This window comes from Micromonospora acroterricola, from assembly GCF_003172955.1.
GTDB classification, from domain to species: domain Bacteria; phylum Actinomycetota; class Actinomycetes; order Mycobacteriales; family Micromonosporaceae; genus Micromonospora; species Micromonospora acroterricola.
Map to the genome: position 1 here is coordinate 1 of NZ_QGKR01000231.1, position 54552 is coordinate 54552.

54 protein-coding genes and 2 pseudogenes (1 of these 56 only partly in view) are annotated in these 54552 nt (G+C 73.0%); 27 read left to right on the plus strand and 29 right to left on the minus strand.

Annotation, left to right across the window (positions count from 1 at the left end; all coding sequences use genetic code 11):
• Nucleotides 1-17 precede the first annotated feature (17 nt).
• The 3 genes from DKT68_RS20345 to trmB form a co-directional block, all read right to left on the minus strand.
• Entirely contained in the window at nt 18-662 is a 645-nt protein-coding gene (locus DKT68_RS20345) for a hypothetical protein (RefSeq protein WP_109818995.1), read from the minus strand.
• A 141-nt stretch (nt 663-803) separates the two neighbouring features.
• Nucleotides 804-3317, minus strand: a complete 2514-nt coding sequence (locus DKT68_RS20350; RefSeq protein ID WP_109818996.1) for a DEAD/DEAH box helicase — start codon at nt 3315-3317, stop codon at nt 804-806.
• A 118-nt stretch (nt 3318-3435) separates the two neighbouring features.
• Nucleotides 3436-4143 (minus strand): tRNA (guanosine(46)-N7)-methyltransferase TrmB, encoded by a 708-nt coding sequence (gene trmB, locus DKT68_RS20355; RefSeq protein WP_109818997.1) that lies wholly within the window; start codon nt 4141-4143, stop codon nt 3436-3438.
• Between the two features lie 130 nt (nt 4144-4273).
• Here trmB and DKT68_RS20360 point away from each other — a divergent pair, with 130 nt between their 5' ends.
• Nucleotides 4274-4918, plus strand: a complete 645-nt coding sequence (locus tag DKT68_RS20360) for a hypothetical protein (protein WP_109818998.1) — start codon at nt 4274-4276, stop codon at nt 4916-4918.
• Nucleotides 4919-4926: 8 nt separating this feature from the next.
• Nucleotides 4927-5655: a class F sortase gene (locus tag DKT68_RS20365; protein ID WP_236646995.1), complete on the plus strand. Its 729-nt coding sequence runs from the start codon at nt 4927-4929 to the stop codon at nt 5653-5655.
• A gap of 135 nt (nt 5656-5790) precedes the next feature.
• Here the strand turns inward: DKT68_RS20365 and DKT68_RS20370 are convergent, their stop codons facing one another.
• From DKT68_RS20370 to DKT68_RS20380, 3 genes are read right to left on the minus strand one after another with little or no spacing between them, the layout of a single operon-like run.
• Entirely contained in the window at nt 5791-6108 is a 318-nt protein-coding gene (locus tag DKT68_RS20370; RefSeq protein WP_109818999.1) for an antibiotic biosynthesis monooxygenase family protein, read from the minus strand.
• A gap of 40 nt (nt 6109-6148) precedes the next feature.
• On the minus strand, nt 6149-6946 hold the full coding sequence (locus DKT68_RS20375) for an exodeoxyribonuclease III (RefSeq protein WP_109819000.1): 798 nt from the start codon (nt 6944-6946) through the stop codon (nt 6149-6151).
• 37 nt (nt 6947-6983) lie between these two features.
• Complete coding sequence (locus DKT68_RS20380; RefSeq protein WP_109819001.1) at nt 6984-7904, minus strand: proteasome assembly chaperone family protein; 921 nt, start codon at nt 7902-7904, stop codon at nt 6984-6986.
• Nucleotides 7905-8326: 422 nt separating this feature from the next.
• Here DKT68_RS20380 and DKT68_RS20385 point away from each other — a divergent pair, with 422 nt between their 5' ends.
• The 3 genes from DKT68_RS20385 (at nt 8327) to DKT68_RS20390 (ending at nt 10242) form a co-directional block, all read left to right on the plus strand.
• The gene (locus tag DKT68_RS20385) at nt 8327-9181 is read left to right on the plus strand and encodes a peptidase M23 (RefSeq protein ID WP_109819002.1); all 855 of its coding nucleotides are present in this window, start codon (nt 8327-8329) and stop codon (nt 9179-9181) included.
• A gap of 106 nt (nt 9182-9287) precedes the next feature.
• Entirely contained in the window at nt 9288-9434 is a 147-nt protein-coding gene (locus tag DKT68_RS31530; RefSeq protein ID WP_167337326.1) for a hypothetical protein, read from the plus strand.
• A 49-nt stretch (nt 9435-9483) separates the two neighbouring features.
• Nucleotides 9484-10242: an EcsC family protein gene (locus tag DKT68_RS20390; RefSeq protein ID WP_109819003.1), complete on the plus strand. Its 759-nt coding sequence runs from the start codon at nt 9484-9486 to the stop codon at nt 10240-10242.
• Nucleotides 10243-10271: 29 nt separating this feature from the next.
• Here DKT68_RS20390 and DKT68_RS20395 read toward each other — a convergent pair whose 3' ends face one another.
• Both DKT68_RS20395 and DKT68_RS20400 read right to left on the minus strand, forming a co-directional pair.
• Nucleotides 10272-11123: a GDSL-type esterase/lipase family protein gene (locus tag DKT68_RS20395; RefSeq protein ID WP_109819004.1), complete on the minus strand. Its 852-nt coding sequence runs from the start codon at nt 11121-11123 to the stop codon at nt 10272-10274.
• A 119-nt stretch (nt 11124-11242) separates the two neighbouring features.
• Nucleotides 11243-11842 carry an antibiotic biosynthesis monooxygenase gene (locus DKT68_RS20400; protein ID WP_109819005.1) on the minus strand — a complete coding sequence of 200 codons (600 nt, stop codon included), beginning with the start codon at nt 11840-11842 and terminating at the stop codon, nt 11243-11245.
• 154 nt (nt 11843-11996) lie between these two features.
• Between DKT68_RS20400 and DKT68_RS20405 the strand changes: the two genes are divergently transcribed.
• The 5 genes from DKT68_RS20405 (at nt 11997) to DKT68_RS20425 (ending at nt 16593) form a co-directional block, all read left to right on the plus strand.
• Nucleotides 11997-12260 carry a DUF6343 family protein gene (locus DKT68_RS20405; protein WP_109819006.1) on the plus strand — a complete coding sequence of 88 codons (264 nt, stop codon included), beginning with the start codon at nt 11997-11999 and terminating at the stop codon, nt 12258-12260.
• A 12-nt stretch (nt 12261-12272) separates the two neighbouring features.
• A complete protein-coding gene (locus DKT68_RS20410; RefSeq protein ID WP_109819007.1) occupies nt 12273-13688 on the plus strand; it encodes an NADP-dependent succinic semialdehyde dehydrogenase in 1416 nt (471 codons plus the stop codon).
• 70 nt (nt 13689-13758) lie between these two features.
• Entirely contained in the window at nt 13759-14724 is a 966-nt protein-coding gene (locus DKT68_RS20415; protein WP_109819008.1) for a TIGR03885 family FMN-dependent LLM class oxidoreductase, read from the plus strand.
• Between the two features lie 37 nt (nt 14725-14761).
• Nucleotides 14762-16336 carry a Na+/H+ antiporter gene (locus DKT68_RS20420; RefSeq protein WP_109819009.1) on the plus strand — a complete coding sequence of 525 codons (1575 nt, stop codon included), beginning with the start codon at nt 14762-14764 and terminating at the stop codon, nt 16334-16336.
• Nucleotides 16336-16593: a UBP-type zinc finger domain-containing protein gene (locus tag DKT68_RS20425; RefSeq protein WP_109819010.1), complete on the plus strand. Its 258-nt coding sequence runs from the start codon at nt 16336-16338 to the stop codon at nt 16591-16593. The genes DKT68_RS20420 and DKT68_RS20425 overlap by 1 nt, the downstream gene beginning before the upstream one ends.
• A gap of 78 nt (nt 16594-16671) precedes the next feature.
• Here DKT68_RS20425 and DKT68_RS20430 read toward each other — a convergent pair whose 3' ends face one another.
• Entirely contained in the window at nt 16672-19281 is a 2610-nt protein-coding gene (locus DKT68_RS20430) for a glycoside hydrolase family 9 protein (protein WP_109819011.1), read from the minus strand.
• A 271-nt stretch (nt 19282-19552) separates the two neighbouring features.
• On the opposite strand from DKT68_RS20430, the gene DKT68_RS20435 reads away from it, so the two are divergent.
• On the plus strand, nt 19553-20278 hold the full coding sequence (locus tag DKT68_RS20435; protein WP_109819012.1) for a PP2C family protein-serine/threonine phosphatase: 726 nt from the start codon (nt 19553-19555) through the stop codon (nt 20276-20278).
• 6 nt (nt 20279-20284) lie between these two features.
• Here the strand turns inward: DKT68_RS20435 and DKT68_RS20440 are convergent.
• The 3 genes and pseudogenes from DKT68_RS20440 to DKT68_RS20450 form a co-directional block, all read right to left on the minus strand.
• A pseudogene (locus tag DKT68_RS20440) lies at nt 20285-22632 on the minus strand (ATP-dependent RNA helicase).
• 28 nt (nt 22633-22660) lie between these two features.
• Nucleotides 22661-22861: a DUF397 domain-containing protein gene (locus tag DKT68_RS20445; RefSeq protein WP_109819013.1), complete on the minus strand. Its 201-nt coding sequence runs from the start codon at nt 22859-22861 to the stop codon at nt 22661-22663.
• 41 nt (nt 22862-22902) lie between these two features.
• Nucleotides 22903-23727, minus strand: coding sequence for a helix-turn-helix domain-containing protein (locus tag DKT68_RS20450; protein WP_269089865.1), 825 nt, complete (start codon nt 23725-23727; stop codon nt 22903-22905).
• Between the two features lie 171 nt (nt 23728-23898).
• Here DKT68_RS20450 and DKT68_RS32115 point away from each other — a divergent pair.
• From DKT68_RS32115 to DKT68_RS20460, 3 genes and pseudogenes are all read left to right on the plus strand, one after another.
• Nucleotides 23899-24519: pseudogene (locus DKT68_RS32115) on the plus strand (GOLPH3/VPS74 family protein); the annotation flags it as partial.
• 6 nt (nt 24520-24525) lie between these two features.
• Complete coding sequence (locus DKT68_RS20455; protein WP_236646999.1) at nt 24526-25938, plus strand: APC family permease; 1413 nt, start codon at nt 24526-24528, stop codon at nt 25936-25938.
• Nucleotides 25935-26525: a GNAT family N-acetyltransferase gene (locus DKT68_RS20460; RefSeq protein ID WP_109819015.1), complete on the plus strand. Its 591-nt coding sequence runs from the start codon at nt 25935-25937 to the stop codon at nt 26523-26525. The genes DKT68_RS20455 and DKT68_RS20460 overlap by 4 nt, the downstream gene beginning before the upstream one ends.
• A gap of 129 nt (nt 26526-26654) precedes the next feature.
• On the opposite strand, the gene DKT68_RS20465 is transcribed toward DKT68_RS20460, so the two are convergent.
• Complete coding sequence (locus tag DKT68_RS20465) at nt 26655-27476, minus strand: SigB/SigF/SigG family RNA polymerase sigma factor (protein ID WP_109819016.1); 822 nt, start codon at nt 27474-27476, stop codon at nt 26655-26657.
• A gap of 379 nt (nt 27477-27855) precedes the next feature.
• On the opposite strand from DKT68_RS20465, the gene DKT68_RS20470 reads away from it, so the two are divergent.
• A complete protein-coding gene (locus DKT68_RS20470; RefSeq protein WP_109819017.1) occupies nt 27856-28611 on the plus strand; it encodes an acetoacetate decarboxylase family protein in 756 nt (251 codons plus the stop codon).
• Here DKT68_RS20470 and DKT68_RS20475 read toward each other — a convergent pair.
• Nucleotides 28560-30149: a phospholipase D family protein gene (locus tag DKT68_RS20475; RefSeq protein ID WP_109819018.1), complete on the minus strand. Its 1590-nt coding sequence runs from the start codon at nt 30147-30149 to the stop codon at nt 28560-28562. The genes DKT68_RS20470 and DKT68_RS20475 overlap by 52 nt on opposite strands.
• Nucleotides 30150-30281: 132 nt before the next feature.
• On the opposite strand from DKT68_RS20475, the gene DKT68_RS32445 reads away from it, so the two are divergent.
• Complete coding sequence (locus tag DKT68_RS32445) at nt 30282-30410, plus strand: hypothetical protein (protein ID WP_255421212.1); 129 nt, start codon at nt 30282-30284, stop codon at nt 30408-30410.
• Nucleotides 30411-30471: 61 nt separating this feature from the next.
• On the opposite strand, the gene DKT68_RS20480 is transcribed toward DKT68_RS32445, so the two are convergent.
• A complete protein-coding gene (locus tag DKT68_RS20480; RefSeq protein ID WP_109819019.1) occupies nt 30472-31458 on the minus strand; it encodes a pirin family protein in 987 nt (328 codons plus the stop codon).
• 9 nt (nt 31459-31467) lie between these two features.
• The gene (locus DKT68_RS20485) at nt 31468-31950 is read right to left on the minus strand and encodes a MarR family winged helix-turn-helix transcriptional regulator (protein ID WP_109819020.1); all 483 of its coding nucleotides are present in this window, start codon (nt 31948-31950) and stop codon (nt 31468-31470) included.
• 158 nt (nt 31951-32108) lie between these two features.
• On the opposite strand from DKT68_RS20485, the gene DKT68_RS20490 reads away from it, so the two are divergent.
• Nucleotides 32109-32642, plus strand: a complete 534-nt coding sequence (locus DKT68_RS20490) for a GNAT family N-acetyltransferase (protein ID WP_109819021.1) — start codon at nt 32109-32111, stop codon at nt 32640-32642.
• 278 nt (nt 32643-32920) lie between these two features.
• On the opposite strand, the gene DKT68_RS20495 is transcribed toward DKT68_RS20490, so the two are convergent.
• A complete protein-coding gene (locus DKT68_RS20495; protein ID WP_109819022.1) occupies nt 32921-33409 on the minus strand; it encodes an FBP domain-containing protein in 489 nt (162 codons plus the stop codon).
• A 60-nt stretch (nt 33410-33469) separates the two neighbouring features.
• Here DKT68_RS20495 and DKT68_RS20500 point away from each other — a divergent pair, with 60 nt between their 5' ends.
• Together DKT68_RS20500 and DKT68_RS20505 are read left to right on the plus strand one after the other, a co-directional pair.
• Complete coding sequence (locus DKT68_RS20500) at nt 33470-34039, plus strand: TetR/AcrR family transcriptional regulator (protein ID WP_109819023.1); 570 nt, start codon at nt 33470-33472, stop codon at nt 34037-34039.
• Nucleotides 34040-34095: 56 nt separating this feature from the next.
• Nucleotides 34096-34683, plus strand: coding sequence for a DUF1684 domain-containing protein (locus tag DKT68_RS20505; RefSeq protein WP_109819024.1), 588 nt, complete (start codon nt 34096-34098; stop codon nt 34681-34683).
• Between the two features lie 45 nt (nt 34684-34728).
• On the opposite strand, the gene DKT68_RS20510 is transcribed toward DKT68_RS20505, so the two are convergent.
• The gene (locus DKT68_RS20510; RefSeq protein ID WP_201749122.1) at nt 34729-35196 is read right to left on the minus strand and encodes a general stress protein; all 468 of its coding nucleotides are present in this window, start codon (nt 35194-35196) and stop codon (nt 34729-34731) included.
• A 237-nt stretch (nt 35197-35433) separates the two neighbouring features.
• Between DKT68_RS20510 and DKT68_RS20515 the strand changes: the two genes are divergently transcribed.
• From DKT68_RS20515 to DKT68_RS20525, 3 genes are all read left to right on the plus strand, one after another.
• Nucleotides 35434-37263, plus strand: coding sequence for a glycoside hydrolase family 15 protein (locus tag DKT68_RS20515; protein ID WP_109819026.1), 1830 nt, complete (start codon nt 35434-35436; stop codon nt 37261-37263).
• A 155-nt stretch (nt 37264-37418) separates the two neighbouring features.
• Nucleotides 37419-40304 (plus strand): ricin-type beta-trefoil lectin domain protein, encoded by a 2886-nt coding sequence (locus DKT68_RS20520; RefSeq protein WP_146218406.1) that lies wholly within the window; start codon nt 37419-37421, stop codon nt 40302-40304.
• A gap of 141 nt (nt 40305-40445) precedes the next feature.
• The gene (locus DKT68_RS20525; protein WP_109819028.1) at nt 40446-40946 is read left to right on the plus strand and encodes a metallophosphoesterase family protein; all 501 of its coding nucleotides are present in this window, start codon (nt 40446-40448) and stop codon (nt 40944-40946) included.
• A 76-nt stretch (nt 40947-41022) separates the two neighbouring features.
• Here DKT68_RS20525 and DKT68_RS20530 read toward each other — a convergent pair whose 3' ends face one another.
• The gene (locus tag DKT68_RS20530; RefSeq protein ID WP_201749121.1) at nt 41023-41238 is read right to left on the minus strand and encodes a DUF3072 domain-containing protein; all 216 of its coding nucleotides are present in this window, start codon (nt 41236-41238) and stop codon (nt 41023-41025) included.
• A gap of 114 nt (nt 41239-41352) precedes the next feature.
• Here DKT68_RS20530 and DKT68_RS20535 point away from each other — a divergent pair, with 114 nt between their 5' ends.
• On the plus strand, nt 41353-42291 hold the full coding sequence (locus DKT68_RS20535; RefSeq protein WP_201749123.1) for an NAD(P)/FAD-dependent oxidoreductase: 939 nt from the start codon (nt 41353-41355) through the stop codon (nt 42289-42291).
• 21 nt (nt 42292-42312) lie between these two features.
• On the opposite strand, the gene DKT68_RS20540 is transcribed toward DKT68_RS20535, so the two are convergent.
• From DKT68_RS20540 to DKT68_RS20550, 3 genes are all read right to left on the minus strand, one after another.
• A complete protein-coding gene (locus tag DKT68_RS20540) occupies nt 42313-43608 on the minus strand; it encodes a cation:proton antiporter domain-containing protein (RefSeq protein WP_109819067.1) in 1296 nt (431 codons plus the stop codon).
• 106 nt (nt 43609-43714) lie between these two features.
• On the minus strand, nt 43715-44392 hold the full coding sequence (locus DKT68_RS20545) for an HAD family hydrolase (RefSeq protein WP_109819030.1): 678 nt from the start codon (nt 44390-44392) through the stop codon (nt 43715-43717).
• A 64-nt stretch (nt 44393-44456) separates the two neighbouring features.
• Entirely contained in the window at nt 44457-46595 is a 2139-nt protein-coding gene (locus tag DKT68_RS20550; RefSeq protein ID WP_109819031.1) for an ATP-binding SpoIIE family protein phosphatase, read from the minus strand.
• Between the two features lie 198 nt (nt 46596-46793).
• On the opposite strand from DKT68_RS20550, the gene DKT68_RS20555 reads away from it, so the two are divergent.
• Nucleotides 46794-47606, plus strand: a complete 813-nt coding sequence (locus DKT68_RS20555) for a mechanosensitive ion channel family protein (protein ID WP_109819032.1) — start codon at nt 46794-46796, stop codon at nt 47604-47606.
• 72 nt (nt 47607-47678) lie between these two features.
• On the opposite strand, the gene DKT68_RS20560 is transcribed toward DKT68_RS20555, so the two are convergent.
• Complete coding sequence (locus DKT68_RS20560; protein ID WP_109819068.1) at nt 47679-48032, minus strand: DUF6401 family natural product biosynthesis protein; 354 nt, start codon at nt 48030-48032, stop codon at nt 47679-47681.
• Nucleotides 48033-48193: 161 nt separating this feature from the next.
• On the opposite strand from DKT68_RS20560, the gene DKT68_RS20565 reads away from it, so the two are divergent.
• On the plus strand, nt 48194-48634 hold the full coding sequence (locus DKT68_RS20565; RefSeq protein ID WP_109819069.1) for a hypothetical protein: 441 nt from the start codon (nt 48194-48196) through the stop codon (nt 48632-48634).
• Here DKT68_RS20565 and DKT68_RS20570 read toward each other — a convergent pair.
• On the minus strand, nt 48631-48840 hold the full coding sequence (locus DKT68_RS20570; protein ID WP_109819033.1) for a hypothetical protein: 210 nt from the start codon (nt 48838-48840) through the stop codon (nt 48631-48633). The two genes, DKT68_RS20565 and DKT68_RS20570, sit on opposite strands and share 4 nt — an antisense overlap.
• 158 nt (nt 48841-48998) lie before the next feature.
• Here DKT68_RS20570 and DKT68_RS20575 point away from each other — a divergent pair, with 158 nt between their 5' ends.
• On the plus strand, nt 48999-50324 hold the full coding sequence (locus DKT68_RS20575) for an MFS transporter (RefSeq protein ID WP_236646996.1): 1326 nt from the start codon (nt 48999-49001) through the stop codon (nt 50322-50324).
• A 126-nt stretch (nt 50325-50450) separates the two neighbouring features.
• Here DKT68_RS20575 and DKT68_RS20580 read toward each other — a convergent pair whose 3' ends face one another.
• The 4 genes from DKT68_RS20580 to DKT68_RS20595 form a co-directional block, all read right to left on the minus strand.
• Nucleotides 50451-50711, minus strand: coding sequence for a hypothetical protein (locus DKT68_RS20580; protein WP_109819034.1), 261 nt, complete (start codon nt 50709-50711; stop codon nt 50451-50453).
• Between the two features lie 157 nt (nt 50712-50868).
• Entirely contained in the window at nt 50869-51330 is a 462-nt protein-coding gene (locus DKT68_RS20585; protein ID WP_109819035.1) for an SRPBCC family protein, read from the minus strand.
• 49 nt (nt 51331-51379) lie between these two features.
• Nucleotides 51380-51796 (minus strand): DUF2795 domain-containing protein, encoded by a 417-nt coding sequence (locus DKT68_RS20590; RefSeq protein ID WP_109819036.1) that lies wholly within the window; start codon nt 51794-51796, stop codon nt 51380-51382.
• A 162-nt stretch (nt 51797-51958) separates the two neighbouring features.
• Entirely contained in the window at nt 51959-52939 is a 981-nt protein-coding gene (locus DKT68_RS20595) for a YihY/virulence factor BrkB family protein (protein WP_109819037.1), read from the minus strand.
• Nucleotides 52940-53117: 178 nt separating this feature from the next.
• On the opposite strand from DKT68_RS20595, the gene DKT68_RS20600 reads away from it, so the two are divergent.
• Entirely contained in the window at nt 53118-53519 is a 402-nt protein-coding gene (locus DKT68_RS20600; protein WP_109819038.1) for a ChaB family protein, read from the plus strand.
• A 76-nt stretch (nt 53520-53595) separates the two neighbouring features.
• Here DKT68_RS20600 and DKT68_RS20605 read toward each other — a convergent pair whose 3' ends face one another.
• Nucleotides 53596-54552, minus strand: partial view of an aldehyde dehydrogenase family protein gene (locus tag DKT68_RS20605; RefSeq protein WP_109819039.1) — the 3' portion only. 477 nt of this gene lie beyond the right edge of the window; the window shows 957 of its 1434 coding nt (coding positions 478-1434); its start codon lies beyond the right edge, outside the window; its stop codon occupies nt 53596-53598.

A 54552-nucleotide genomic window follows, 5' to 3' on the forward strand; every position in this document is an offset into this window, starting at 1 on the left:
GAAATGGGGTGGGTGGGTCAGGCGGCGGTGGACCAGATGGCGCGGAAGGCGGCGGCTTCGCCGGCCAGCCAGCGTTCGATCTGCTCGGGCTTGGCGTCGGTGGGCATGCGGTGGGCCTGGCCGCGCCGGACGTCGACCAGGACCGGCTCGGCGTGCGGCAGCACCGCGTCCATGTGTCGTGCCATCAGGTGCAGGGTGGCGAGCATCGACTCCTCACTCGGCGGGGTCTCGTCGAAGTGCAGCCGGACCGCCTCGACACGGCCGTCGGCGTGGCGTACCCCGAAGTGGGGGTTGATCTTGACGGGTAGGTCGCCCAGCATGGCCAGGGCGTCGCGGGTCTGGGCCAGGTCGATGGCGCCCGGCTCGCCGAGGGAGTGCAGCCAGGCCGTGGCGCCGGGCACCAGCGCCTGGTAGAGCGGGCGCCAGCGGGGCTTGACCACGTCCACCACGCCGGCCAGGTGCGTGCCGCCGGTGTGGAACGCGATGTCGGCCTTGAGCGCCTTGACGAACTGGCCGTGCGGGTTGAAGCCGGAGCGACTGGCTCGCTGCTTGCGCAGCCCGCCCACGAACGTGGCCTTGGTGGGGCCGGTGCGGTCGACGTAGCGGGTGAAACCGAGCAGGGTGGCGTAGGGCGTGAGGGGCGTGGAGGCGGGCGCGGTCACGGGCGTCCTCCCAGGTCAGGAACTCGATTAGTACATACATTCTAATCGACGGGTCTGACATCGCCCAGTGAAAACGGGGGTGCGGAAGACGCGACAAAGGGGGCCGCCCGGCGTTCGGACGACCCCCTGTCGAGATGACCGCTAGAGCTGGCCGACGTCGGTGATCCGGATGACCGCTGCGCCGACCTCGTCCGACGCGGCCAGGTCGACCTCGGCGCTGATGCCCCAGTCGTGGTCGCCGTCCGGGTCGTCCAGGATCTGCCGGACCGTCCACCGCTCCCGGCCCTGCTCGATCATGAGCAGCGCCGGCCCGCGCGCGTCCGGACCCACCCCGATTGAGTCGTACGCCTCGAAGTACGGCTGAAGCGCGTCGGCCCACGCGTCGTAGTCCCAGCCGTCGCCGGCGTCCAGTTCGGCGAGGAGGTCCCAGCGGCGCAGCGCGGCCAGCTCGACCCGGCGGAACAGCGCGTTGCGCACCAGCACCCGGAACGCCCGCGCGTTGCGGGTCACCGCCGGTGGCCGGTCGGTCAGGGCGGCGTGCGCCTGGGCCACCTCCGCCACGTCGGACGGGTTGCGCAGCCGCTCCCACTCGTCGATCAGGCTGGAGTCGACCTGGCGGACCAGCTCGCCCAGCCACTCGATGAGGTCGATCAGCTCCTCGGTCTTGGCGTCCTCGGGGACGGTCTGCCGCAGCGTCTTGTACGCGTCGGCCAGGTAGCGCAGCACCAGGCCCTCGGAGCGGGTCAGCCCGTAGAACGACACGTACTCGGTGAAGGTCATCGCCCGCTCGTACATGTCGCGGACCACGGCCTTGGGGGAGAGCTCGTGGTCGGCGACCCAGGGGTGCCCCTGCCGGTACATCTCGTACGCGGCCTCGAGCAGTTCCGCGAGGGGCTTCGGGTGGGTCACCTCGTCGAGCAGTTCGAGGCGGGCCTCGTACTCGATGCCCTCGGCCTTCATCGCGGCGACCGCCTCGCCGCGCGCCTTGAACTGCTGCGCGGAGAGGATCTGCCGGGGGTCGTCGAGGATCGACTCGATGACCGAGAGGACGTCCAGGGCGTACGACGGGGACTCGGCGTCGAGCAGCTCGATGGCGGCCAGGGCGAGGGGGGAGAGCGGCTGGTTGAGCGCGAAGTCGAGCTGGAGGTCCATGGTGAGGCGCACCCGTCGGCCGGTCTCGTCCGGCTCGGGCAGCTCCTCCACCACGCCGCCGGCGCGCAGCGCCCGGTAGATGGCGATCGCCCGGCGGATGTGCCGGCGCTGCGCGGCCGGCTCCTCGTGGTTGTCGGTGAGCAGGTGCCGCATCGCGGTGAACGCGTCACCGGGGCGGCCGATCACGTTGAGCAGCATCGAGTGGCTGACCTGGAAGCTGGAGGTCAACGGCTCCGGCTCGGCGTCGACCAGCCGGTCGAAGGTGGGCTGGCCCCAGCCGATCGAGCCCTCCGGCGGCTTCTTGCGGACCACCTTGCGCCGCTTCTTCGGGTCGTCGCCGGCCTTGGCGAGGGCCTTCTCGTTGTCGATCACGTGCTCGGGGGCCTGCACCACGACCCGGCCGATGGTGTCGTAACCGGCCCGGCCGGCCCGCCCGGCGATCTGGTGGAACTCCCGGTTCTTGAGCAGCCGCGTGCGCACCCCGTCGTACTTGGACAGGCCGGTGAACAGCACGGTGCGGATCGGCACGTTGATGCCGACGCCGAGGGTGTCGGTGCCGCAGATGACCTTGAGCAGGCCGGCCTGGGCCAGGGTCTCCACCAGCCGGCGGTACTTGGGCAGCATGCCGGCGTGGTGGACGCCGATGCCGTGCCGGACCAGCCGGGACAGCGTCTTGCCGAAGCCCGAGGTGAACCGGAAGCCGCCGATGGCCTCGGCGATCATGTCCTTCTCGGCGCGGGTGCAGACGTTGACGCTCATCAGCGCCTGGGCGCGCTCCAGCGCGGCGGCCTGGGTGAAGTGCACGACGTACACCGGGGCCTGCCTGGTCTCCAGCAGCTCCTCGAGCGTCTCGTGCAGCGGCGTCATCGCGTACGAGAAGATCAGCGGGACCGGCCGCTCCGCCGTGCGCACGACGGCGGTCGGCCGGCCGGTACGCCGGGTGAGGTCGTCGACGAACCGGGTGGTGTCCCCCAGGGTGGCGGACATCAGGATGAACTGGGCCTGCGGCAGCTCGATGATCGGCACCTGCCAGGCCCAGCCCCGGTCCGGCTCGGCGTAGAAGTGGAACTCGTCCATGATCACCTGGCCGACGTCGGCCCGGTCGCCCTCGCGCAGCGCCAGGTTGGCCAGGATCTCCGCGGTGCAGCAGATGATCGGGGCGTCGGCGTTGACGCTGGCGTCGCCGGTCAGCATGCCGACGTTCTCGGCGCCGAAGACCTCGCAGAGGGCGAAGAACTTCTCCGACACCAGCGCCTTGATCGGCGCGGTGTAGAAGGTGGTCCGGCTGTCCGCGAGGGCCGCGAAGTGCGCGGCGACCGCGACCAGACTCTTGCCCGAGCCGGTGGGCGTGTTCATGATCAGGTTGGCGCCGGAGACGATCTCGATGACCGCCTCCTCCTGGTGGGGGTAGAGGTCGAGGCCGCGCTCCTTCGCCCAGCCGGCGAACGCGTCGAAGAGGGTGTCGGGGTCGGCGCTTGTCGGCAGCGCGGCGGTGAGCGTCATATCCCGTCCATGGTGCCTGGATCATGACCGTTCGCGCCAACCGGCGAGTGGTCGCGGGTGCCCGAGGCGACAGGATGGGCCCCCTCCACCACACCAGGCGTCGACAGAGGCCTCTTTCTCACCGGCGGCGGTAGATCAGGTCGGTGACCGGTCGGCCGGCCGTGAGCGCCCGCCGCTCGAACTTCGTCACCGGGCGGTGCGCCGGTCGCGGCGCGAACCCGCCGTACGCGTCCACCAGCCCCGGGTCGGCGTCCAGGGTCTCCCGCATCGCCTCGGCGTACTCGGCCCAGTCGGTCGCGCAGTGCAGCGTGCCGCCCGGCGTCAGCCGGGACCGCAACAGCGCCACGTGCGACGGCTGGATGATCCGCCGCTTGTGGTGGCGGGCCTTCGGCCACGGGTCCGGGAAGAAGACGTGCACGGCGTCCAGGGCGCCCTCGGGCAGGCCTCGGACCAGGTCCAGCGCGTCGCCCCTCGCCACCCGAACGTTATTCAGACCGCCGCGTTCGACCAGGTCAAGCAGGTTCGCGATTCCCGGCGTGTGCACCTCCACCGCCAGATAATCTCGGTCCGGGTCAGCGGCGGCCATCGCGGCGGTGCTGTCGCCCATGCCCGAGCCGATCTCCAGCACCACCGGCGCCCGGCGGCCGAACAGGTCGGCCAGCTCGACCGGCTGGACGGGCCCGTCCGGCACGTCCACGCCGTACGCGGGCCAGAGCCGGTCCAGCGCATCGGTCTGCCGGCCGCTCATCCGGCCCCGTCGGGGGTGGAAGGTGCGGATGGTCCGGCTCTCGGGCGGGGCGGCGGGGTCATGGTCGGTGGCGGTCACAGCGTCCCGAGCGTACGCGACCCCGTCGGCGGAACGGATGTGATGTGCGACCGGTAGTGAGAGGATTCAACTGGTACGGCAGGCCGGGTGGTCCGCTGCCCGGCACGGTGCACGGCATCGAAAAGGGGGCATCGTGACAGTGACCCGCGGCGGTGTGACCCTGACGGTGCTGAACATGCTCGCCGGCCCCCTGCTGGCCGCCGCTCCCGCGCTCGCCGCGTCCGCGCAGGCCGCTCCCGTACCCGCCCGGACCGTGCCCGCACCCGCCGCGCTCGCGCTCGCCGCACCCGCCCTCCGTGCGCCCCAGCCTGATCCGCTGGGCGGTGCTCCGCAGCCCAGCCCGGCGGTGGACGTCTTCGTCGAGGTGAGCCCGAGCACGGTGCAGCCCGGCTACCTGGTCGGCATCCGGGCCAGTTGCCGGGACAACTCGGTGGGCGCCACGGTGGTCTCCGACGCCTTCGGAGCGGTCGGTGTCCAGCCGCAGGGTGGGGTGCTCACCGCCGCGCCGATGGTGCGCGAGCGCACCCGACCCGGCAACTACCGGGTCAAGCTGGAGTGCCGTGACGGCGAGACGGCCTCGACCATGCTCCAGGTGGTCAAGAAGGTGCCGAACCAACCCAGTCGGGGCCCGGCCACCGGCTTCGGCGGCAGCGCCGGCGGGATGACCGAAAAGCTGCTGCTGCCCGGTGGCGCGGCGCTGACCGTCACCGGGCTGATCCTCGCCGTGGTGGCCCTGCGTCGGCCGCGTACCGTCCGTGGCGCGGCGCGCCGCTGAGCTCCGCCATGGAGATCTTCCGACCCGCGCAGCCGCCCACCGGTTCGCGGCCGCCCGCCGACCGTCCGCCGGTTGCGGCCCGGCCGCCGACCGCCGTCGCGCCCCGGCGCAGTCGTCCGTCCGGCCGCAGCCCCTGGTCGGTGCCGTTGGCCGTGGTGCTGGTGCTGGTCGGCGTCTTCGCGACCGGGGCGGGGCTGGGCCGCTCGGCCGGCCCGTTCGACTGGGCCACGGCCGGGGGTGACCGCCCGGCCCGCAGCGAGTCCGTCGGGTTGTCGGCCAGCCGCCCGGTACGACTGTCGGTGCCGGCGATCAAGGTCGCCGCGCCCGTGGCCCCGGTGGGGCAGGCCCGGGACGGCTCGATCGCCGTACCGCCGTTGGAGCGGCACAACGAGACCGGCTGGTACGACCGCGGCCCGACGCCGGGCGAGCCCGGCCCGGCGGTGATCGTCGGGCACGTGGACACGAAGAGCGGCCCGTCGGTCTTCTACGACCTGGGCAGGCTGAAGCCGGGCGACCTCATCGAGGTGGCCCGGGCGGACCGTTCGGTGGTGGTGTTCAAGGTCGACACCGTCGAGCACTTCCCGAAGGACCAGCTGCCCGCCGAGCGGATCTACGGCCACGACGGCCCACCGGGGCTGCGGCTGATCACCTGCGGTGGCCAGTTCATCGGCGGCCGCACCGGCTACGCCGACAACGTGATCGCCTTCGCCACCCTGGAGTCCTCCCGGAAACCCTGACGTCGCGGAGCATGATCGACACAGTTTCGGTGATGTCGGGGTGTCCCGCCGGCCCGAACACCCCGACATCACTGATCCCGAGTGGATCAATCCTCACGCAGCAACCTGTCGTCCCGACCGGGCCGGGGACGCCCGCTACGGCTGGGGGACGTGCAGGGCCACCTCGAACTCCAGGAGGCTCGCGCCGGTGGCGACCGGCTGGCGGGGTTTCTCGCCGGGGGCGGCGGCGTGGGCGGCGCGGGACGGGCCGGCGGCCCACGCCTGGTATGCCTCCTCGGTCTCCCAGCGGGTGTAGACGAAGTAGCGGGTCTCGCCCGCCACCGGCCGGAGCAGCTCGAAGCCGAGGAAGCCGGGCGAGTTCTCCACCGTTCCGGCTCGGGCGGCGAACCGCTTCTCCAGCTCGGCGCCGCCGCCCGGCGGGACCTCGATTGCGTTGATCTTCACGACTGCCATCTGCCCACCCTAGCCACCGGCCGCCGCCCCGGGACGAGAGTCAGAACGCCTCGACCACGGGGACCAGCTCGGCGTCGACCACGATCGGGGCGTGATCGGAGGGCCCCTTGCCCTTGCGGGCCTCCCGGTCGACGTACGCCGAGCGGACCGCGCGGGTGAACGGCGCGGAGGCGTACACCAGGTCGATGCGCATGCCCTTGTTCTGGTGGAACATCCCGGCCCGGTAGTCCCAGTAGGTGAACGGGTGCGGCCCCTTCATCGGGGTCGGCACCACGTCGCTGAGCCCGAGGTCGCGCAGCGCCGCGAGGGCCGCCCGCTCGGCCGGCGTGACGTGCGTGGAGTGGGTGAAGACGGCCGGGTCCCAGACGTCGGCGTCGGTCGGGGCGACGTTGAAGTCGCCGCAGACGGCCAGCGGCAGCCCACCGGCCAGCTCCGCGTCCAGCGCGTCGCGCAGCGCCGCGAACCAGGCCAACTTGTACGCGTAGTGCGGGTCGTCCGGTGTCCGGCCGTTGGGCACGTACACCGACCAGACCCGCACCCCGCCGCACGTGGCGGAGATCGCGCGGGCCTCCGGCTCGGGAAAGCCGGGTTCGCCGGCGAACCCGACCCGGACGTCGGTCAGGCCGACCCGGGACAGGATGGCGACCCCGTTCCACCGGCCGTCGCTGTGGCTGGCCACGGTGAAGCCCAGCTCGCCCACCTCGGCCACCGGGAAGGCGCCGTCCGGGCACTTGGTCTCCTGCAGGCAGACCACGTCCGGCCCGGTGTCGGCCAGCCACTCCAGCAGCCGGGGCAGCCGTGCCTTCACAGAGTTCACGTTCCACGTTGCCAGGCGCATGTCCCCAGCCTGCCGCATCCGCCCCCGCGACGCCCGGTCAGCTGCCCGGGGTGTCGCCGGGACGGGTCTGTTCGGCCAGGTAGCGCTCCAGCTCAGCGCCGAGTTCGTCGGCGGTCGGCAGCGGGCCGGCGTCCGGGGCGAGCAGGTTCTTCTCACCGCGACCCCGGGCGAACGCGTCGTACTGCTCCTCCAGGGCCTGGACCAGGGCGGCGGCGTCCTCGGTCTGGGCGACCTGCCGGTCGATCTCCACCCGGACCACCTCGGCGGCCGAGCGCAGCCCGTCGCCGGGCAGCAGCAGCCCGGTGCTGCGGGACACCGAGGTGAGCAGCACCTCGGCGGCGGCCGGGTACTCGGTCTGCGCCACGTAGTGCGGCACGTGGGCGGCGAAGCCGAGCGCGTCACGACCCTGCTCGCCGAGGCGGAACTCCAGCAGGTGACCGACGCTGCCGGGCACCTGGACGCGTTGCAGCCAGGGCTCGTACCCGGCGATCAGCTCGGGCCGGGTGGCGTGGGCGGTCACCCCGGTCGGCCGGGTGTGCGGCACCGCCATCGGGATCGAGTTGAGGCCCACGGTGAGCCGCACGTCCAGGCGGGCGGTGAGCCCGGCGACGGCGGCCACGAAACGCTCCCACTGCAGGTCCGGCTCGGGGCCGGTGAGCAGGAGGAACGGGGTCTCGTCGTCGTCCTGCAGGAGGTGCAGCTCCAGCTTGGGGGCGTCGACGCTCTCCCAGTGGTCCTCGACGAACGTCATCACCGGTCGTCGGGAGCGGTAGTCGAAGAGCTGGTCCACGTCGAAGGTGGCGATCGGCCGGCTCTCCAGCGAGGTGAGCAGCTGCTCGCGGGCCAGCCGGCTGGCGTTGCCGGCGTCCACGAACCCGGTGAGGGCCTGGATCATGACCGGTTGCCCGAGGTCGGGCAGATCGTCGGTGAGCTGGTAGAGCTCGTGTGGGTCGAGCACCGGTGCGGACCTCCCTGGAATGTGCCTACGGGATGCCGACGCGACGGACGGCACCCGGTTCGGGCAACGTACCCGCCATCCTGGTGCATTCCTGCGGCGGGCGATCCGTCGCCTGGCGGATGGGCACGACCGGACTAATCATCCGAATACGCCAGCCGGTGCGGCACTGCTGTCCGATCGGCGGAGGGGTGGTTCCACCCAAAGGCCGAGTTTGTCGATCATGTCAGCGCCCGGGGCTGGATGTCCCCTCCTGTCGCCGGCCGTGCCCGCCTGCGTGCCGGGCCGGCTTCATCCGGTACGCGAGGTCCGTTCCCCGACCGGACCGACCCGCCCCGGTCGTCCGCCAGGACACCCCCGATCTGTGGCGAGGGCCACGTGATCACCGTGCGTGATCGGCGTTTCCACCTGCCTAGCCTCGGTTGATGCGTGACGACGGCACCCTCGACGACCCGTACGCCCCGAGCAGGCCCACTGCCGATATGGAGGATGGCACCTCAGCCGAACGGACAACCGCCGCGAGCCGGCTCCGGGCGTACGCCCGGGACCTGATTGGGCGACGCCGGGCGCAGGTGGCGCTGGCAACCGGCGTGGTCTGCTGCCTCGGCCTGGCGGCCGTCGCACAGGTCCGCGACGAGAGCGCCGGCGCGGCGACCCGGGCCGACGCGCGTCCGGGCAGCTCGGAGCTGATGCAACGCGCCGAGGAGCAGGGCGCCTCCCGTGGCCTCGACCGTGCCGCCCCGGGCACCGCCACCCCGTCCGCCGTCGCGACCCCCGCCGACCCGGACACAAGGTCGTCGGCGCGCAAGGCCACCACCGCGCGACCGACCGACCCGGCCCCCGTCGCCGGGCTGGACGAGGACCAGATGGAGAACGCGGAGGCGATCGTCCGCGCCGGCCGCGAGATGGGGGTGCCGCGCCGTGGTCTGGTGATCGCCGTGGCGACCGCCATGCAGGAGAGCAACCTGTACAACGTGGCCAGCGGCGTGTTGCCCGAGTCGCGGGACTACCCGCACCAGGGCGTCGGCTGGGACCACGACTCGGTCGGTTTGTTCCAGCAGCGCTCGAGCAGCGGCTGGGGCCCCGTGGGCCGGCTGATGGACCCCGAGTTCGCCACCCGGCAGTTCCTCACCGCGCTGGAGCAGGTGCCCGGCTGGCAGCACATGCGGCTCACCGACGCCGCCCAGGCGGTGCAGGTCTCCGCGTACCCCGAGCACTACCAGCAGCACGAGTGGCGGGCCACCCGGGTCGTCAGCGCCATCCTGCCGAGCGGGCGATAACCTACCGACCACTGTGGACCATAAGGGTTGAGCCTGTCGCGTCCCGGGTACATCCGTTGCGGGTTCGGGGTACACATGACAGAGGGATCGTCGACAGGAGGACGTTATGTCACTGATGCAGCGGATCAGCGCGTTTTTGAAATCACCGAAGGGGCAGCAGATGGTCGATCGGGGCCGCCGCGAGATGGCCAAGCCCGGCAACCAGCAGAAGCTCAAGGGGTTGGCGGCCCGGTTCTCCAACCGACGCCGCTGACCCTGTCACCGGTAGTCCTGCCCGCCGTACCGACCCCTGGGGAGACCCGGTGACCGACACCCCGCCCGTCGGCGGCACGCCCGCCGTGCCCACCCCCCAGCCGTCTGACAACCCGCCAACCGCGCCGGTGGACGCCCCCGAGGGCCCGCCGGCCCGGCTCTGGGACCGGATGCGCGCCGATCCGCAGTACGCCCCGGAGCACCTCGCCCTGGAGGCGGTGCGCCGGCTGGGTCCGGAGGCCGCCCAATGGGCCGTCCGGGCCCGGGCCGACCAGCCCGGCGTCTCCGCCGACGCGCTGGCCGACCAGGCGGCCCGCAAGTTCCTCAACCTGGCCCGCCTCTCCGGCGCGGTCTCCGGCGCGGCCGGCCTGCCCGGCGCCGTGCTCGACGTGGGCGTGCTGGCCTGGACCCAGGCGCGGATGGTGCTGCACATCGCCGCCGCGTACGACGTCGACCCGTTGCACAGCGACCGGGCCACCGACCTGCTGGTGCTCCAGCGGGTGCACAAGGTCGCCGAGAGCGCCCGGCTGGCGCTCGGGGTGGCCGCCGGCCGGGAACGCGCCCACGCGCTCTTCGGCCGGGGCGGGCGCCAGCGTCCGCTCGGTCACGTCATGCTGAAGCTCGGCGTCCGGCTGGCGCAGATGGCCGGGGTCCGGGCGGCCAAGCGGATGGTTGCCAAGATCGTGCCCGGCGCGGCGATCGTGCTCGGCACCTGGGCCAACTCGTCGGCCACCCGGGATCTCGCGGAGCGATCGCGGGCGCTCTACCGCCCGCGCGGCGCCGCCGTCCCGGAACCCCGCCACCACTGACCCGCCGCGGCCGCCAGGCGTCGGGGCGGTCAGTCGGCCAGGCCGGAGGAGCGCCAGGTCACCTCGGCGAGCCGGCCCTGCCCGCTCACGTTGGGGTGGAACCAGTCCAGCGGGTTCAGCATGTCGAGGCTGAACCGGACCTTGTGCACCGCGCCGCCGTCGTGCCGGCAACGCGAGCCGTACGCCCGGCACGCGGCCACGAGCTGGGCGTTGTACGCGTCGATCCGGTCCCGGACGGCGGTCCGCCGGGCGCGGTCGGCGGGCGCCGTCGAGGTCGCGTCGGCCAGCAGGGCCGGGCAGACGCCCCGCCGCCAGGCGCGCACCGCCCGGGAGTCGCCGTGCCCGACCTCCCAGAGCCGGTACAGGTCGGGAATGCTCACCACCAGCACCCGTGCCTTCGGCCGTCCGGTTCGCAGCACCCGCAGGCCCCGGTCCACGTCGGCCCGGAACCGCGCCACCGGCGTCATCGCGTCCACCGCGCCCCGACAGACGTCGTTGGCGCCGATCAGCACGGTGACGTAGTCGGCGCGGTCGCGTACCGCAGCCTTGGCCTGGCCCTCGAGGGCGTCGGCGCGGGCCCCCGGCCGGGCGTGGTTGTACCTCCGGTCGCGGATCGCGGAGTCCTGGTCGAGTAGTCGCCGGTAGTGGCTGCGCACCCGCAGGCCGTCCCCCGTCGACCAGGAGTTGCGCTCGCAGGAGGTGAGCACCAGGCAGGAGGCGAAGCCGGTGCTGATCGAGTCGCCGAGCGCGGCGATGCCGCCCGGCCCGCCGGGCTGCGGGGTGCCCTTGGTGGGGCGCGGTGTCGCCGACGTGTCGCCCTCGCAGGCCAGCGCGACCAGCGCCGCGAGACAGGCCAGGGCGGCGACCCAGCGTCGAGGCATGACATCCCCCGTCTTCACAGCACAGAGCGACAGCGCGGTAACTCTATGCGTAGGACGTGGTTTGTTGCGAAGTTGCTGTCGGGTATGCGGCAGAGCGCCGGTGTGGCCGCCCCGACGTGCTATGGGCGCGCGTTACGCCAGGGGGCCGGGTGGCCGTGCAGCCACCAGTGCAGCGCCCGGGTTATCCGCGGCAGCACCAGGTAGGTCATCAGCGGGGTCAGGCAGAGCGTCATCAGCAGCACCCGGGCCGGCAGCGGCACGTGGGCGAGGAACCGGCTGGTCAGCAGAGTGGCGCTGAGGCTCAGCGGGAAGAACGCCAACCAGATCGTCACCGCCTGCTTCCACCTAGGCGGCGACGCCGGCGGGATGGGCTCGACCGGGTCGACCCAGTGCTCCAGCGGCGGGTCGAACCAGCCCTCGATCCCGGTGCGCCGCTCGACCCGGGTGTGCTCGACGATGCCCTGTGCGGAGCTGAGCCACCAGTGCCGCTGCGGCGACTCCTCCCACCGGTGCAGCGTCTCCGCGTCCGCGAAGCGGTAGAGCATGTGCCACTCCGGCGAACCCGGACCGCTCTGCACCCAGCCCGCACCGAGGAACCCGGGGAACGCCTCGGCCAGCGCGGTGCCGGCCCGCATCCAGGCCACCATCTCGCTGGCCCGGGCCGGATCGGCGCGCCGGGCGATCGCGACGGTCACCGGCACGGTCTGGGTCATGGACATGCGTCCATCCTGCGGTCGGCGGTGCTCTGGGGCGAACGGATGTAACCGAGCACACCGGCGCGCCCCGGTCCGGCCGCGTCGCGTGGCGCCTGGCGCGACTGACCGGGATGCGCCGGGCCGGTTAACGCCGGCGATCGGGGGTAGGTCGGTAGGCATGACGAGATCGCAGCCCCGGCGTGCCCGCGGCACGGTCGGGCACGCGTACAGCGCACTGAATCTCCGGCTCACCCTCGCCGGCTTCGGGCTGGTGATCATGGTGCTCTTCGCGGTGCTGGCGTTCTGGGCCGGCATCGCCTGGCTCGGCGTGCTCTGCGCGATCTTCGCCGTGGTCGCCGTCGTCGACCTGGTCGTGATCCAGCGCCGCCGCGCCGCCCGCCGCCGCGAGGAGCCGGGCGTCAAGCACTCGCTGTTCGAGTGACAGGAGGACGAGATGCCCATCGCCACCACCAACCCCGCCACCGGACAGGTGCTCAAGACGTACGAGGCGATGTCCACCGAGCAGCTCGACGCCGCCATCGAGCGCGCCGACCTCGCGTACCAGCAGCTGCGCGGGACCACCGTCGACCAGCGGGCCCAGTGGATGAACGCCGCGGCCGACCTGCTGGAGGCCGACCGGGACGAGATCGCCCGGATCATGACCACGGAGATGGGCAAGACGTACGTCGCGGCGCAGGCCGAGGTGACCAAGTGCGCCGCCGCCTGCCGGTTCTACGCCGACCGGGCGCCGGCGTTCCTCGCCGACGAGCCGGCGGACGCCACCGCGGTCAAGGCGACCCGGGCGCTCATCCGCTACCAGCCGATCGGTGTGGTGCTCGCGGTGATGCCGTGGAACTTCCCGCTCTGGCAGGTGATGCGCTTCGCCGCGCCCGCGCTGATGGCCGGCAACACCGGCCTGCTCAAGCACGCCTCGAACGTGCCCCAGACCGCGCTGCTGCTGGAGGACGTGTTCCGCCGGGCCGGCTTCCCGGAGGGGGCGTTCACCACCGTGCTGGTCGGTTCGGACGCCGTCGACCCGATCCTCAGCGACCCCCGGGTACGCGCCGCCACGCTCACCGGCAGCGAGCGCGCCGGCCGGTCCATCGGCCAGATCGCCGGCCGGGAGCTGAAGAAGACCGTGCTCGAACTGGGCGGTAGCGACCCGTTCGTGGTGATGCCCTCGGCCGACCTGGACCGGGCCGCCGAGGTGGCCACCACCGCCCGCTGCCAGAACAACGGCCAGTCCTGCATCGCCGCCAAGCGTTTCATCGTGCACACCGACGTCTTCGACGCGTTCGCCGAGAAGTTCGCCGCGAACATGGCCGCCCTGCGGGTCGGCGACCCGATGGACTCCGACACCGACGTGGGGCCGCTGGCCAGCGAGGGCGGTCGCGACGAGGTGCACGCCCAGGTGCGCGACGCGGTGGACAACGGCGCGACCGTGCTCTGCGGCGGCGAGCTGCCGGCCGGGGACGGCTGGTACTACCCGCCGACCGTCGTCACCGACCTCAGGCCGGAGATGCGGATGTGGCGCGAGGAGGTCTTCGGCCCCGTCGCCGGCCTGTACCGGGTGTCCTCGTACGAGGAGGCGATCGAGGTGGCCAACGGCACCTCGTTCGGGCTCGGCTCGAACGCCTGGACCCGCGACGAGGCCGAGCAGGAGCGCTTCGCCACCGACCTGGACGCGGGCAACGTGTTCATCAACGGGATGACCACCTCCTTCCCCGAGTTGCCGTTCGGTGGCGTGAAGAACTCCGGCTACGGCCGGGAGCTGTCCGCGCTGGGCATGCGGGAGTTCTGCAACACCAAGACGGTCTGGGTGGGCGACGGCGCGGCCGCCTCGGCCGGGGCCGGCGCCCACGCCGAGTAGCCCGCGGGCGTCGACAAGGGGCGTTGCCCGCAGGCGTCAGGGGGTGGCGTTGTGGGTAGGAAGTGCGCCCATGACGGTGTTCGGCTTTCACGCATCCCACGAGCAGATCCACCCCCGCGCCCTGCTGGAGGCGGTGGTGCACGCCGAGCGGGCCGGCTTCGACGCCGCCATGTGCTCCGACCACTTCTCCCCGTGGAGCGCACGCCAGGGCGAATCCGGCTTCGCCTGGTCCTGGCTGGGCGCCGCGTTGCAGGCCACCGGCATGTCGTTCGGCGTGGTCAACGCCCCGGGCCAGCGCTACCACCCGGCGATCATCGCGCAGGCGATCGGCACGCTCGGCGCGATGTACCCCGGCCGGTTCTGGGCCGCGCTGGGCACCGGTGAGGCCAGCAACGAGCACATCACCGGCGACCCGTGGCCGCGCAAGGACGTGCGCGCGGCCCGGCTGCGCGAGTGCGTGGACGTGATCCGGGCGCTGCTGGCCGGCGAGGAGGTCAGCCACGACGGCCTGGTCCGGGTCGACCGGGCGCGGCTGTGGACCCGCCCCGAGGAGCCGCCCGCGCTGGTCGGCGCCGCGGTGAGCGTGGCCACCGCCCGCTGGTGCGCGGAGTGGGCGGACGGGCTGATCACCGTGAACGCCCCGGTGGCGCACCTGCGGGAGATGACCGACGCGTACCGGGACGCCGGCGGGCGCGGGCCGCTGCACCTGCAGGTGCACGTCAGCTGGGCGCCCGAGCAGGCGCAGGCCGAGGCGATCGCGTACGACCAGTGGCGCAGCAACGTCTTCGCCCCGCCGGTCTGCTGGGACCTGGAGACCGTCGAGCACTTCGACGTGGTCTCGGCCGACGTGCCCAAGCAGCGGGTCGCCGACGTGGTGAACGTCTCCGCCGACCTGGGCCGGCACGTCGGCTGGCTGGAGGAGTACGTGGAGCTCGGCTTCGACCAGATCGCCCTGCACCACGTCGGGCAGGAGCAGCGCGGATTCATCGACGCGTTCGGCGCGGAGGTGCTGCCGAAGCTGCGGACGGCCGGTTGATCAGGGCCGCGCCTCCCGCCCCCTAGGCTCCTACCTCATGGAGAGCCTGTTTCCGGTCGTCGTGTTCCTGGCGGTCGCCACCCTGGGGGCGGCACTGGCCCGCCGGCTCGGCCTGCTCGCGCCGATCCTGTTGGTCGTACTCGGTCTGGCTCTGTCGTTCGTGCCCGGCTTCCCGCAGGTCCACCTCGACCCGGAGCTGGTGCTGGTCGGCATCCTGCCGCCGCTGCTCTACGTCGCGGCGCTGGAGACCTCGGTGCCGGCGTTCAAGAACAACATCCGGCCGATCCTGCTGCTCGCCGTCGGCTTGGTGCTGTTCACCGCGTTCGTGGTCGGCCTGGTGCTGCACCTGCTGCTGCCGCAGGTGCCGTTCGCGATCTGCCTGGCCCTCGGCGCGGTGGTCGCGCCGCCGGACGCGGTGGCCGCCACCGCAGTCGCCCGGCGGGTCGGGCTGCCCCGCCGGGTGGTCACCATCCTGGAGGGCGAGAGCCTCATCAACGACGCGACGGCGCTGGTGCTGCTGCGGGTCGCGACGCTGGCCGTCGCCGGCTCGGCGGTCGGCACCGCCGACGTCGCCATCGAGGTGCTGCGGTCCGCCGGCGGCGGAATCCTGATCGGCGCGTTCGGCGCGCTGGTCTTCGGCTTCCTGCACCGGCGGATCAACGACCCGCTGCTGGACAACGCGCTGTCGTTGATCATCCCGTTCGCGGTGGTGTTCGCCGCCGAGGAGGTGCACGCCTCCGGCGTCGTCGCGGTGGTGGTCGCCGGGCTGGTGCTCGGTCACAAGCTGCCCCGGCTGCTCTCGGCCGCCTCCCGGTTGCAGGTCGGCGCGTTCTGGCGGCTGGCCCGCTTCCTGCTGGAAGGACTGGTCTTCCTGCTGGTCGGGCTCCAACTGCCGGAGGTGCTGCGGGACCTCGACGAGCCGCTCGGCTCGCTCACCGTCATCACCCTCGCCGTGCTCGCCACGGTCTTCCTCACCCGGTTCGTCTGGCTCTTCCCGGCCACCTATCTGGCCCGGCTGGTGCCCCGGGTCCGCCGCCGGGACGAGGCCCCGTCGGCGAAGTTCCCGATCGTCATCGGCTGGGCCGGGATGCGGGGCGTGGTGACCCTGGCCGCCGCGCTGGCCCTGCCGCTGACCCTGGCCGACGACGCGCCGTACCCGAGGGCGCTGTTCATCTGGCTGGCCTTCGCGGTGATCGTGGTCACCCTGGTCGGCCAGGGGGCCACGCTGCCGCTGGTCGCCCGCAAGCTGAAGCTGCCGCAGGACGACCCGGTGCAGGACGCGTTGTCGGCCGCCGGGGTGCAGCAGCAGGCCAGCCGGGCCGCCCGGGACCGCTTGGACGAACTGGCCGAAGACGCCCCGGCGGCGGTGGTGAACCGGCTGCGCCGGCTGTTGGAGGACCGCACCAACCTGGCCTGGGAACGGCTCGGCGGCACCGAGCGGGAAACCCCGTCCCAGGCGTACGGTCGACTGCGACAAGAAATGATCGACGCCGAGCGGACCGTCTTCCGGGATGCTCGGGACGCCGGTCGGATCCCCGAGGAGGTGCTGGTGCGGGCCTATCGTGACCTGGACCTGGAAGAGTCGTTGCTGCGGCGACAGGAGATCGAGTAATGAGCTGTCAGCACCTGACCGAGGCTGGCGCCGTGGAGCCGGGCACCGTCGAGGAGTGCCCGGACTGCGTCGCCATCGGCGATGCCGACTGGGTGCACCTGCGTGCCTGTCTGACCTGCGGGCACGTCGGCTGCTGCGACTCGTCGCCGAACCAGCACGCGACGAAGCACTTCGAGTCCAGCGGCCACCCGGTGATCCGCTCGGCGCAGCCCGGCGAGACGTGGCGCTGGTGCTACGTGGACGAGGAGATCGGCTGACGCCGGCCCACCATCAAGTGATCATGAGGGCCCCGGCAGCTGGTGGCCGCCCGGAAGAGCGGCCACCAGCCGTACCGGTCAGGAGAGCGTGCAGCCGGCGCCGTTGACCGTGACCAGGCCCGGGTTCGGGTTGGCACCGCCGCCGGTGGTGGCGTTGAAGCCGAACGTCACCGTGCCGCCGGGCGCGATCCGGGCGTTGTACGACTCGTTGCGCGCGGTCACCGTCGCGCCGGACTGGGTGACCTTCGCCAGCCACGCCTCACGCACCCGCTGGTCGCCGGTGAACGCGAACCGGACGCTCCAGCCGTTGACGGCCGTGGCACCGGTGTTGCGGACGGTCAGCTGGGCGGTGAACCCGCTCCCGCCCTGCCAGGCGCCATAGTTGGTGTAGCTCACCGCGCAGGTGGTGGCCGGCACCGCGCCGGCGTCACGCTGGTCGGCCAGGAACGAGGCGATCCAGGCCAGCGCCGAGTTCCAGTTGATCGCCACCTCGTTGGTCGCGTACGAGTTGATGTCGTCGACGTAGCAGAACATCGGCTTGCAGCCGGCGAGCAGTTGCGCCGCGAACGGGTCCTGGAGGGCGGCGTTCGCGCCGCCGGCGAGGGAGCCGGCGGGCGGGCGCGGCAGGTTCGGGTCGAGCTGGTGGCCGAAGATCCGGCTGTGCTGGTTCTCCGCCGCGTGCTCGCCCCACCCGGTGACGTACGAGATGTTGAGCGCGTTGCGGCCGAAGATGTAGTCCATCGCCTGCACGGCGCCGTCGCGGTAGACGGCGTCGCGGGTCAGGTCGAAGGCGGTGGCCAGCACGACCGCGTTGTTGATGATGTTGCTGTTGGCGCCCCAGAAGTAGCTGCTCTCGTCCCCGGGCATCGGCAGCCCGTACGCCTGCCGGCGCAGCTCGGCGAGGTACGCGTCGGCGGCGCCGGTGACCGAGGCGCGGATCCGGGCCAGGTCGGCGGCGGGCAGCCCGTTCGGCACGGTGGCCAGGTCGAGGCGGCCGAGCGCGGCGGTGCTCTGCCAGCCGAAGCCCTGCGGGGCGAACACGTCGCCGGTGTGGTGCGGGGACGCGGTCAGGTCGGTCAGGTACGCCTGCGCGCCGGTGCTCAGGTACAGCTCGACGGCGGCCCAGTAGAACTCGTCGGTGACGTTCGTGTCGTCGTACGCGCCGCCGCCGGTGCTGTCGCTGGGGCTGGCGTACACCGCGGGGTGCGCCTTGGCCGCGGCGTAGGCGGTCGTCGCGGCGGTGGCGCAGCGGGCCGCGAACGCCGCGTCGTAGGGGGCGTAGAGCCGCGCGCACTGGGCGGCGGTGGCCGCCAGGTTGAGCGTGGCCGCGGTGGACGGCGGGTGCAGCTCGCGGGGCTGCGGGTCGTCGTGCGGGGCGAGCGGCAGGCCGGTCCAGTTCCGGTCGTGGATTTTGTGGTGGACCATCCCGGCCAGCGGCTTGCCGGCCGGCACCTGCATGCGCAGGAGGAACTCCAGTTCCCAGCGGGCCTCGTCGAGGATGTCCGGCACGCCGTTGTCGCGTTCGGGCACCCGCAGCGTGCCGTCGGCGAGACCGGCGCCGCCACCCGCCGTGACCGCCGTCCTGGTGCGCTCGAAGGTGTTCAGCAGCTGGTAGGTCGCGATTCCGCCGTTGACCACGTACTTGCCGTGGTCGCCCGCGTCGTACCACCCGCCGCGCACGTCCAGGGAGTAGTCGCAGACGCCCTGCTGGCAGGGCACGCTGGTGTCGCCCTGGTTGGGCGCCACCCCGAGGTGGCCGGCCGGTCGGGCGTACTCGTCGCCGATCAGGTGGCCGTCGATGGCGATGCCGCTGCGTTGGGCGTAGAAGAACTGGAGCGAGTCGGCGCGCAGCCGGTCGTAGAGGGTGCCGGAGATGTCGAACGGGTGGCTGGTCTCGCCGTCCACGGTGAGCGTCAGCCCGCTGCCCGCCGTGCGGTAGCCGGAGAAGTCGGCCGTGTGCACGTTCTGGCCGGAGGCGTCGTCGACGCCCCGGGCGGTGGTGGTGCCGCTGGCCAGGACCGTGCCGGCGGCCGAGCGCAGCTGCCAGGGCAGCGGCTCGGTGGCCTCGGTGACCACGGTGGCGTTCTTCGGCCCGCCGGGCAGGTAGCCCACCTGGTTGACCCGCACCCGTGGCCCGGTGTCCGGCTCGTACGGCTCGGGCGGCTCGCCGCCGCGCAGCGAGACGTCGTCCAGACAGACGGTCTGCGTCTCGGCGGCGCCCCCGACCTGGAAGATCAGCTGGGCGCCGGGGTTGTCGTCCGGGACGGTGAAGGTCTGCTCGACCCGCTGGGCGGTGGCGGTGGCGGTGGCGTCCACGGCGGCGTACGTGGTGTACGGGGCGCTGCCGAGCTGGAGGACGGCCTTGACCGCGGTACCGGGAGTGGCGGAGACGGCGAAGCCGAGGGTGTACTCGGCGCCGGCGACCAACGGCACACCGTCCTGGCCGATGCCGGCATCCCAGGGGTTGGCCAGCCCGCCGGGGACGGTGGTGCAGAGCCGGCCGTCGGTGACCGCGAGCGCGCCGGTGCCGAACGAGAACCAGGGGCTCACCCCGGCACTGAAGTCGCCGTTGTCGATCTGCTCGGGGGCGTCCGGTGGCGGGTCGGCGGAGGCCGCGCCGGCGCCCGCGCCGGTGAGGGCCAGAGTGGTCGCCGCAGCCAGCAGGAGGCGGCGTCGGGATGGCGTCACGGGGAGTCCTTCCGGGACGGTACGGGGACGGGTGTGGTGGTGGTGACCTGGGAGCGCTCCCAAGTATCGGCTCGATGTTTCCAGCGAAGGCGCGCCGTGTCAATCGATCCGACTGGATGGCTTTCGACGTCCGACGAGGGCGGCGGCTCGGCACGACACCGGACCGGGGGACTGCGACGCGCGGGGCGGGTACGTGAGATTCGCCGCGCCACGCGCCGCCGTCCTGATCTCCTAGAGACAACTGCGCCCTTCGCCTGGCAGGCTGCCTCCCATGACCCTGAAGCTGCGTTCCGTGGGAACGAGCGACCGTGGGCTGATCCGCAGCGGAAACCAGGACGCCCTGCACGCCGGCGCCTGGCTCGTCGCCGTCGCCGACGGCATGGGCGGGATGGCCGCCGGCGACCTCGCCAGCGCCCTCACCATCGACGCGATCGCCCCGCTGGATGTGGAGACTCCCGAGGACGCCCTGGTGGCCGCGCTCCAGGGTGGCATCGCGCTGGCCACCGCCCGGATCCGCCAGGCGGTCACGGAGGATCCCGAGCGCCAGGGCATGGGCACCACGCTGACCGCCCTGCTCTTCGCCCGTACCGGCAGCTGCCTTGCTCTCGCCCACGTCGGCGACTCGCGGGCCTACCTGCTCCGCGAGGGGGTGCTCAAGCAGGTCACCCGGGACGACACCTTCGTCCAGATGCTGGTGGACCAGGGCGTGATCACCGCGGACCAGGCCAGCAGCCACCCGCGCCGCGCGGTGGTCACCCAGGCGTTGCAGGGCGACGACGTCTCCCCGTCGTACGCGACGATGGTGCCCCGGGCCGGCGACCGGTGGCTGCTGTGCAGCGACGGTCTCTCCAACGTGGTCCGCCCGGACACCCTCGCCGAGGTCCTCACCGGCTACCCCGACCGGGCCGCCTGCGCCGGCAAGCTGATCGACCTGGCGCTGCACGCCGGCGGGCCGGACAACGTCACCGTGGTGGTGGCCGACGTGGTGGAGGAGTAACCGGCCTCAGCGCCGGCGTGGTGTGGCGTGCCGGGTGGGCGTCGCGGTCGCCGGGTCCTCCGGCCAGGGGTGCCGGGGGTAACGGCCGCGCAGCTCCGAGCGGACCTGCGGGTAGCCGGTACGCCAGAACGACGCCAGGTCGGCCGTGACCGCCACCGGCCGCCCGGCGGGGGACAGCAGGTGCAGCAGCACCGGCACCCGGCCGCCGGCGATGCGCGGGGCCGCCGGCCAGCCGAACGTCTCCTGGAGCTTCACGGCCAGTACCGGCGCCGCCGGGTCGGCGTAGTCCACCCGGACCCGCGAACCGCTCGGCACGGCGATCCGCTCGGGGGCCAGCTCGTCCAGCTGGGCGGCCTGTGCCCACGGCAGCAGCCGGCGCAGCGCGGAGGCCACGTCCACCCGGGCCAGGTCGGCGCGGCGCCGGGCGGCGGAGAGCTCCGGGCCCAGCCAGGTCGGCGCGGCGGCGAGCAGCGCCTCGTCGCCCACGTCCGGCCACGGCGCGCCGAGGTGGTGCCGGCTGAACGCCAGCCGCTCGCGCAGGGCCCGGGCCGCCGGCGTCCAGGACAGCATCCCCAGCCCCTCCTGGCGCAGGCCGGTCAGCAGTGCCGCCGCCACCTCCGCCCGGTCCGGGCGGTCCAGCCGCCGCTCCCGCAGCTCGATCGCCCCCAGCCGGGTCACCTCCCGGGCCACCACGTCCCCGTCGGCCCAACCGACCTCCCGGAGCGTGGACAGCAGCGGGCCGGCCGCCTCCCGGGCCGTCGCCTCGTCCACCGGCGTGGCGCGGCGGATCCGGGCCGACGGCGCGCCGGGGGTGCGGTCCGCGACGGCCACCGCCAGCCAGTCGGACCCGGTCAGCCCCGACCCGGGCGCCAGCTCCGCGGCGGTCCCACCGGTCATCAGGTACGCCGAACCGCCCGGCCGCCGCACGCGGGCCAGCCGTTCGGGGTACGCCAGCCCGACCAGCAGCCCGGCGGCCAGGTCGTCAGCAAGCCCACCGGAGCCGGCACGCCCCGCGGAGCCGAGAGCCACAGCTCGGCCGGCTTCCACGACGGAGCTGGCACGTCGCCCGGTCTCCGAGGCGCGCCCGCCGGCCGGATCACCCCGCGGGGGCGGGCCATCGCCGCCGCCGGTGGCGGGTCGGGCAGCGCGAGACCGACACCGTCCGGCTGGCCCCAGGCGGCCAGCTCCAGCGCGAAGCCGGTCAGGTCGGCGGTGGCGATCTCCGGCTCCGGCCGGGCCGGCAGCCGCTCGTGCGTCGCCGCGGACCAGCAGCGGTAGACGTAACCGGGGGCCTCCCGGCCGGCCCGGCCGGCCCGCTGGGTGGCGGCGGCTCGGGAGACCGGCACGGTGACCAGCGCGCCGAGCCCGCGGGCCAGGTCGGTGCGGGGGACCCGGGACAGCCCGGCGTCGACCACCACCCGCACGCCGGGCACGGTCAGGCTGGTCTCGGCCAGCGCGGTGGCCAGCACCACGCGGCGTCGACCAGCGGCGGCTGTGCCGCCTGTCGCGTCGGCGATCCGGAGCGGTCGTGGGCGCAGGGCCGCGTCCTGCTCGGCGCCGCGCTGCCGGCCGTGCAGCGGCAGCAACTCGACGGAGTCCCGCAGATCGGCCAGCCGGCTGGCGACCGCCGCGATCTCCCCGGCACCGGGGAGGAAGACCAGCACGTCCCCGTCCCGCTCGCGCAGCGCCCGGCGGACGGTGGCCGCCACGTGGTCGAGCAGGCCCCGGTCCACCGGCCCGGCCCCGGGCGGGGCGATCCGCCGCGCTGGCGGCGCCCAGATCCGCTGCACCGGGTGCAGTGCCGACTCGGCGCGGACGACCGGGGCCGGGGTGGGCCCGCCGAGCAGCGCGGCGAACCGGTCGGTGTCCGGGGTGGCCGACATCGCCAGCAGCAACAGGTCCGGCCGGAGGGTGGCGCGTGCCTCCACCGTGAAGGCCAGCGCGAGATCGGCGTCGAGGTGCCGCTCGTGGCACTCGTCGAGCAGCACCGCGTCGGTGCCGGGCAGCTCCGGGTCGTGGTGCAGCCGGCGGACCAGCAGGCCGGTGGTGACCACCTCCACCCGGGTGTTCGGGCCGATCCGGCGCTCGCCGCGTACCGCGTAGCCGACCCGGTCGCCCACCCGCTCGCCGAGCAGCTCGGCCATCCGCCGGGCGGCGGCGCGGGCGGCCACCCGGCGGGGTTGCGCGATCACCACCCGGCCGGTGACCCGGTCGGCCACGGCCAGCGGAGCCAGGGTGGTCTTGCCGGTGCCCGGCGGTGCCACCAGGACGCCGGCGCCGGCCGCGTCGAGCGCCGCGATCAGCGCCGGCAGCACCGGGCGTACCGGCAGGTCCAGGGTTACGTCGGAGAGCACGGCCCAGTCTCGCACCGGCCCGGGCCGCTCAGCGGCGGCGGACCTCGTCGAGCCCGTGCAGGAAGGTCCGCCAGGTCGACGGGTCGAAGGCGAGCACCGGACCGGACCGGTCCTTGCTGTCCCGGACGGCGACCTGCCCGTCGGCTGTCGCGACCTCCACGCAGTTGCCGTTGCCGCTGCTGCGCGTGCTGGTGCGCCAGTCCGCCCGGGTCAGGTCGTGCGCCGTCATCCGCGGTACCTCTCGTCTGCGTCGGCGTGCCGCAGACGCGGTCACGCACAGTTACGAGAAGCCTGCTCGAGGCGGGTCAACGACGCCGCCGGATCGAGCGCCATCCGGCACAGCTCCTCGTGCAGAAGGCTATACCGGAGCACCTGGTCGGCATCCTCCAGAGCCAGCCCCATCGAGAGGTTATCCAGGTAAACCACGGAAGCGTCGGCGGTGTCGGCGAAGTTGAGGATCACGTACGGGGTGCTCATCGCCGGGTGCCCGCCGGACGCGAACGGAAGTACCTGGATTGTCACGTTGGGTAGTTGTGCGATCTGACTCATGTGGATCAGTTGCTGGGCCATCACGGCGCTGCCGCCGACCGGACGCAACAGCACCGCCTCGTTGAGCACCACCGACAACTGGACCGGGTCGTCGCGGCGCAGCACCTCCTGCCGGTGCAGCCGGGCGGCCACCTTGCGCTCCAGGCCGTCCTCGCCGGCGGTACGCCGGTAGATCTCCCGGGCGTACGCCTCGGTCTGGAGCAGTCCGGGCACCGACTCGGCCTCGTACGTGCGCAGCGCCGCCGCCTCGGCCTCCAGCCCGACGTAGAACTCGAACCACTCGGGCAGCACGTCGCTGTAGTTCTGCCACCAGCCCCGCTGCTGGGCGCCCCGGGCGATCTCGATCAGCGCCTCGGCGTCCGCCCCGGTCACCTGGTAGAGCGCGAGCGCCGCCCGGACGTCGCGCGGCTTGATGCCGATCTGCGCGTTCTCGATCCGGGAGAGGTTGCTCTTGGACATGTCGAGTTGGCGGGCCGCCACATCGAGGGTCATGCCCGCGCGTTCCCGGAGTTGGCGCAGCTCGCGGGCAATGCGTCGGCGGCGCACGGTCGGGCTGGCGGTGGGCCGAATGGCGGGGGTGGCGGTCACCGTCCGAGTCTGTCACGACAAGATCCGCAGGTCGCGCCTGCACGGAGTGCAACTTTCAAATCTGGGAGTTGCATTGCGGTAGCTGTCGGTGCATCCTTTCCCGGTCGCGATCACTGTGGACACACACCCGTGCGGGAGGACCGTTTGCTCATCGCCGACGAGTTCTTCCTGATCGCTCACAACGACAGTCGTGGCAAGGCGAAGCTCCATCCGGCCGCGACCGGTCTCGGGCTGGCCGGCGGGCTGCTCGGCGAGCTGATCCTCTATGGACACATCACGGTCTCGGGCGGTCAGGTCACGGTCATCGACCGGCGCCCCCCGGGCGACGCGCTGGCGCACACCGTGCTCGACCAGTTGGTCGGCGAGTCGCAGCACCAGGCGGTCGGCACCTGGCTCAGCTTCCTGGCGCAGAGCGCGACGACCTCAGTGGGGGAGCGGCTGGCCCGGGCCGGCATGCTGCGCCGGCAGGAGACCCGCCGGCTGCTGCGCACCTCCGTCAGCTACCTGCCGATCGACCTCAACGCGGTGGCCTGGCCGGCCACCCGGCTGCGGGCACTGCTGGACCGGCCGGACCCGCCGAGCGTCCCGGACGCCCTGCTGCTCGGCCTGGTCGTGGCCGCGGGGCTGACCCGCGAGGTGTTGTGGAGCGCCGGCCCCCGCGCGCACCACCGGCTGAACGTCCTCATCCCCGCGCTGCCGGCGCCCCTGAAGGAACTCGTCGGGCACACCGAGGCCGCCGTCGGCGCCGCCGCGCCGCTGACCGTGGTGGCCGGTGTCGTCACCACCGGCTACGGCGTGATCGGGGTGACCGGCATTCCGCTGGCCTTCCTGGTGGTCGCCGCGGTGCTCGCCCTGTTCTCGGTGGGCTACGTGGCGATGTCGCGCCGGGTGGAGAACGCCGGCGCCTTCTACGCCTACATCTCCCGGGGCCTGGGCCGGCCGGCCGGCGTGGGCGCCGCCTGGGTGGCGCTGATCGCGTACAACGCGCTCCAGGTCGGGCTCTACGGCACCATCGGCGTCGCCGCCGAGCCGGTGCTCGACCGGATCTTCGGGGGGCACCCGCACTGGGCGGTCGTGGCCCTGGTGGCGTGGGCGCTGGTCGCCCTGCTCGGCCTGCTCCGGGTCGACATCAACGGCCTGGTGCTCGCGGCGCTGCTGGTCGCCGAGATCGTGGTGATCCTCATCTTCGACCTGGGACAGCTCGGCAACCCGGCCGGCGGCGAGGTCAGCTTCACCTCGTTCTCGCCGGACAACCTCTTCGTGCCCGGCGTGGGCGCGGTGCTGGTGCTGGCCATCCTCGGGTTCGTCGGCTTCGAGTCCGCGGTGGTGTTCAGCGAGGAGAGCAAGGACCCGAAGCGGACGGTGCCGCTGGCCACGTACCTCTCGGTGGTGATCATCGCCGCCCTGTACGCGCTCTCCTCCTGGACCATGGCCGTCGCCGTCGGGCCGGACCAGATCGTCGCCGCGGCCGGCGAGCAGAGCGTCGGGCTGATCTTCAACCTGGCGGCCGAGCACCTGGGCGACACCGCCGTCACCATCGGCCAGGCGCTCTTCCTGACCTCGGTGCTGGCCGCGATGATCTCCTTCCACAACACCACGGCCCGCTACACGTTCGCGCTCGGTAGGGAGCGGGTGCTGCCGGCGGTGTTCGGGCAGACCTCGCCGCGCAGCGGCGCCCCGCGGGCCGCCTCCGTGGCGCAGAGCGTCTTCGGCCTGCTGGTCATCCTGCTGTACGCGATCAACGGCTGGGACCCGGTGGTCAAGCTGTTCTTCTGGGGCGGCACCACCGGCGGGTTCGGGGTGCTGCTGCTGATCGCCACCACCTCGGTGGCGGTGATCGCCTACTTCGTCCGCTCCGGCGGCGGCGAGACGCTCTGGCGGCGGGCCATCGCGCCCGGCCTGGCCACCGCCGCGCTCTTCGTGATCATCTGGCTGGCCGTGTCGAACTTCGCCGACCTGCTCGGCGTCGCGCCGGACTCCTCCCTGCGCTGGGCGCTGCCCGCGGTGTACCCGGTGGCGGCCGCGCTGGGCGTCGGCTGGGCGCTGGTGCTGCGCAACAGCCGCCCGGACACGTACGCCCGGATCGGCCTCGGCGCGGCGAGCGCCGCCGCCGCCGTGCGGCCGGCGGACCAGCCGCCGGCGCCCGCCGCAACGGAGGTGCCCCGATGAGTGTGGCCATCGAACGGCTGGGACGGGACGACACCGCGCTGGTGGCTGGCCGCATCGCCGAGGCGTTCACCGCGCTGGAGGTGACGCGCTGGTTGGTGCCCGACGCGAGCAAGCGGGAGGCCGTGCTGGCCGGGGACTTCGAGATCCTGGTCGGGCACGCGATGCGACACGGCCTCGTCCACGCCACTTCGGACCGGGCCGCGGTCGCGGTCTGGTTCCCGTCGGTCGGCGAGCCGCCCGCGCCGCCGGCCAACTACGACGCCCGGCTCGCCGCCGCCTGCGGTGAGTGGACCGACCGGTTCCAGCATCTCGACGAGCTGTTCGAGGCCAACCACCCGCATTCGGATCACCACCACCTGGCCTTCCTGGCGACCGAGCCGGGCCGCCAGGGGCAGGGGCTGGGCACCGCGCTGCTGGCGCACCACCACGCCTGGCTGGACGAGAACGGGATGCCGGCCTACCTGGAGGCGAGCAGCCCTCGCAGCCGGGACCTGTACGCGCGGCACGGCTACCGGGCCGGCGAGCCGTTCCGGGTGCCCGATGGCACGCCGTTCTGGCCGATGTGGCGGGAGCCGGCGGGCCGCTGACCGGACCGGCCGGGCCGCTGCCCCGAGAGGGGAGGGCCCGGCCGGTCGGACCGACTGTCACGTTCGCGTGACAGTGGGTGGTGCGAGTGAGGGCCGGGTCCGCCGACCCGGCCCTCAACCGTGAACTGCTCAGTACGTGCCGTCGAGCTGGCCGCGCAGCTTGGTCAGCGCCCGGGCCAGCAGCCGGGAGACGTGCATCTGCGAGACGCCGATCTGCTCGGCGATCTGCGACTGGGTCAGGTTGCCGTAGAAGCGCAGGGTCAGGATCTTCTGCTCCCGCTCGTCGAGCGTGGCCAGCGCCGGGCCGAGGGCGACCCGCAGCTCCGCCAGCTCGAACTCGCTGTCCTCGCCGCCGAGCATGTCACCCAGCTCGGTGGCCCGCTCGCCGTCGCCGGTCGGGGTGGACAGCGACACGGCGTTGTAGGCGCGGGCGCCCTCCAGGCCCTCCAGGACCTCTTCCTCGGTGAGCTTGAGGTGGGCGGCGATGTCGGCGACCGTCGGCGAGCGGCCGAGGGTCTGCAGGAGCGAGTTGTTGGCGTCGGAGATGGCCAGCCGCAGCTCCTGGAGGCGGCGGGGCACCCGGATGTCCCACGTGCGGTCGCGGAAGTGGCGCTTGAGCTCGCCGATGATGGTGGGGATCGCGTAGCCGGCGAAGTCGACACCGCGCGACGGGTCGAACTTGTCGATGGCCTTGATCAGGCCGACCGCGGCGGTCTGCGCCAGGTCGTCGGTGGGCTCGCCCCGCCCGCTGTAGCGGTGGGCGAGGTGGTTGGCGAGCGGCAGCCAGGCCTCGATCGCCCGGTCGCGGAGCGCGGCACGCGACGGGTGGTTGGCGGGCAGCGCGGCCATGGCGTTGAGCACGTCGGCGGCGCTGTCGGTGGGCGACTGCGGGTCCAGCCTGGTGCTCGTTGCCGTCGTGCTCGCCTGCTCGGTGATCGTTGGCGCGGTCATGGGTGGTCCTCCCTGCACCTCGTCCGCGGACAAAAAAGACGCGACGCTTTGGTTTAGCTTCGTATGGGCCGTTCGGGACTCACCTTAACCTGATCGTCTCCCCGAAATCCAGCCGAAAGGCTGATGTACTTAACGGAATTTGAATCATGAATGCCGCCAAACGGGGCGGAAGTCCGGAGGGTTGTGAGGTCCCTTACCGGTTCTTCCGGCCGGCGCTGGGGCGACCGGGTCATCCCTCTCACTCGACCGGTCGGCCCACCCGGATCGGCCGAGCGGTCAACATGAAATCCGACATCCGGGCGGATCTGTCGACTATCCGTCGTTGTCCCACCGGTGGGACCGCCGTAGCGTCGCTGTACACACCCGGTTCGGAGGCACCGTGCTCGATCCAGCCGCTCCCCAGCTCGTCCTGAACAGTCGCACGCTCTACTTCAGCTGGCTGCCGGCGGATCCGGACGCCGTGGCCGCGCTCGTCCCCCCGGGGCTGCGCCCCCGCCCGGACCGGCAGGTGTTCCTCAACCAGTACGTCGTCGACGACGAGACGCAGACCTCCGGCTTCGGCGCGTACTCGCTGACCTACCTCGGCGTCTCGCTCACCGGGGTCGACGCCCCCGGCGGGCTGAGCCCGGGCGGCTGGTGGACCCACTACGTGGCCTCCAGCCGGACGGTCCGCGACTACGCCGCCGCCCGGGGCGCCCCGGCGATCACCGGCCACACCAGCATCGAGGTGCACGGCAGTGACCTGGTCTCCGTCACCGAGGCCGACGGCGCGCCGCTGATCCGGGCCCGGTGCCAGGTGGGGGAGACCGGCCACGTGATCAGCAGTGGCCACCACCGTTACTTCACCCGCCGCGACGGCCAGCTGCTCAGCGCCGTCTACCCGTTCGTGGCGGAGCCGGTCGCGCCGTTCCTGATCGAGTCGGTCGAGTTCCTGGAGCCCGGCCACCCCATGTACGCGCTACGCCCGGCCAACCCGTTGACCATCGGCTTCGGCTACTACTCGCCGCGCTCCTCGTTCGCCTACCCCGGTGGGCTGAGCGTGTACCCGGGCGGCAGCCTGCCGGGGGCGCCGGCCCGGTCGGTTCACCAGGTGCCGGCCAACCGGGCCCGCAGCGGCCTGCCGTCGGGGTCGTAGACCAGCCGGTACACCGGCAGCGCCCAGGCGCGGGTGTACCACGGCAGCCGCTCCGGGCGGTGCGGACGCAGCCGGCCCGGCGGGCGGTCGCCCACCTGCCCGCCGTCGTACCACTGTTGCAGCGCGTCGGCGGCGGCCGTGACGACGGCGACGGCGTCGGCCGGGTCGAGCAGGTCGCCGTCGTCCGCGCCGGAGGGGTCGCGGTCCAGGTGCTCGCGCCAGAGCCGCAGCCGCAACTCCCGGGCGAAGGCCCGCGCACCGTCGCCCTGCCCGCCGGGGTCGGTGGGCTCCCGCTCGTCGCGGGTGTCGTCGAGCACCGCACAGGACAGCTCGCTGTCGTGCGTCCAGGAGCGGCGGTTGAAGTTGTCGCTGCCCACGCTCGCCCAGACGTCGTCGACCACGCAGACCTTCGCGTGCACGTAGACCGGGTTGCCGGCGTGGTTCTCCACGTCGAAGACGTGCACCCGGTCCGGTGCGGCCTGCTCGCACAGGGACAGCGCCTGCTCGCGGCCGACCATGTTCGGCGGTAGCGCGAGCCTGCCGTCCACGTCCGGGTGCCGGGGCACCACGGCGACCAGGTGCAGCTCCGGATTGTCCCGCAGCGCGTGCGCGAACAGGTCCGCCACCTCCGTCGACCAGAGGTACTGGTCCTCCAGGTAGATGAGCCGGCGGGCGCGCCGTACCGCCTTCGTGTAGCCCCGGGCCACCGTCCGCTCGCCGTCGGGGGCGAAGGAGTAGCGCGGCCGGACGGCGGGATAGGTCCGCAGCACCTGGATCTGGTGCGGCCCGCACGGCGGCGGGTCGGCCGGCTGCTCGGGCAGCGGGTCGGGCTTCAGGTCCGAGCCGCGCAGCCGGTCCCGCAGGTACGCCATCGGGTTCTCCGAGTCCATCGGCATCGGGTCGGTCCAGCGCTCCCGGAACACCGTGTCCAACGCGCCGACGACCGGGCCGCGCACCGCGAGCTGCACGTCGTGCCAGGGCGGGTTGGTTCCGTACCGGGGAGACATCCGTACCGGCTGCGGATCGCCGTGGTGCGCGGCGTCGTCCCGCCGGCTGTGGCACAGGTCGATGCCCCCGGCGAACGCGATGTCCCGTGCCGGGGCGCGGAGGTGCCGCAGCACCACCAGCTTCTGGTGGTGCGACCCGCCGCGTCGGACCCGCTGGTCCAGGAGCACCTCGCCGCCGGCGGCGGAGATCGCCTCGCTCAGGTCGCGGTTCTCCTCCTCGCTGTACGCCAGAGCGTCGAGGTGTGAGCGCCAGATCAGGCCCTTGACCACCACTCCACGCTGGGCGGCCTGGGCGAAGAGCTGGGCCACCGTCGGGCCGTCCGGGCGCAGCCGTTGGTCCGGGTCACCCCGCCAGTCGGTGAAGAAGAGGTGGTCTCCCGCCGTCAGCGCCTCCACCTCGTCGACCAGCCGGTCGAAGTACGCCGCGCCGTGAATCAGCGGCTCGGCGAGGTTACCCGTGGTCCAGACGGGTAACCCAGAGACCGGGTTGGCCCGTTCCCGCGCGGTGAGGAACCAGTCCTGCAACGGCACCGTCCAGCCCTCCGGAGGTCGACAACGTCCTCACGCTAGGACCCTCGAGGCGGGTCCGCACGCCAGGCCGGCAGACCGGTGACCTGGCTGACGCCGTCGAGACGACGCGACAACAACCGAGGAGGCCACACCATGCCCCGCGAGACGACGAATCCCGTGACCGAGTACCGCGAGCCGGCGGTGGAGAGCGAACGGGGTGCGCTGGTAGCGGTGTTGGTGATGGTCATTCTGGGCGTGGCGGGGATTTTTGCGGTCTCCTGAGGCGGCGCCAGCGCCCCCGGTGAACGGGGGCGCCGGCGCCGGTCTCAGAGGCTGACCGTGGTCAGGGCCGGCGGCCCTGACCGTCGGTGTGCGGCAGCCGCTCGGTGGGGATCACGCCGAGCCGGCCGGCCTGGAAGTCCTCGAACGCCTGAACCAGCTCGTCCCGGGTGTTCATCACGAACGGGCCGTACTGCGCCACCGGCTCCCGGATCGGCTGGCCGCCCATGATGTAGAGGTCCAGCGCCGGGGTGTTGCTGTCCTGCGTGGTGTCCGCGCTGAAGCGCAGGGCGTCACCGGGACCGTGCACCGCGAGCTGGCCGGTGCGGACCGGCCGCCGGTCGGCGCCGACGGTGCCGCGCCCGCCGAGCACGTACACCAGGGCGTTGAACTCCGGCTGCCAGGGCAGGTCGACCTGCGCCCCCGGCTGCACCGTGACGTGCGTCATGGTGATCGGGGTGAAGGTGGAACCCGGCCCGCGGTGCCCGGCCAGCTCGCCGGCGATGACCCGGATCAGCGCGCCACCGTCGGGCGTGGTGAGCAGCGCCGACTCCCGGCCCCGGATGTCCTGGTAGCGGGGTGGGTTCATCTTGGCCGCGCGGGGCAGGTTGACCCAGAGTTGGGTGCCGTGGAAGAGCCCACCGCTCATCACCAGGTGCTCCGGCGGGGCCTCGATGTGCAGCAGACCGCTGCCGGCCGTCATCCACTGGGTGTCGCCGTCGGTGATGGTGCCGCCGCCGCCGTGCGAGTCCTGGTGGTCGAAGACGCCGTCGATGATGTACGTGACGGTCTCGAAGCCGCGGTGCGGGTGCCACGGGGTGCCCTTGGGCTCGCCCGGCGCGTAGTCCACCTCACCCATCTGGTCGAGGTGGATGAACGGGTCCAGGTCGGTGGTCGGCACCCCGGCGAAGGCCCGTCGGACCGGGAAACCCTCACCCTCGAAGCCGCTCGGCGCGGTGGTCACCGTGCGGACCGGACGGATCCTGGTGGACTCGTCGAGCTTGGGCAGGCGGGGCAGGACGAGGACGTTGTCAACGGTGATCGCGGGCATCGGAGGCTCCTAGTTCGTTGCGTGGGTGGTCGAGCTGGCCCGAGTCGCCCGGAGGCGGTCACCGAGTCGCTCGAAGACCCGGGTGAGGCAGGCGACCTCGGCGTCGTCGAGGTCGTCCATGAGGTGGGTACGCACCGACGCCAGATGGTGGGGTGCGGCTTCCCGCAGGGTGAGCAGCCCGGCGGCGGTGAGCACCGCCTCGCTGCCCCGTCGGTCGTCCGGGCAGGACTCCTTGCTGACGAGACCTCGGCGTTGCATCGAGGAGATCTGGTACGTCAGCCGGCTGGGCGAGAAGACCAGTCGACCGGCCAGCTCGCCCATCCGCAGCCGTTGCCCCGGCGCCTCGGAGAGCAGCACCAGCACGTGGTAGTCGGCGAAGCTCAGGTCGCTGTCGGCCCGCAGGTCCTCTTCCAGCTGCGTGTAGAGACGCTGGCTGGCCTCGATGTAGGCGCGCCAGGCGGCCGCTCGGGCACTGTCCAGGTTCTCGGTCACGATGACGACGATAGCACTCTTTCAAAATTTAACTAGTGCTCCAGATGGTCGTCTGGATCACGTCCTCGCGGTCGATGGGACACGTTGGTGCAGTTTTGAAGAAAGGCGGCGGTAATTCGGCGGCGGAGCATCGGCCCGGTGTGCCAGACTCCGCCCTCGTGGAACACGTGGAGCTCACCGCCGACGACCTGTTGCTGCGTCCCTGGCGGGACGCCGACGCTCCGGCGGTGCGCGCCGCCCTGCGCGACCCGGCCATCACCCAGTGGAACCCGCACGGTGGTGGCCCGATCGACGACGAGGCGGCCCTGCTGTGGGTGCGCCACCGCGCCGACTGGTCCGGCGGCGACCACGCCTCGATGGCGGTGACCGCCGCGGCCGGCGGCGAGCTGCTGGGCTCGGTGTCGCTGCACTCCATCCACCACGGCGACGCCTCCGTCGGGTACTGGACGGCGCCGGCGGCGCGGGGGCGCGGGGTGGCCGTGCGCGCCGTCGTCCGGCTCACCGACTGGGCGTTCGCCGACCTCGGGCTGCACCGGGTGGAGCTGTGCCACGCGGTGGCCAACCCGGCCTCCTGTCGGGTGGCCGACCGGGCCGGCTACGCCGCCGAGGGGACGCTGCGCGAGTCGTACCGGTACGGCGACGGCCGCCGCTACGACGAGCACCTGCACGCCCGGCTGGCCACCGACCGCTGAGTGACCGGCAACAGGTCAGGATCCGCGCAACGTCGCTGATCCTGCTGCCGCGCCGTGCGAGACGGCAGTTTCCCCGAAACTGCGCGGTCCGTCGGCGTGTCGCAGCCGGCGGCGTATGCCGTGCCGGAGGGCGATACCTCAGAGGTATAAAAATGCCTCTGAGGTATCAGGCTCGTCCGCGACCCCGACCCGTCCGCCCGTGTCCCGCCGGAGCGGGGGCCTCGCCGGAGGCAGAGAGCGGCACGCCAGGTCGCTGCGGCCGCGACGGAGCCCCGCCCTCACTCGGCCACCTTGCGCAGGAAGGCGGCGAGGTGGCTCGTGGTGCGGTCGATCTTCTCGGCCAGGGTGATGGTCTCGTCGATGCGGCGCCCCGCCTCCTTCCTGCCCCGCAGGTAGAGCGAGCAGGCCAGGTCGGAGCAGATGTAGGCACCCACGGAGTTGCCCTGCCGCCCGTCCCGCCCGGCCTTGCGGGCGGTCATCAGCGAGACGCCGTCCCCGGTGTGGGTGGTCAGGCACAACGAGCACATGCTGCGCCGGACGCGCCCGGTCTGCTGCGGAGCGACCCGCAGCGCCACCCCGACGAGCCCGGCGCCGGACTCGGCGACCAGGTAGGCCCGCTGGGTCGCGGCGGGGTCCCGCCACCCGAGGAAGTCGAGGTCGTCCCAGGGGCGCGCGGGCAGATCGTTCGGTACGGCCAGCCGCTTCGCCTCGCCCTGTGTGCAGTTGACGAAGGACGCGCGGATGTCCCGCTCGGTAATCGCTAGCATAGGTAGTAGCCTAGCTCTCCTAGGCAAACGATTAAGAGGGCTAGTTTTGGGGTGTGGGACATGGCACGTGCCGGGGTGACCGCCGACCGCCTGACCGTGGTCGCGGCGGATCTCGCCGACGAGATCGGCCTGGAGAACGTGACGGTCGCGGCGCTCGCACGCCATTTCGGCGTGAAGGACGCGAGTCTGTACTTCCACATCAGGAACGCGCGGGACCTGCGGGTCCGGGTTGCCCTGCTGGCCCTCGCCGAGCTCGCCGACCGGGTCGCCGCCGCGCTCGCCGGTCGTGCCGGCAAGGACGCGCTGGTGGCGTTCGCCAACGCCTACCGCGACTACGCGAGGCGGCACCCGGGCCGGTACGCCGCGATGCAGATCGACCTGGACCCGGAGACGGCGGCCGCGAGCGCCGGCGTCCGGCACGCGGAGATGACACGGGCGATCCTGCGCGGCTACCGGCTGCCCGAGCCCGACCAGACCGACGCGGTCCGGATGATGCACAGCACCTTCCACGGCTTCGTGAGCCTGGAGAGGACCGGCGGGTTCCGCCACACCCCCCGCGCCACGGACGACTCGTGGTCCAGGGCCCTCGACGCCCTCGACGCCGTCCTCCGCAACTGGCCACCGGCGTGAGCGCCAACCCGGCAACCAGGCGAGAGGGGCGGCTGACGACCGCCTAGGCTCGTGACGTGGACGATCTGGAGCTGGCCGACTGGCGCGAGCGCGTGGCCCGGCTGTACCTGTCCGACGGTGACCTCGCCGGGTTCCGGGCCGGCCGCGACACGCTCTTCACCACCCACCCGCAGAGCCCGATCCCGCCGGCCCAACGGTCCGGCTTTCGCGGCGTGCGGTACTTCCCGGCGAACCCGGAGGCCGTGGTGGAGGCGCCACTGCGCCCGGCCAGCGGCGAGCTGCGGGTGGACACCGGCGGCCCGGACGGCGTGATCGCGTACCGGCGGGTCGCGGTGGCCGACACGCCGTGGGGGCCGCTGACCCTCTGGTGGATCGAGGCGTACGGGGGCGGGCTGTTCGTGCCGCTGCGCGACGGCACCTGCGGGCGGGAGACCTACGGCGGGGGGCGGTACCTCACCGACACGGTGAAGGGCACCTTCGGCCGGGGTGTCGAGCTGCTGCCCGGCGATCGGGTCCGGCTCGACGCCAACTACCTCTACAACCCGAGCTGTGCGTACGACGACCGCTGGGCCTGCCCGCTGGCGCCTCCGGAGAACCGGGTCGAGGTGCCGCTGCGGGCCGGCGAGCTGGCGTACCACGGCTGACGGCCGCCCCGGCGCGCTGCCGGGACGGCCGGTCGAACCGGTGGCTCAGCCAGGGTTCGTGGTCGACCCGGACATCTGCATCCGGCCCAGCACCTGCCGGGCCTGGTCGACGAGCTGCGCGTCGACGATCACCGCGTACTGGCCGGCGCGCAGTGAGCTGGCCGAGGTGAAGTCCCGCTGCCCGCCGGTCATGGCGTGCGCGACCGCGCCGAAGACGGCACCCCAGATCGCGCCGATGACCAGCCCGACCAGGATCACCGCCAGCCAGTTGCCGACCGTGAAGATGCCGAACAGCAGGCCGATGAAGAGCCCGAACCAGGCGCCGGTGCCGGCGCCGAGCAGGGCGGCGCGGCCGGTGGTCATCCGCCCGAGCACCGTCTCCACGAGCGTGAGGTTGGTGCCGACGATGGCGGTGTGCTCCACCGGGAAACGGTTGTCGGCGAGATAGTCGACCACCCGCTGTGCGGACGGATAGTCCGGATACGACCCGATCGTCACGGTGGGCGGCCCCATCACCGGCCCGTGACCGTCACCGGACGGCGCCGACGGGCGGCCGGCCGGTCCGGACGGCAGCAGGTCGCCCCCCTGTGTGCCGGGCCGCCAGGCGGCCGGCCCCGAAGCTGACGTCATGAGCATCCTCCCTCGTCAACCGCCCGGGTTCCCGCCGACGCCGACCGGTAACGCCAGCCACCGCCGTGGATGCCGATCCACCGGCAGGAATGCGCACGGACACCCCGGGTAGGTAGCCGGGTGAAGAGCGGACAGATCAGCGACCACGGCTTCCTCGCCGACGGCCGCAGCGCGGCGCTGGTGGACCGCTCCGGCTCGGTGAACTGGTGGTGCCCGGGCCGGTTCGACGCGCCGTCGGTGTTCGGGCGGCTGCTCGACGAGGACGCCGGGCACTGGTCGATCCAACCGGAGGGTGAGTTCAGCGTCGAGCGCTGCTACCTCGACGACACCCTGGTGCTGCGGACCGTCTTCCGTACCGGGCAGGGCGAGGTGGCGCTGACCGACGCGCTCGCCTTCGAGTTCGGCTCGCGCGGGCACGACATCGGTCTGCGCTCGCCGCAGGTGCTGGTCCGCAGCGTGCAGAGCCTCTCCGGCGAGGTCCCGATGCGGCTGCACTACCGACCCCGCTTCGAGTACGGCCGGACCACCGCGTTCCTGGTGGAACGGGACGGCACGCTGGAGGCCATCGCCGGGGCCGCCCGGCTCACGCTGCGCGGCAGCGTGCCGCTCGGCTGTGGCGACGGCGAGGCCAGCGGGACGTTCACGGCCCGCGCCGGCTCGGTGCACAACTTCACCCTCGGGTACGCCCCGACCTACGACGCCCCGCCGCCGGAGGTGCCGGACGCCGACCGGACGATCGCCGACACGGTCGCCGGGTGGCGGTCCTGGACGCGAGAGCACCCCTACGAGGGGTGCTACCCGGAGCAGGTGCGGCGCAGCGCGCTGGTGGTGCAGGGCATGACGTACCGGCCCAGCGGGGCGGTGGTGGCCGCGGCGACGACCTCGCTGCCGGAGAAGCTCGGCGGGAACCGGAACTACGACTACCGTTACGTCTGGGTGCGCGACTTCAGTCTCACCCTGCGTGCGCTGTGGCGGACGGCCTGCTGGGACGAGGTGCAGCGGCAGTTCTCCTGGGTGAGCCGGGCGATGGGCCGGATCGGCGACCAGCCGGTGCCGATCATGTACGGGGTGCAGGGTGAGCGGGACCTCACGGAGCATCGCCTGGACCAGCTCGCCGGGTACCGCGACAGCCCGCCGGTGCTGATCGGCAACGACGCGTGGCGGCAGCGGCAGACCGACATCTTCGGCGAGGCGCTGGACGCCGCCTGGCTGATGCGCGACAAGTTGGAGCCGATGCAGCCGGACGTGCGCCAGGTGCTGCGGGTGCTCGCCGACCAGGCCGTCATCGACTGGAAGCGGCCGGACGCGGGCATGTGGGAGGAGCGCGGGATCGAACACCATCACGTGTCCTCCAAGGTGCAGTGCTGGGTGGCGCTGGACCGGGCGGTCCGCTTCGGCGACCAGCTCGGCGGGCCGGATGACGTGGCGCGCTGGGCGGCCGCCCGCGACGAGGTGCGCGCGACGGTGCTCGAGCGGGGGTGGAGCGACCGGCTCGGCGCGTACACCGGAAGTTTCGATTCCGACGACCTGGACGCCTCGGTCCTGGTCATGCCGCTGGTGGGTTTCCTGCGGGCCGACGACCCGCGGATGCGGTCGACGGTCCGCGCGGTCGAGCAGCGGCTGTCCCACGACGGCCTGCTGCGGCGCTGGGACGGTGACCCGGCGGGCTTCGTCATCTGCTCGTTCTGGCTGGTGGGGTGCCTGGCGCTCGGCGGCGAGCGCGACCGGGCCCACGAGCTGTTCGGCAGGCTGGCCGCTCGGGTCAACGACCTCGGCCTGTTCGCCGAGCAGATCGACCCGCTGACCGGGGAGCAGTTGGGCAACTTCCCCCAGGCGTTCTCGCACATCGGCCTCATCAACGCCGCCGGTCAGCTCACCGACGTCGAGCGGGACCCGGCGCTGCGCGACCGGGGCATGCCGCCGTCGCACTTCACCCCGATGCGCTCCTGAGGGTCCTCCTTTCGCACAAATCTTGACGACTTTCGATTCATTGAATCGAAGTTCTGTCGCTCTCCAGTGAAAGACGTTAATGTCCGGGACACCCATGCGGTGCTCCTCCAGTCGGCGGGAGCGGCACCGAGATCCCCCGGACACCTGGAGGTCTCGTGTCACGCACTCGACGCCGACGTTCCCTCGTCGCCGCCACCGTGCTCTCCGTGCTGGTCACCCTCGGCTTCGCGCCGTCGGCGACCGCCCGCCCCAGCACCGAACGCCCGGTCGCCGCCGCCGCGCAGGCGGCCCTCGCCCCACCGCCCACCGCCGGCTTCGAGAAGGTCGCCCTCGACGGCGGACTGTCCATGGGCGAGCCCATCGAGCTGGCCGTCGCCGCAGACGGCAAGGTCTTCTACATCAACCGGGGAACCAGCAACGGCGGCGGTCAGGTCCGCCTCTACAACCCGGCGACGCAGTCCACGACGGTCGCGCTGACCCTGGCCCTGGACGCCCGCTTCGAGGACGGCCTGGTCGGCATCACCCTGCACCCGAGCTTCGCCACCAACCGGTGGGTGTACCTGTTCTACTCGCCCAAGGTCACGCCCCTGGTCAACCGCATCAGCCGGTTCACCTTCAACCCTTCCACGCTGCTGCTCGACCCGGCCAGCGAGGACATGCTCGTCGAGTGGCCCACCGAGCGGGACCTGTGCTGCCATTCGGCCGGCTCGATGAGCTGGGACACCGCCGGCAACCTCTACTTCGCCGTCGGCGACAACACCAACTCCGGTGGCGACTCCGCCGGTATGGCGCCGATCGACGAGCGGACCAGCCGCAACCCGCAGTACGACGCGCAGCGCACCTCCGGCAGCACCAACGACCTGCGCGGCAAGATCAACCGGATTCACCCGGAGAACGACGGCAGCTACACCGTCCCGGCCGGCAACCTCTTCGCCCCCGGCACCGCGAGGACCCGCCCGGAGATCTACGTGATGGGCGTGCGCAACCCCTACCGGATCTGGGTGGACCGCAAGGCCGGCAACACCCTCTACTGGGGAGAGGTCGGCCCGGACGCCGGCGCCGACGTCGCCAACCGCGGCCCGGCGGCGTACGACGAGTTCAACCGGGCGGCCGGGCCCGGCAACTACGGCTGGCCGTACTGCGGCGGCCCGAACGTGGCCTACAACGACTGGGACTTCGCCACCGCCTCGCCGCGCGGCTGGTTCCCGTGCGGCGGCTCGGCGGGCCCGGTCAACAACTCACCCCGCAACACCGGCCTCCAGCAGCTCCCGCCGACGAAGCCCGCTCTGGTCTGGGAGCAGCACGGCGGCAGTGACGACTGGCCCGCGCTGGACAACCCGGGCGGTTGCGGCTCGCCCAACCACGTCGAGGTCTACCACTACGACCCGAACCTCGCCTCGGACGTGAAGTGGCCGGCCTACTACGACAACAAGTGGCTGATCTCCGAGTACTGCCGCAACTGGATCAAGGAGGTCCAGTTCGACAACGGCAACCCGGCCACCGGCGCGCCGACGGTCATCGAGCCCGTGCTCGCCGGCATGAAGCTCGTCCACCCGATCGACTGGCAGTTCGGCCCGGACGGCTCGCTCTACCTGCTGGAGTACGGCAGCGGCTACTTCTCCGGCGCCGTCGACGCCGGGCTCTACAAAATTAACTACGTCCAGGGCGGCCGGTCGCCGGTGGCCAGGGCCAGCGTGAACCGGGACAACGGGCTGGCGCCCCTCGCGGTCAGCTTCTCCAGCGCCGGCAGTTCCGACCCGGACGGCGACCCGCTGAGCTACGCCTGGGACTTCACCAACAACGGCAGCACCGACTCGACCGCGGCGAACCCCTCGTTCACGTACGCCGCCAACGGCAGCTACAGCGCCCGGCTCACCGTCAGCGACGGCACCGGCCGCAGCGCGACCACCCTTGTGCCGGTGGTGGTGGGCAACAACCGCCCGACGGTCACGCTGAACGGGCTGCCCGCCGGCGGGCTCTTCGACTGGGGGCAGGACCTGACGCTCAGCGCCACGGCCAGCGACCCGCAGGACGGCACTCCCGCCTGCTCCGCGGTGGTCGTCCGGGCCGCGCTCGGGCACCAGGAGCACGCCCACGAGGAGGGGGAGGGTACCGGCTGTGGCGCCACCTTCAACACCGGTCCGGTGCACGCCGGCCCCGACTCGGTGCTGTTCTTCGTGCTGCGGGGCAGCTACACCGACAGGGGCGCGGCCGGCTCGGCGGCACTGACCGGGGAGAAGGAGATCAGCCTCTACCCGAAGCAGTGGCAGGCGGAGCACGTCGTACAGCTCAACGGGCCCACGGTGATCGACCAGGCGGCGGCCGAGGGCGGCCGGCGACTGGGGGACATCCAGAACGGCGAGAACGTCCGACACCACGCGGTGAGCCTCAAGGGGATCACCGGGGTCCGGGCGCGCGTCTCCTCGGGCGGCCCCGGGGGCACCCTCTCCTTCCGGTACGACTCACCGACCGGCGCCGAGGTCGCCCGGATCGCGGTGCCGAACACCGGCGGCTGGGACAACTACACCGAGTTGACCGCCACCGTGACCAAGCCGGACGACGGCACCCACGACCTGTACCTGGTCTTCACCGGAGGCAGCGGCGCGCTGCTGGACGTGGACAGCTACACCTTCACCGGCCCCGGGGTCGGCACCGGCGGGGCGCGCACCGGGGAGATCAAGGCGCTCGGCAAGTGCGCGGACATCGCCTCCAGCCAGACCGCCAACGGCACCAGGGTGCAGACCTGGACCTGCAACGCCTCCGGCGCCCAGCGTTGGACCCTGCCCGGCGACGGCACCGTGCGAGGGCTCGGCAAGTGCATGGACGTGAAGAGCAGCGGCACCACCGACGGCACCCTCGTGCAGCTCTACGACTGCAACGGCACCGGGGCGCAGCAGTGGGCCGCCCAGGCGGACGGCAGCCTGCGCAACCCGCAGTCCGGGCGCTGCCTGGACATCCCCGGCTCCGACCTCACCGACGGCCGGCAACTCCAGATCTGGACCTGCAACGGCTCCGGGGCGCAGCGCTGGGCCCTGCCGTGACCGGCGGCTGATCGACTCCGTACCCGTTCTCCGGGGGCGTCCGACGTCGCGTCGCCCCCGGAACCGGGACCTCGGAGGAGGATCCCGGCCATCCGCCCGCGTCCCCGGGTGGATGGCCGGGGATCGGGGGAGAATGCCGGGATGCGGCTGGTGCTCACGGCGGACACCCACCTACCGAAGCGGGCCCGGGATCTGCCCGGGCCGCTCTGGAGCGCGATCGAGACGGCGGACGTGGTCCTGCACGCCGGCGACTGGGTGGACGAGCCGCTGCTCGACGCGATGCTCGCGCGCTCGCGCCGGTTGATCGGGGTGTACGGCAACAACGACGGCCCGGCGCTGCGCGCCCGGCTGCCGGAGGTGGCCCGGGCCGACCTGGACGGCCTGCGGGTGGCCGTGGTGCACGAGACCGGCCCCCGGACCGGCCGTGAGCAGCGGTGCGCGGCCCGCTTTCCCGACGTCGACCTGCTGGTCTTCGGGCACTCGCACATCCCGTGGGACACCGAGGCGCCCGGCGGCCTGCGCCTGCTCAACCCCGGCTCACCCACCGACCGCCGCTCCCAACCCCACGCCACCTACCTCACCGCCACGGTCAGCGCCGGCCGGTTGACCGAGGTGGAGCTGCACCGCCTCCCGCGCCGCTGACCCCGCCCTCCCCGGCGATCCCGCACGTCCTGTCGCCGATGTCCCCGGTCAGGACGTGCGGGATCGCGGGAGATTTCTACTGGCCTCGGCCGGTCTCGGCCTGGAGCTCGTCGATCCGCTTGGACGCCTCGGCCTTCGTCAGGTCGTCCGGCAGCTCCGCGTCCGCCTCCCGGGCGAGGGTCGCCAGGTAGGACTCCTGGGCCGCGGTGGGCGGCTCGTCGCCGGTCACCCACTCGTTCGGGTCCTTGATCGCGCCGCGCGGGTCGGCCTGCTCGTTGCTGCGGTCGGTCATCGTCATCACCCTTTCTTCGAACAGGTGTGCCAGTACCCCGATCACCGCCGGTTCATGCCGGCCCGGCACACCCGCCGCATCTACGATCACCGGATGAGCGCGGACCGGTCGGCTGTGGTGGTGGTCGGGGCGGGTATCGCCGGGGTGGCCTGTGCGGTGGAACTGGCCGCGGCCGGGGTGCCTGTGCAGGTCCGCGAGCGGGGGCACGTCCGCGGTGGCCGGATGGCCAGCAAACGCTTCGGGGGTCGGCCCGCCGACATCGGCGCCGCGTACTTCACCGCCAGCGACCCGGACTTCGCCGCGGTGGTCGAGCGGTGGCGCGCCGCCGGCCTGGTCCGCGAGTGGACCGACACCTTCCAGGCGTACGACCCGGACGGGCGCCAGGACGTGCCCGGACCGATGCGCTTCGCCGCGCCGCGCGGGCTGCGTTCACTGGTCGAACACCTCGCCGAGCCGGTGCCCGTGACCGTCGACCGGTTGGTGCTCACCGTCGATCCCGGGCCGACGGTGGACGGCCAGCCGTGTGCGGCGGTCGCGCTGGCCATGCCCGGCCCGCAGGCCGCCCTGCTGCTCGATCCGGCCCTGGCCGACGCCACCCGGGTCGTGCAGTCGCAGCGGTGGTCGCCGTCGCTGGCCGCCGTCCTGCGCTTCCCGACCCGACGCTGGTCGGACTTCCGGGGCGCGTTCGTCAACGGCCACCCGGTGCTCAGCCTGATCTGCGACGACGGCGACCGGCGGGGCGACGGCGCGCCGGTGCTGGTGGCGCACACCGTGCCGGAGTTCGCCGCCGGCCACCTGGCGCAGCCCACCGGGGCCGCTCCGGCGATCGAGCAGGCGGTCCGGGACGTGCTGGGGCTGCCCGACACGGCCACCGACGTGCACGTGCACCGCTGGACGTACGCGAGGCCGGTCACGAACGCCGGCGACGACACCTACCACCTGGACGCCGACGGGATCGGCCTGGCCGGCGACGCGTTCGGCAAGCCGCGGGTGCAGAGCGCGTGGCGCTCCGGCCGGGACCTCGGCCGCGCCCTGGTCGCCCGCCTCACCTGACCGCTGGTCCTCCCGGGGCGATCAGGTGTGCCCGGCGGTGGCGACGGGCTCGGCGGACGCGTCCCGTTCGGCCGGGTCGGAGGTCCGTTCGCCCGCCCGGTCCAGCAACTGCATGACCGGGGTCGCCGCGACGCCGTGCACCACCACGGAGACGAGCACCACCAGCCCGACGGTGGCCCAGAGCAGCTCCGCCTCCGGGAAGTCGGCCTCCGTCGTGGCGTACGCGAGGTAGTAGAACGACCCCACCCCGCGAATGCCGAACAGCGAGATCACCCAGTGCTCCGCCGGCCGGCCCGGCGCACCCCGCAGCGACAACCAGCCCACCAGCGGCCGGACCAGGAACACCAGCGCCAGCCCGACCGCCGCGGCCGGCCAGGTCAGCGGGCCGAGCAGCCCGCCGACGACGGCGCCACCCAGCAGCAGCAACAGCACCAGCGTGAGCAGCCGTTCGATCTGCTCGGCGAAGTCGTGCAGCACCGAGTGGAACTCGTGCGTCCGCTCGGCGGCCCGGATCGCGCGCGCGGCCACGAACACCGCCAGGAAGCCGTACCCGCCGACCACCTCCACCAGCCCGTACGCCAGGAACGTGGCGGCCAGCGCCAGGAAACCCTCGGCGTGCCGGGCCAACCGCAGATGGCTGGGCGCCCGGAAGAACAGCTTGCCGAGCAGCCAGCCGATGAGCAGGCCACCACCGACCCCGACGCCCACCTTCCACAGCACGTCGACCGCGAGCCACTCGGCCAGCCAGTCGCGCGGGGCGAGACTGGTCGAGGCGATGGCGATGGCCGCGTAGACGAACGGAAACGCCAGCCCGTCGTTGAGGCCGGCCTCGGAGGTCAACGCGAAGCGGACCTCGTCCTCGGAGTCCTCCACGTCGGTTGGTTCCCCGACCTGCACGTCGGCGGCGAGCACCGGGTCGGTCGGCGCCAGCGCGGCGCCCAGCAGCAGCGCGGCGGCCGGCACCAGCCCGGCCCACCACCAGCCGAGCAGCGCCACCGCCGCGATGCACAGCGGCATCGCGATGGCCAGCAACCGCCAGGTGGACGACCACCGGGCCCAGCTCAACGGCCGGTCGATCTTGAGCCCGGCGCCCATCAGGGCGACGATCACCCCGATCTCGGTCAGGTGGGTGGCCAGCTCCGGGTGGGCCAGCGGGTCCGGTGTCGGCAGCCCGACCGGCAGCAGGAAGACCACCATCCCCAGGGCGAGGAAGGCGATCGGCATGGACAGCGGCCGCCGTTCCAGCACCCGGGGGAGGATCCCTGCGAGCAGGGCGCCCAAGCCCACCAGCGCGAACGCCACATCTACCGGCTCCACCGTGCCACCCTCCGACCACGCCCGCCGGCCGCGGGCAGTGGTCACAGACCATGCCCCGGCAGTCGTACGCGTAAGCCTTTCCGGTACGGCGAAACAGAGGTGATCCTCAACGCGGGCGGGTGACCGCCGAATCGTCCAACGTGGCGAGCAGCGCGGCCGGATCGTCGTACACGGCCACCGCGCCGGCACCGGCCAGCTCGCCCCGGCTGGTGCCGCCGCAGGTCAGCCCGACGCACGGGATGTCGAGCTTGCCGGCGGCGGCCACGTCCCAGACCGAGTCGCCGACGAAGACCACCCGCTCGGCGGCCAGCCCGGACTGGTCCAGCGCGGCGACCAGGATGTCCGGCGCCGGCTTGCTCTGCTTGGCGTCCGCCGACGAGGTGACGGTGTCGATCACGTCGTCGACGGCGAGCGCCCGGCGCAGCGCGCCCACCTCGGGTTCCGAGGCGGAGGTGGCGAGCACCACCCGCAGCCCCCGCTCGGCGCAGGCGCGCAGCAGGTCCGCCGCCCCGGGCAGCGGCGTGAGCCGTTCCCAGTACTCGGCGTACAGGGTGTCGTGGGCGTCGCGCAGCTTCCCGTCGGCGTCGCGGTCCCGCTCCGGGCCGAGCAGGTGGTCCAGGAGCTTGTCCGAGCCCATCCCGATCGACCGGTGCACGGTCGCCATCGGCACCGGCTGGCCGGTCTGGCGCAGTGCCTCCCACCAGCTCACCGTGTGCAGGTACGTGGTGTCGACCAGCGTGCCGTCGACGTCGAAGAGGACCCCTGCGGGTCTGTCGGTACGCATGGCCGTCCTCCTACCCCCTCGGCGGCCGGCTGACCCCTCCGGCCCGGCGCGCTCGGCCCCGGCCTCAGCGCCCCCCGGACGGGGGGATGAGGATCTCGAACCAGACCGTGGAGCCCCGGACCGTCGGGTCGGTGCCCCAGGCGTCACTGAGCTGCTCGATCAGGCCGAGCCCGCGCCCGCGACTGCTCAACGTGTCGGTGCGGGCCCGGGTCACGGTGCCCCGGGTGCCGGAATCGGCGACCGACACCAGCAGCCGCTCGGGGCTGAGGTCGATCTCCACCCGGGCGGCGGTGCCGGCGTGCAGCAGCGCGTTGGTGGTCAGCTCGCTGGTGCACAGCACCGCCGCACCGATCACCGCCTCGGGCACCTGCCACTCGGCGAGCTGGCCGGTCATCCAGTGCCGGACCCGGCTGGGGGCGGTCGGCTCCGCCGGCACCTCCATGCCCGCGGAGCGGCTCGGCTTGAGCGCGTGCTCGACCGCCAGCACGGCCACGTCGTCCTCGGTGCCGCCGGGCACCGCGGCGGTGGCCACCGCGCACAGCGCCCGCGGGTCGCTGCTGCCGGCCTTGGCGACCGCGTCGCCCAGGGCGTCCAGTCCGGCGGTGAGGCTCTGCCGGCGGCGCTCCACCACGCCGTCGCTGAACAGCAGCAGGGTGTCGCCGGGGTGGAACGCGACGGTGGTGGTGGTCGGCCGGCCACCGAGCCCCAGCGGAGGCCCGGCCGGCATGTCCACGTACTCCGAGTGTGAGCGGCCGTCCGGGGCGCAGCGGCGGATCAGCGGCGCGGGGTGCCCGGCGCTGGCCAGGGTCAGCTCCCGCCGCTCCGCGTCGACCACCCCGAACACCACGGTGACGAACAGCTCGTGCGTGCCGGCCTCCACGCCCAGGCTGGTCACCAGCCGGTCCAGCCCGGCCAGCACCGCGTCCGGCGCCGGGTCGGCCAGGGCCAGCGCGCGTAGCGCCGCCCGGACCTGTCCCATCCGCGCGGCGGCCTGCACGTCGTGCCCGGCGACGTCGCCGAGCACGACACCGAGCTCGCCGGTGGGCAGCAGGAACGCGTCGTAGAAGTCCCCGCCGGCCGCGTTGCCGTCCACCCCCGGGTCGTAGCGTGCCGCGATCCGCAGCCGGGGCAGGTCCGGCAGGTTCTCCGGCAGCATGCTGCGTTGCAGCAGCTGAGCGGTGCCGTGCTGGGTCTCGAACCGGCGGGCCCGCTCCGCCGCCTGGCCGATCAGCTCCGCGGAGGCGGCCAGCAACGCCTGCTCGGCGGCCGACCAGCTGTGCGGCACCTGGTAGCCGACCGCCAGCCCGCCGCGGACCACCGAGGTGCCCAGCGGCAGCGCGGCCAGCGAACGGATCTTCTGGTCGTGGCGGTCCACGGCGGTCTCCCGCAACGGCTGCCCGTCGCGGGTGAACGACGGCGCGCCCGCGCGGGCCGCCTGCACCACCGGGGCCGACCAGTCCGCCGGGACGCGCCGCCAGAGCGGTGGCAGCCGCTCGTCGGCCTCGTCCATCAGCTCGCCGCGTACCCGGCGCACCATCCGCCACCCGCCGCCGCCCTCGTCCACCGCGAACGCGACCTGGTCGGCGTCGAACGTGGTGATCGCGTACCGCAGCGTCACCCGGGCCACGTCGTCGAGGGTGAGGGTGCCGGCGAGCGCGGCGGCGACCTCGCTGAGGCTCTGCAACTGCTCGGTGACGTGGGTGGTCTCGGCGGCGACCGTCAGCATCCCGACGATCTGGCCCGCGCTGTCGTGCACGGGGGAGTAGCTCCGGGTGAAGACCGCCTGCTCGGCCACGCCCGAGCGGTCACGAACCAGGGGAAGGATGCTGTCCTTCTCCAGGAACGGCACGCCCTGCCGGTAGGCGCGCTCGATCACCTCGCCGACACCGGGCAGCGCCCAGATCTCGGCGTACACCTCGGCGGACGGACGGCCGAGGGCGGTGGGGTGCTTGCTGCCCAGCAGGTCGGCGTAACCGTCGTTGTAGAGCAGGACGAGGTCGTCGCCGTACGCCAGCGCCATCGGCATCGGGGAGGCGAGGATCAGCTCGATCACGGCCCGGATCGCCGGGTCCCACCCCTCCGGTGGGCCGAGCGAGGTGCCGGCCCAGTCGTGGGCGAGGACGGCGGCGGCAGCGCCCGGCCCGGTGGACTCGCCCGGGACCCGAGTTGCTGGCGTGGGGACTCGCCCGACCGTTCCTGGCATGTTCGCAGCCTAGCCGGCCGGCCGTCGGGCGTATCCGATCATGGCCGCGGGTCGCGGCCGGCCCCTGCCTGGTGGACGTTCGGGCAGTTCACCACCCCTGTCCGGCGACTTGTCGGAAAAACTGGGGCGAGCCGCGCGGACTGCTGAACCGGTGGCCGGGTATGCGCCCGGCGCAGTCCATGCGACAGGAGGGACATCATGCTGAAAACCCTCGCGGTCCGGCAGGCCGACATCGGCGACGCCATCGCCGACACCTGGAGGTCGGTGCTGCTCTTCATCCCGAAGGCCGTGGCCTTCATCGTGATCCTCGTGGTCGGCTGGCTCATCGCCAGAGCGGTCCTGAAGATCGTGGACACGGTGCTGGAACGGGTGCGCTTCGACGAGGCGGTCGAACGCGGCGGCATCAAACGGGCACTGGAGAGAACGAAGTACGACGCGAGTGACATCCTCGCCAGACTGGCGTACTACGCGGTACTGCTGTTCACGCTGCAGTTCGCGTTCGGAGTCTGGGGACCCAACGCGATCAGTGACCTGATCAGCGGCGTGGTGGCCTGGCTGCCGCGCGCGTTCGTGGCGATCATCATCGTGGTCGTGGCGGCGGCGATCGCGAACGCCGTCCGGGATCTGGTCACCGGGGCGCTGGGCGGGCTCTCGTACGGCAAGGTCCTGGCCGACCTGACGGCGATCTTCATCATCGCGCTCGGCGTGATCGCCGCGCTCAACCAGGTGGGTATCGCCACCACGGTGACGACGCCGGTGCTGATCGCCGTGCTCGCCACGGTGGCCGGCATCCTGATCATCGGTGTCGGTGGTGGCCTGGTGCGTCCCATGCAGAACCGGTGGGAGGGCTGGCTGAACCGGGCGGCCGAGGAGGCTCGTGCGGTGCAGGAGAACCGGCGGGCCAACACCGCCGGTCGCGGCGACGTGGAACGGCAGATGGCCGACCGTGGGGGCGAGCGCACCCAGGCCATGCCGCGCGTCGACGAGCAGGCGACGCAGAACCGCCCGTAGCGGGGCGAACGGCACAGCAGTGGGGAGGGCGTTCCGCGTACGGCGCGGGGCGCCCTCCCCGCGGTCTGCCGGTCAGGACGGGTCGAGCGAGCGGGCCAGCGCGCAGACCGCGACCAGCCGCGTGAGCAGCCACTCCGGCTCACTCCAGTCCACCGGGCCGTTCGGTGGCGCCCACCCGTGCTCCACGGCGGCCGCGCGGACCCCCTCGGCGTAGCCGGCGAGCGCCGCGACCGTCAGCGGGCGGCGGTCCCCGTCGAGGCTGTCCCGCACGGCTGCCGCGTGCTGGTCGACCAGCGCCAGCAGCCCGGGCCGGGCGGCCGCGGCGGCGAGCCCGACGGTGCCCACGGAGACGGTGAGAGCGGCCAGGCTGGACCGCGCCGAGTCGACGGCGGTACGGGTGGCGACCCGGGTGAACGGCACACGCATGGTGACCGAGGCTAACCGACCCGCGGCCGGGGCGACCTCGGCCGCTCGGCGGGTGTCCGCCACGCCACCGGCCGACACGGGCTGGCCGCGAGGGTTGATCCGGCACAGACGGGGCAGCAGGAGAACCACGGCACATGGCGGGACAGAGCACGGAGGCGGCGATGGCACAACAGGCGGACGGGCCCGACGAGCAGCACCGCCGGCCGCCCGGCGTGAGTGACGAGACGGTCGCCGCACTCGGCAAGCTCAGCGAGGCCCTGGAGTGCGTGGAGCGGGTGCGGGGGCACCTGTATTCGCTGCACCAGCTGATCGGGCACGCCGACCTGATGCTCGACGACGCGGTGGAACAGTTCCGCGCCGCCGGGCATCCACAGCTCGCCGACCGCATCGACACCGAACTGCTGGGCCGCAACGTCATCGCCGGTCGGTGGACGTTCCAGATCGTCGAGGACTTCGACGACGGCTACTACGCCCTGTTCCAGGAGCTGGACCGGCAGGCCCGTGAGGAACTGGTGGGTGGGCGGCGCCACCTCTACGAGGCGGAGATGAAGGAGCGACGCCGCAGCCGGGGCCGACCGGGGCACGAGGCCCGGCCGGGCTAGTCGCCGGCCGTGTCGGCCGGTCGCCGCCGGGCCGCGTCGTCCGCGATGATCACGGTGGCCACCATCAGCGCGACGCAGACACTGAACAGCCAGGACTCGTCGGAGACGAGCCAGGCGGAAACGGGCGCCTGCAGCGCGGCGAGCAGGAAGCCGAGCCAGGCGAGGCGGCGCTGACGCGTGGAGAGGATTCCGGAGCCTTGATGCATCCCGAAAGTCTTACGCGAACCGACCGGATTGCCGTCCTCCGATCGGCCGATTCTGGATGAGCTGTCCGTTTTCTCGACCGTCCGGACACGACTTCTTGTCGCCGCACGCGACCGGCCGGAGCCGGCGGTAAGGTGCGGCTGCGGCAGGATGGTGTCCCGTGTCCACCACGCCCGCGCCACCCCGCGCCTCGCTGCTCCTGCTGGCCTACCTGGCCTTCGTCAGTCTCGGCCTGCCCGACGGCCTGCTCGGCGTCGGCTGGCCCTCGATCAGCGCCGACTTCGGCGTACCGACCGAGGCGGTCGGGTTCCTGCTCACCGCGGGCACCGTCGGTTACCTCACTTCCAGCGTGCTGGCCGGGTTCACGCTGGCCCGGGTCGGGGTCGGCGCGCTGCTCGCCGGCAGCACCCTGCTGGCCAGCCTGTCGCTCACCGGGTACGCGGTGAGCCCCGGGCTGGCCGTGCTCGTGGGCTGCGCGCTGCTGCTCGGGCTGGGCTCCGGCGCGATCGACTCCGGGCTCAACGCGTACGCCGCAGGGGCCTTCGGCCCGCGCCACATGAACTGGATGCACGCCTTCTTCGGGCTGGGTGTGGCGATCGGCCCACTGATCATGACCGGGGCGCTGAGCGCGGGACTGGCCTGGCGCTGGGGGTACGGCATCGTGGCCGCCGCCCAGCTCGCCCTCGCCGCGGCGTTCGCGCTCACCGTGCGTGCCTGGCGACGCCGCGTACCGGCCCCCGCCGAGGCGGGCGCCCCGCCCGCCGCGCCCGCGGTCCGCGTCCCGGTCCGCGCCACGCTCCGGCTGCCGGCGGTCTGGTCGGGGGCGCTCGCCTTCGCGCTGTACGTGGCCATCGAGGTGTCCGCCGGCCTGTGGGCGTTCCTGCTCCTGACCGAGGGGCGCGGGCTGAGCGCCGCCGTGGCCGGTGGCTGCGTCTCCGCGTACTGGGGCAGCCTCTTCGTCGGCCGGGTGGTGCAGGGCGTGGTGGCGGAACGGCTGGGAGCCAGGCTGGTACTGCGGAGCAGCCTCGCCGGCATGGCCGTCGGCGCGGCGCTGGTCGCCGTACCCGGGTCGGCCGCGCTGGCCGTGCTCGGCCTGGTCGTGGTCGGCTTCGCCGCCGCGCCGGTGTTCCCGTTGCTCACCCTCACCACCGCCGACCGGGTCGGCGCGGAGCACGCGGACCGGGCAATCGGGCTCCAGATCGGCGCCGCCGGCGTGGGTGCGGCGCTCGTACCCGCCGGGCTCGGTGTGCTGGTCGGCAAACTGTCGGTGCAGGTGCTGGGCCCCGCCCTCGTGGTGCTCGCGCTGGCGCTGATCGTCCTGTACGAGCTGGGCGCCCGCCGACCCGCCGCCGGCCCGCACCAGCCCGTGGCCGGCGGGTCCGTGCCCGGCCAGTCTGGGCCTGGTGGGTCCGGGCCTGGTGGGTCCGTGCCCGGTACGTCCGTGCCTGCTGCGACCGGTCCGGATCAGCCCGGGACGCTGGCGTAGTCCGGACGCGCCTCTCACCCCACCGCGTAGGTGGAGCCGGGCGGTCCCTTGATCGACTCGGTTTCGTTGATGTCGCGGTGTCCGGGCGTTAGGAATGCCCCGATATCAGCGAAATCAGTGTCCCGTTCAGCCGAAGTCCGGTCCGCTGCGGCCGGTGGTGGACGGTCGGTAGGCGCGGTCCGGGTCGGTCGGCTCGCGGCCGCCGTCCCTGGCCTGACCGCCGCGGTCGGCCGCCTCGGGTCCGTGCCCGAACGCGGCCTCTTCACCGGCGTCGTTGCCGGTGACGTCGTCGGACTGCCCGTCGAGGGTGGAGCGGGCCACCGCCCGGTCCAGTTCCTCCAGCGGAATCCGTTCCTCGTCGCGCCACACCCTGTTGTCGTCGGTCATGTCATCAGCCGTACCCGGGCGCGATGATCGCAAACAGCACCGCGCGCACAGCCTGCCCGGCGCACGGCCGCCGAACGGACAGCCGTCGCGCCGGTGGCACCCGAACACGGCGATGGCCGCCGGGGATTCCGGCGGCCATCGCGTGGAGCGTCGAGGGTCACGGCTGCGGGCGGTCGACCTTGCCCCGCCAGGCGCCGGTCTCCTGACCGCGCCGCTCGATGTACGTCTTGAACCGCTCCAGGTCACCCTTGGCCCGGCGGTCGACGATGCCGAGCTTGTCACCGGCCTGCTCGACCACGCCGTGCGGCTCGAACTCGAGCTGGAGGGTGACCCGGGTCTTGTCCTCGTCCAGCCGGTGGAAGGTCACCACGCCGGCCTGCTGGGTGCCGCCGGTGGAGCGCCACGCGACCCGCTCGTCGGGGAGCTGCTCGGTGATCTCGGCGTCGAACTCGCGCTTCACTCCGGCGATGTCCACCGTCCAGTGGGTCATCGTGTCGGTGAGCTGCCGGACCTCCTGCACGCCCTCCATGAACTCGGGGAAGTCCTCGAACTGCGTCCACTGGTCGTAGGCCGTGCGAATGGGAACGGAAACGTCGACGTGTTCGGTAACACCACTCATCAGGAAACCTCCTTTGGCCGCCGGTCGTCCGGATCGGGGGACGATCCGGTCACCAGCGGGTTGTCTCGTTCTTGTTGCCGAGTGCGGCCCAGACCTCGGAGACCGTCTGGTAGCGGATGCCTTCGGGCAGTCGCTCCAGCGCCGCCACGATGTCGTCCGGCGCGTCGTTGTCGCGCGCGTTGGCGACCAGCCCCGCACGGTCGCCGGGCAGGGCGCTCATCGTGATGAACCGGCCGAGCCGGCTGCGCTGCTCGACGTCCTCGGAGCTCATCCCCTTGGGTGCCCCGGTACGGAGCTCACCGGCCGGGGCGGTGGTCGCCTCCGGCTGGTCCTCCCCGGCCGGTTCCGGCACCCGGGACTCTTCGACCCGTGAGCCACCGGTCCCCGGCCCCTGCACGAGGCCGCTGACCTCCTGGCTCATCTGCTCGTCGATCCTTGGTCCGTGCTTGCTGTTGCCACGCTCCATGCTCTCTGCGCTACCCGGCACCCCGACGGGTAAACCGGCACCGCGTCACGAACCGGCCTCCAGCCCGGCCCCGAACCGGACCTCCACGCCCGAACCGAACAGCAGGCCCGGCCCGAACGACGAACCGCGGCCCTGGTGGCCGGCCCGCCCCGGATCCAACCCTCAGGAGTCGGCCGGCCTCCGTGGCGGCAGCACCGGCTCCTCCGGGTCAGGGTCACCGGCCTGCAACTGACGGCCCCGCTGGACCTCGGCGTTGATCTGCACCCCGAGCATCAGCGCCGAGTTGGACAGGTACAGCCAGACGAGGAACGCGATGACCGCCCCGAGGCTGCCGTAGGTGGCGTCGTACGAGCCGAAGTTGGCCACGTACAGGCCGAAGCCGAAGGAGGCCAACACCCAGGAGACCAGCGCCACCGCGCCGCCCGGGGTGAGCCAGCGGAACCGGGGCTGCCGCACGTTCGGGGCGATCCAGAACAGCAGCGACAGCAGCACCATCATGATCAGGGCGAGCACGGGCCACTTCGCCACGCTCCAGACCGTGCGCGCCAGTCCGCCGGCGTTGATCAGGTCGCCGACGGCGTCGGTCACCGGACCGCTGACGATCAGCCCGGTGGCGACGACCGCGAGCAGCACCATCGAGACCGCGGCCAGGCCGATCTGCAACGGGCGCAGCTTCCACACCGGCCGCCCCTCCTGCACGCCGTAGATCGCGTTGGAGGCCCGGGTGAACGCTCCGATGAAGCCCGACGCGGACCAGAGGGCACCGAGCAGGCCGAAGCTGAGCAGCGCCTTCGGGGAGCTCTCCTGGTCCACCACCGCCCGGATGACCTTGATCATGCTGTCGTTGGCGACCACCGACCCCGCGCCCATCTGGTTGGCCAACTCGACGACCGTGTCCACGGTCTGCTCGCCGTTGGAGACCAGGCCGACCAGCGCGACCACCATGATGGTGGACGGAAAGAGCGCCAGCACCCCGTAGTAGGTGAGCGCGGCGGCCCAGTCCGAGCAGTTGTCGGTGACGAAGTTGCGCGCGCTGCGGAACACCACCCCACGCCAGGTCCGCCAGCTCAGCTGCCGCATCCGCCGAGGTACCCGTGAGCCGGGGGTGCCGCCGAGCGTCGTACCGGGCTCCGTGGTCGTCATGCCCGCTCCCTGTGCCCCGGCCGCCGGATGACCGGTCGTCCGGTCGGGCCTGGCCCGGCCGGTACCCGCACGGCGAAATCGACAAACCCGTCCACCGCCGCGCCACCGCCGCGTATGGTTTGCCGCCCCGTCACCGGGGAACGGTCACGGTGACCCTGTCGACACGGAGGAGGACGAGATGCCCGGGCGCGAGGATCTGCCCAGCACGCTGCGACGCTCCCCGGATAAGGCGCAGCGCACGTGGGAGAAGACGCACGACTCGGCGGTGGAGACCTACGGCGAGGGGGAGCGGTCGCACCGCACCGCGTTCGCCGCGGTGAAGCACCAGTTCGAGAAGGTGGGCGACCACTGGGAGCCGAAGGGCCGCAAGGGCCCGAGCGACCGCCAGGCGGCGGGTGGCGGGCCGGAACGGCGTGCTCCCACCGCGGGTGGGGTGGACGCCAACGCCACCAAGGACCACCTGATGTCGGTGGCCCGCGAGCTGGACGTACCCGGCCGGTCCAGCATGACCAAGCCGGAACTGGTCAAGGCGATCGAGAAGGCCAACGACCGGGCCACCCGCAAGGCCCGCGGCGACTGACCGTCGCGGCCGCACCGAGGAGCAGACCCCGAGGCGGTACGGGCGGATGCGGCAACCCCGCACCCGCCCGTACCGCTCACCAGTGCCCGCCGCCCGGCGCCTCGATGTGCACCGCCTTCGTGGCGGTGAACTCGTCCAGGAGTTCCGGGCCGTACCCGAAGCCCTGCCCGCTGGCCCGGCGCGGGTGGGCGGCGCCGCCCGGTGCGCCACCGAACACTGAATTGATCTTCACGGTGCCCACGGGCAGCTCCCGCCAGGCCCGCTGGGCGTGGCTCATCGACGCGGTCAGCACCGTGGCGGCCAGCCCGTACGGGGAGTCCGCCGCGCAGCGCAGCGCCTCGTCGAACGAGTCGACGACCACCACCGGCGCGACCGGCCCGAACGTCTCCTCCCGCACCAGCGTCATGTCGTGCCGGCAGTCGGTGACCACGGTGGCCGGGTAGAACGCCCCCGGCCCGTCCGGCAGGTCCCCGCCGGTGAGCACCCGGGCGCCGGCCCCCACCGCCGCCGTCACCTGCCCGTGCACGTGGTCGCGGTGTCGCCGGTCGACCAGCGGGCCCAGCTCGACGCCCGGTTCCCGGCCCGGGCCGACCCGCAGCGCGCCGGCCCGCTCGACGAGCGCCGCCACGAAGTCGTCGGCCACCTCCCGGTGGACGTAGATCCGCTCCACCGCCACGCAGATCTGTCCGGCGTTGGCGAACGCGCCGAGCGCGGCCTGCGCCGCCGCCCAGCCGGGGTCGACACCGGCGTCGACGACCAGCGCGTCGCTGCCGCCGTTCTCCAGCAGCACCTTCGCGCCGGTGCGGGCCGCGGCGGCGGCGATCGACCGGCCGGTCGCGGTGGAGCCGACGTGCGCGACCACGTCCACCTCCTGGCCGGCCAGCGCCGCACCGACCTCCGGCCCACCGGTGAGCAGCGACAGCACGCCGGCCGGCAGCGCCTGGTCCAGCGCGCGGGCCAGCAACCAGCCCGTCGCCGGCGTCCGTTCGCTGGGCTTGTAGAGCACCACGTTGCCGGTGACCAGGGCCGCGCC

What these genes read in the sequence shown, in the direction of transcription:
- DKT68_RS20365 (WP_236646995.1), top strand. Translation starts at nt 4,927, where the DNA reads ATGGAGATCTTCCGACCCGCGCAGCCGCCCACCGGTTCGCGGCCGCCC.
- DKT68_RS20465 (WP_109819016.1), bottom strand. Translation starts at nt 27,476, where the DNA reads ATGACCGCGCCAACGATCACCGAGCAGGCGAGCACGACGGCAACGAGC.
- DKT68_RS20375 (WP_109819000.1), bottom strand. Translation starts at nt 6,946, where the DNA reads ATGCGCCTGGCAACGTGGAACGTGAACTCTGTGAAGGCACGGCTGCCC.
- DKT68_RS20580 (WP_109819034.1), bottom strand. Translation starts at nt 50,711, where the DNA reads ATGACCGACGACAACAGGGTGTGGCGCGACGAGGAACGGATTCCGCTG.
- DKT68_RS20395 (WP_109819004.1), bottom strand. Translation starts at nt 11,123, where the DNA reads ATGCCTCGACGCTGGGTCGCCGCCCTGGCCTGTCTCGCGGCGCTGGTC.
- DKT68_RS20525 (WP_109819028.1), top strand. Translation starts at nt 40,446, where the DNA reads ATGCGGCTGGTGCTCACGGCGGACACCCACCTACCGAAGCGGGCCCGG.
- DKT68_RS20385 (WP_109819002.1), top strand. Translation starts at nt 8,327, where the DNA reads ATGCGTGACGACGGCACCCTCGACGACCCGTACGCCCCGAGCAGGCCC.
- DKT68_RS20410 (WP_109819007.1), top strand. Translation starts at nt 12,273, where the DNA reads ATGCCCATCGCCACCACCAACCCCGCCACCGGACAGGTGCTCAAGACG.
- DKT68_RS20500 (WP_109819023.1), top strand. Translation starts at nt 33,470, where the DNA reads ATGGCACGTGCCGGGGTGACCGCCGACCGCCTGACCGTGGTCGCGGCG.
- DKT68_RS20435 (WP_109819012.1), top strand. Translation starts at nt 19,553, where the DNA reads ATGACCCTGAAGCTGCGTTCCGTGGGAACGAGCGACCGTGGGCTGATC.
- DKT68_RS20530 (WP_201749121.1), bottom strand. Translation starts at nt 41,238, where the DNA reads ATGACCGACCGCAGCAACGAGCAGGCCGACCCGCGCGGCGCGATCAAG.
- DKT68_RS20405 (WP_109819006.1), top strand. Translation starts at nt 11,997, where the DNA reads ATGACGAGATCGCAGCCCCGGCGTGCCCGCGGCACGGTCGGGCACGCG.
- DKT68_RS20400 (WP_109819005.1), bottom strand. Translation starts at nt 11,842, where the DNA reads ATGTCCATGACCCAGACCGTGCCGGTGACCGTCGCGATCGCCCGGCGC.
- DKT68_RS20565 (WP_109819069.1), top strand. Translation starts at nt 48,194, where the DNA reads ATGGCACAACAGGCGGACGGGCCCGACGAGCAGCACCGCCGGCCGCCC.
- DKT68_RS20420 (WP_109819009.1), top strand. Translation starts at nt 14,762, where the DNA reads ATGGAGAGCCTGTTTCCGGTCGTCGTGTTCCTGGCGGTCGCCACCCTG.
- DKT68_RS20590 (WP_109819036.1), bottom strand. Translation starts at nt 51,796, where the DNA reads ATGGAGCGTGGCAACAGCAAGCACGGACCAAGGATCGACGAGCAGATG.
- DKT68_RS20560 (WP_109819068.1), bottom strand. Translation starts at nt 48,032, where the DNA reads ATGCGTGTGCCGTTCACCCGGGTCGCCACCCGTACCGCCGTCGACTCG.
- DKT68_RS20510 (WP_201749122.1), bottom strand. Translation starts at nt 35,196, where the DNA reads ATGGGGCCGCCCACCGTGACGATCGGGTCGTATCCGGACTATCCGTCC.
- DKT68_RS20415 (WP_109819008.1), top strand. Translation starts at nt 13,759, where the DNA reads ATGACGGTGTTCGGCTTTCACGCATCCCACGAGCAGATCCACCCCCGC.
- DKT68_RS20425 (WP_109819010.1), top strand. Translation starts at nt 16,336, where the DNA reads ATGAGCTGTCAGCACCTGACCGAGGCTGGCGCCGTGGAGCCGGGCACC.
- DKT68_RS20480 (WP_109819019.1), bottom strand. Translation starts at nt 31,458, where the DNA reads ATGCCCGCGATCACCGTTGACAACGTCCTCGTCCTGCCCCGCCTGCCC.
- DKT68_RS32445 (WP_255421212.1), top strand. Translation starts at nt 30,282, where the DNA reads ATGCCCCGCGAGACGACGAATCCCGTGACCGAGTACCGCGAGCCGGCG.
- DKT68_RS31530 (WP_167337326.1), top strand. Translation starts at nt 9,288, where the DNA reads ATGTCACTGATGCAGCGGATCAGCGCGTTTTTGAAATCACCGAAGGGG.
- DKT68_RS20545 (WP_109819030.1), bottom strand. Translation starts at nt 44,392, where the DNA reads ATGCGTACCGACAGACCCGCAGGGGTCCTCTTCGACGTCGACGGCACG.
- DKT68_RS20350 (WP_109818996.1), bottom strand. Translation starts at nt 3,317, where the DNA reads ATGACGCTCACCGCCGCGCTGCCGACAAGCGCCGACCCCGACACCCTC.
- DKT68_RS20570 (WP_109819033.1), bottom strand. Translation starts at nt 48,840, where the DNA reads ATGCATCAAGGCTCCGGAATCCTCTCCACGCGTCAGCGCCGCCTCGCC.
- DKT68_RS20585 (WP_109819035.1), bottom strand. Translation starts at nt 51,330, where the DNA reads ATGAGTGGTGTTACCGAACACGTCGACGTTTCCGTTCCCATTCGCACG.
- DKT68_RS20550 (WP_109819031.1), bottom strand. Translation starts at nt 46,595, where the DNA reads ATGCCAGGAACGGTCGGGCGAGTCCCCACGCCAGCAACTCGGGTCCCG.
- DKT68_RS20600 (WP_109819038.1), top strand. Translation starts at nt 53,118, where the DNA reads ATGCCCGGGCGCGAGGATCTGCCCAGCACGCTGCGACGCTCCCCGGAT.
- DKT68_RS20555 (WP_109819032.1), top strand. Translation starts at nt 46,794, where the DNA reads ATGCTGAAAACCCTCGCGGTCCGGCAGGCCGACATCGGCGACGCCATC.
- DKT68_RS20595 (WP_109819037.1), bottom strand. Translation starts at nt 52,939, where the DNA reads ATGACGACCACGGAGCCCGGTACGACGCTCGGCGGCACCCCCGGCTCA.
- DKT68_RS20495 (WP_109819022.1), bottom strand. Translation starts at nt 33,409, where the DNA reads ATGCTAGCGATTACCGAGCGGGACATCCGCGCGTCCTTCGTCAACTGC.
- DKT68_RS20370 (WP_109818999.1), bottom strand. Translation starts at nt 6,108, where the DNA reads ATGGCAGTCGTGAAGATCAACGCAATCGAGGTCCCGCCGGGCGGCGGC.
- DKT68_RS20460 (WP_109819015.1), top strand. Translation starts at nt 25,935, where the DNA reads ATGAGTGTGGCCATCGAACGGCTGGGACGGGACGACACCGCGCTGGTG.
- DKT68_RS20445 (WP_109819013.1), bottom strand. Translation starts at nt 22,861, where the DNA reads ATGACGGCGCACGACCTGACCCGGGCGGACTGGCGCACCAGCACGCGC.